Source organism: Streptomyces sp. NPDC004031, assembly GCF_053604375.1.
This window is the reverse complement of the sequence record NZ_JBSGHL010000071.1, coordinates 1-45,972: the sequence shown is the minus strand read 5'-3', so window position 1 is coordinate 45,972 and position 45,972 is coordinate 1. Positions and strand designations below refer to the sequence as shown.

The following is a 45,972-nucleotide window of genomic DNA, read 5'->3' as shown; positions in this document are numbered from 1 at the left end:
TTTGGTGCTTTGTTTGACTGGTCTTAAGACGGGTTGAAAGGGGAGGGGGGGGCGCCCGCGGGCGCCCGTTCGCGTACGCGGCCGGGTGCGGACGCGTACGCGCTCACGTGTCCGCGACGGCTCAGCCGCGGGCGGTACGGCGGCCGCGGCGGTAGAGCAGCGCCCCGCCGAGCACGAGGGCCCCGGCGGCGAAGGCGCTGAAGGCCGCGCCGTCGGCGCCGGTGTGCGCGAGGGTGGCACCGGCGGGCGGCATGGCCGGGGTCTCACCGGTGGGGGTGCCCGGCGTCGTCGGGGTGGCCGGCGTCGTGGGGGTCACCGGGGTGGTCGGGGTGCCCGGGGTGGTGGGCGTACCGGGCGTGCCGGGAGTTCCAGGGGTGCCCGGAGTGCCGGGGGTGCCAGGGGTTCCCGGCGTGCCGGGGGTGCCGGGCGTGCCCGGAGTGCCGGGGGTCCCGGGCGTGCCCGGGGTACCCGGCGTACCGGGCGTGCCCGGGTTGCTCGTGTCGCCCGGCGGGGTGGCGCCGTTCGCGCACCTGTTGCCGAAGGCCGGGTTCAGCAGGCCCACCACGTCCACGCTGTTGCCGCACAGGTTGACGGGGACGTCGACCGGCGCCTGCACCGCGTTGCCGGAGCCGACGCCGGGCGAGTCGTGGGCGCCGCCGCGCGCGGTGGCGCCCGAGCCGGCCGGACCGGCGGCGGGCGCGGAGGTGTTGGCGCACTGGTTGCCGAACACCGGGTTGAGCAGCCCGATCACGTTGATCGTGTTGCCGCACACATTCACCGGCACGTGCACCGGTACCTGCACCGAGTTGCCCGACGCCACGCCGGGCGACCCGGCGGCCGCTCCGGCGGCGCCCGCGTCGGCGTACGCGAAGCCGCCGGTCGCGGCGAGCACGCCGCCGGTGGCGACCACGGTGAGCAGGCCCTTGGTTGCGACCTGTCGCATTGCTGTTCTCCTCGTTCTACGTTCGCCCCTGCGCCGGCCCTGCGCGCGTGCGCCATGAGGGCGGTGAAATGCCGACCGGCCCCGGGGCGCGGGTGCGCGCCCGGGGCCGGTACGGAGCCGGCGGCCGCGTCGGTGCGGCCGCCGCGGCGTCACTGGTTGACGCAGGCGTTGCCGAAGGCGGGGTTGAGCAGCCCGATCACGTCGATCGTGTTGCCGCACAGGTTCACGGGAATGTGCACCGGGATCTGGACGACGTTGCCGGAGAGCACACCGGGGGACTGCACCGCGGCGCCCTGCGCGCCGGAGTCGGCGACGGCCATGCCCGCCCCCGCGAGCACCAGACCGCCGGTGGCAGCCGCGGCGGCGACGACCTTCTTGATCATTCTCGTTCCTCCTCGTGGACGTGTGCGGCCCCAGCCTGCGGACCACATCGTCGTAACGACACCGGGAGGAACGGAGCTACGAAGGGACCGGGCCCTTCACCCGTACCGGCTAACGAAACCACCGGTACGGGTACACCCGGTCGACCGTTCAGCTGTGTTCGATGAAGCGGTCGAGCACCCGGACGCCGAAGCGCAGGCCGTCCACCGGCACGCGCTCGTCCACACCGTGGAACATCCCGGCGAAGTCCAGCTCGGGGGGCAGCCGCAGCGGGGCGAAGCCGAAGCAGCGGATGCCCAGGTCGTCGAAGGACTTCGCGTCGGTGCCGCCGGAGAGCATGTACGGGACGGCACGGGCGCCCGGGTCCTCGGCGACCAGCGCGCGCTGCATCGCGTCCACGAGGGCGCCGTCGAAGTCGGTCTCGACGGCCTTGTCGGAGTGCAGGCTCTCCCGCTTCACGCGCGGGCCGAGGATGCGGTCGAGGTCGGCGAGGAACTCTTCCTCGTAACCGGGCAGGAAGCGCCCGTCGACGTGCGCGGTGGCCTGGCCGGGGATGACGTTCACCTTGTAGCCGGCGCCGAGCATGGTGGGCGCGGCGCTGTTGCGCAGGGTGGTGCCGATCATCTTGGCGATGCCGCCGAGCTTGGCGAGCGTGGTCTCCATGTCCTCGGGATCCAGCTCGGTGCCGAGCGCGTCGGACAGCTCGTCGAGGAAGCCGCGCACGGACTTGGTGACGCGCACCGGGAACTCGTGCCGCCCGAGCCGTGCGACGGCCTCGCACAGCTCGGTGATGGCGTTGTCCTTGTTGGTCATCGAGCCGTGTCCGGCGGTGCCGTCCACGGTGAGCCGCATCCAGTGCATGCCCTTCTCGGCGGTCTCGATGAGGTAGAGGCGCAGGTCGTCGTTGACGGTGAAGGAGAAACCGCCGACCTCGCCGATCCCCTCGGTCACGCCCTCGAAGAGGTCCGGGTGCTTGTCGACGAGGAAGCGCGCACCGTACGTGCCGCCGGCCTCCTCGTCGGCGAGGAAGGCGAGGACGAGGTCGCGCGGCGGCTTGCGCCCGCTGCGCAGCCGGTCGCGGACGACGGCCAGCGTCATCGCGTCCATGTCCTTCATGTCGACCGCGCCGCGTCCCCACACGCACCCGTCGGCGATCTCGCCGGAGAAGGGGTGGTGGGTCCAGTCGTCGGCGTTGGCGGGGACGACGTCGGTGTGGCCGTGGATGAGCAGTCCGGGACGCGAGCGGTCCTCGCCCTCGACCCGGGCCACGACCGAGGCACGCCCCGGGTGCGACTCGAAGATCTGCGGTTCGAGGCCGACCTCGGCCAGCTTCTCCGCCACGTATTCGGCCGCGGCGCGCTCGCCGGGCCCGGAGTGGTCCCCGTAGTTGCTGCTGTCGATGCGGATCAGCTCGCTGCACAGGGCCGCGACCTCGTCCTCGCCGCTCACTGTCCCGCCGCCCGCACCACCCGGCCGTGACTCGCTCACGATGCCTCTCCTCCTCGTCGCCCTCACCCATAGCGGACCCGTCCGCCGCTCGCGCCGGACGCCTCCCCCATCCTGCCCCGCGACCCCGCGCGGGCCCAAGGCGCACCCGCCCCCGACCAGCGTTCCTCCCCCGCCCCGGGCGGTGATCGGCACCCCTCGATCTTTGCTATGGTTTACCCCGTCGCCACGGCCGGGAGGCCGTGACGTCACACCCGTCCGGGTGGCGGAATGGCAGACGCGCTAGCTTGAGGTGCTAGTGCCCTTTATCGGGCGTGGGGGTTCAAGTCCCCCCTCGGACACTGACGAAGGACCCCAGTCGATCTGGGGTCTTTCTGCTTTTCCCGGCCCCTGCCCGTCAGGGAAAAGCGGTCGCCGCCGTCCCCGGTGCCCGGGAGGATGCCGGGATGGACGACGTGGCGAAGGTGCCGGCTCCCGCGGCCCGCGGGGTGCGGACGGCGTGGGAGGCGGTGCCGGCCGGAGTGCGGGCCGCGGTCGAGGAGCGGCTCGGGGCGCGGGTGGCGGGGGCGCGGACGCAGAGTGCCGGGTTCTCGCCGGGTGTCGCGGCGCGGCTGGTGCTCGCGGACGGGCGGCGGGCCTTCGTCAAGGCGGTGAGCGCGGCCCAGAACCCGGAGAGCCCCGGCATCTACCGGGACGAGGCCCGGGTCGCGCGCGGCCTTCCGGCCGGGGTGCCGGCGCCGCGGCTGCTCGCCGACCTGGATCTGGACGGCTGGGTGGTGCTGCTCTTCGAGGACGTCGAGGGGCGGCTGCCCGCGCAGCCGTGGGAGCCGGCCGAGCTGGAGGTGGTGCTGGCCGCCGTCGGCGGTCTGGCGGCGGCGCTCACGCCGAGCCCGGTCGCCGCGCCGCCGGTCGCCGAGAGGCAGGGCGGTGCCTTCCGGGGCTGGCGGACCCTCGCCGCGGACCACGCGGCGGGCACCGACGACCTCGCGGGCCTCGACCCGTGGGCGGCGCGGCATCTGCCCGCGCTCGCGGAGCTGGAGTCCGGGTGGGCCGCGGGCGCGGCGGGCGGCACCCTCGCGCACGCCGACCTGCGGGCCGACAACCTGCTGCTCACCCCGCAGGGCCGGGTCGTGGTCGTGGACTGGCCGTGGGCCTGCCTCGCCGCGCCCTGGCTCGACCTGCTGCTGATGCTGCCGAGCGTGCGGATGCAGGGCGGTCCGCCGCCGGAGGGGCTGTTCGCGCGGCACGAGGTCGCGGCGGGCGCGGACCCGGACGCCGTCACCGCGGTGCTCGCCGCCTTCGCCGGCTTCCTGCTCGGCAACGCCCGCCGCCCGGCGCCGCCGGGGCTGCCGACCCTGCGGGCCTTCCAGGCGGCGCAGGGCCGCGAGGCGCTGGCATGGCTGCGGGCCCGTCTGGGCGAATGAGGCCGCGCGGCCGGGGCGGCCGATGAGTTCCGCCGCGGCGGCCGGTCCACCCTTGCGTAACGGACCCGTGCGCAGCGCACCCGAGCAGAGGCGGACACCATGGCCGGCCGTATCTTCGTCAACCTCCCCGTGCAGGACCTTCCCCGGTCCATGGCCTTCTTCGAGAAGCTCGGCTTCGCCTTCGACCCGGACTTCACCGACGCGCGCGCCGCGTGCATGGTCGTCGGCGACGACAACCTGGTGATGCTGCTGACGGAGCCGTTCTTCACGTCGTTCACCGGCCGCCCCGTCGCGGACACCGGGGCGGTGACCGAGGTCATCGTGGCCGTGCAGCAGGACTCGGCCGACGAGGTGGACCGGATCGGCGACGCGGCGGAGGCGGCGGGCGCCCGCCCGGCGAAGACCACCGAGGAGGCCAGCCCGATGCACACCCGCAGCTTCTACGACCCGGACGGCCACCACTGGGAGATCTTCTTCATGGCCGCGACGCAGCCGTAGCCCGCGCGCGGGCGGCCTCAGCGCGGCGGCGGGCCGCTGCTCTCCCGTACGACCAGCTCGCTGGCGACCTCGACGCGGGTGGAGGCGGGGCGCCCGCCCGCGATGAGCTGGAGGACCATGCCGGCGGCCAGCGCGGCCATGTCGGCCAGCGGCGTGCGTACGGTGGTCAGCCGCGGGGTGACCCAGTCGGCGAAGGCCAGGTCGTCGAAGCCGACGACGCTCACGTCGTCCGGCACCCGCAGCCCCAGCGTCGCCGCGGCGCGGTAGGTGCTGAGCGCCTGCTGGTCGCTGCCGGCGAAGACGGCGGTGGGCCGGTCCGGCAGCCGCAGCAGGTCGAGGGCGTGCCGGTAGGCGGGCTCGTTGGTGAAGTCGCCGTAGCGGACCAGCTCAGGGTCGTACGGCAGCCCGGCCTCCTCCAGCGCCGAGCGGTAGCCGTCCACGCGGGCGCGGGAGGCGAGGCGCTGTGGCGGACCGCCGATGACGGCGATCCTGCGGTGGCCGAGGCCGACCAGGTGCCGGGTGGCGGCGAGCCCGCCGGGCCAGTTGGTCGCGCCGACCCACGGCACGCCGGGCGGCGGCTCCTCGGCCGGGGCGATGAGCGCGAAGGGGATGCCGAGCCGGAGCAGCTCGCGGTGCTGGTGCCGGTCGAGTTCGGGGACGACCAGGATCGCGCCCAGGGTGCGGCGGGCGGCGAGCGAGTCGAGCCAGCGGCGGGCCGGGCTGCTGCCGCCGCCGTGCGCGGCGGACACCACCAGGCCCAGGCCGACCGCGTCGAGCGCCTCCTCGGCGCCGCGGATCAGCTCGGCGGCCCAGGCGCCGTCGATCTCGTTGACGACGAAGTCCACGAGGCCGCCGGGGGCGAGCGCGGTGGCGGCCGGGCCGTTGCGGGCGGGGTAGCCGTGCTGGGCGAGCAGCCGCTGGACCTTGGCGCGGGTGCGGGCGGCGACGTCCGAGCGGTCGTGCAGGACCTTGGAGACGGTGGAGACCGACACGCCCGCCTCCGCGGCGATCACCGCGAGCGTCTTCCCCTCGGGGCGGGGGCGTTCGCCGGTGCCGGCCATGGCACTCCTCCTCTCCGCCGCCCGCGCGGGTCGGCCCCGCGAAAATATCCCGCCGGGCGCCCTCGCCGGGCCCCGGGTGGGGTGTCCGCGCGCCCTGCCGCCCCACCCGACCTGCGCCGCGTCCGCCGCGCGGGGCCCCGGGGAAACCGCGCGGGGCTCGGGGGCGCCGCCCGCGCAACGGCCCCCGTGCCGGACACGCCTCACACAGCGGAGCCTCGTGCCGGACACGGCGGCATATCGTTGACGATGCGTCATTTGTCTGCCTATGGTCGGTCCTCGCCGACCCCCGAGGAGCCCGCATGCCGAACGGCCCGTCCCGTCGCTCGCTGCTCACCGCCGCCGGACTCGGCGCCGCCGGGGCGCTCGGCGCCTCGGGAGGGGCCGCCCGTGCGGCCGGGACGGGCCACGGCCCCAGCCCCCGGCCGGGTGCCCGGCAGCTCACCTTCGCCTCGCCGCAGCTGACGCCGTACGTCGACGCGCTGCCGGTGCCGCCCGTGCTCACCGGCGACCGGACGCTGGCCATGGCCCCCGCGACGCACCGCTTCCACCGTGACCTGGGCACGGCGCAGACGTGGTCGTACGGCGGGCAGCCCTACCTGGGCCCGACGATCGAGGCGCAGCGCGGTGTGCCCCTCTCGCTGACCTTCAGCAACGGCTTCGACGGGCACCTGTTCGCCGCCGACGTCGATCCCTCGCTCCAGGGCGCGTCCGAGCTCGACCGCACGCAGCCGCGCACCTCCGTGCACCTGCACGGCGCGGTGACCCCGCCGGAGGCGGACGGCCACCCCGAGAACACCTTCCGGCCGGGCGGCAGCATGACCTACCGCCACCCGAACGACCAGCAGGCGGGCCACCTCTGGTACCACGACCACGCGATGGGCATCACCCGGCTCAACGCGGTGGCCGGGCTCGCCGGCCAGTACCTGCTGCGCGACGCGTACGACACCGGCACGGACGGCAACCCGCTCGGGCTGCCCGGCGGCGAGTTCGAGGTGCCGCTCACGCTCGCCGACCGCCGCTTCGGCGAGAACGGCTCGCTGGTCTTCCGCACCTCCCGCTCGGTGCCGCAGGGGCACTGGGAGGGCGCGATGTTCGGCGACACGATGACCGTCAACGGGGTGGTGTCGCCGTATCTGGAGGTCGCCCGCGGTTTCTACCGGCTGCGGCTGCTCAACGCGTCCAACGCGCGCGCCTACCGGCTGTTCTTCTCCGACCGGATGCCCTTCTGGGTGGTCGGCGCGGACGGCGGGCTGCTGGACGCCCCGGTCCGCACGACGTCCGTCCGCGTCGCCCCCGGCGAACGCCTGGACCTCGTCGTCGACTTCGGTTCGCTCGCGGCGGGCGAGCACGTCGACCTGACCAACGACCAGCAGGAGTCGCCCGACGTGGTGGCGGCGACCGGGATCGGCCCGACCACCGACATCATGCGCTTCACCGGCACCGGGGTGCGCGGCTTCTCCTCTCCCCCGCCCGACCGGCTGCGCGGCGGCCCCGGCCTGCCCGCCGCGCTGTCCGCGCCGCCGCAGCCCACGGCCGCACGGCGGATCGTCACCCTCACCCCGGCCCGCGTCCCCGGCTACCCGCCCGCCGGGATGACGATGGACAACCTGCTGTACGACCAGGGGCCGGTCGCCGCCCCGCGGCAGGGCACGACGGAGGTGTGGGAGTTCGTCAACGCGTCCCCGCAGGCGCACCCGATGCACCTGCACCTGGTGCACATGCGCGTCCTGGACCGGCAGCGCCTCGACATCGAGTCCTACGTGCGGGCCAACCCCCGCCCGGCCGCGGGCACCCCCTGGCGCCCCTCCCCCGACGCCTACCTCCTCGGCGCCGCCCAGCCGCCCTCCCCCTGGGAGACGGGCCTGAAGGACACCGTCGCCTGCCCGCCCGCCACCGTCACCCGGGTCCTGGTCCGCTTCCCCGACGCCGCCGAACTCGGCTTCGACCCCGACGCCCCCTTCACCGCCCTGGACGGCATGAGCCTGCGCGGCTACGTCTGGCACTGCCACATCCTCGACCACGAGGACGACTGCATGATGGCCCGCTACCGGCTGACCGTCTGACGCCGGCGGGCCGCAGCCACGGCTACGGCAGGATCAGTATCTGCGCCGACGGAGTGCAGTGCTCCGGCTCGGCCGATGGTATTCCGGTAAGGGCGGCCGGACCGGGAATCACCGGTTCCGCCTTCTCCTGCCGCATGGGTACGGCATCCGCCATGACGACGAAAGCGGGCGGCGTCGGCGGAAGTGCAAATGGCAAGGCGACTCCTCGGAGATCGTGAGTGCGCCCGGACGGCGCGGAGTCGAAGATCCGCACCGGGGCGAGAGGCGCCCACATTAGCGATCTCCGTCTCGGCTCACAAACCCGCGGTGACGGATGGTCAGGAAATAGTGATCAGCGGATCCACCTGCGACTTCACTCGGCCTTTCCCTCTTGGCCTTCGAGCTCCCGGAGCCGGGCCAGCGTGCGCGCGGCACGCGCCGGGATCTGGTGGATTTCGATCGAGTAGGCGGCGCGCAGGTGCTGGGACGCGGTATCCGCATATCCCTTTGTCATATGCCATTCGGCGAGCGCGGCATGGATTTCCGCCTCCTCCGTGGCGGCCTCTATGCTGCGGGCGAGGACCAGGGCCCCCGACAGGTGCTGGTGGGCGACAGCGGTGCGACCCGCGTGCAACTCCGCTTTCCCCAGACCGCGCAGCGCTTCCATTTCCTCGTGTGCGGTTCCCAGGTCGCGGGCGAGGTTCAGTGCCGCCGTGTGGTGCGCCACGGATTCGTCGTCCCGTGCGGCCCGGCGGAAGATCGTGCCGATCACATTCAGCGCGACGGCTTCCTCCCGTCGGCCGCCGAGCTCGCGGAAGACCGCCAGGCACTCACGGCTCATGTCCAGCGCCTCGTCGAGCCGCTCCGGGACGGGCATCGTGAGAGCCACGTTCAGTCGGCCGACCGCTGCCTCGGAGCGGGTGCCGGCCCGCTCGAAGAGGTCGGCAGCCCGCCGGAAGGCGCTGTGCGCCAGTTCGTGTTCCGCCATCCGCCGGTGGCCTTCGGCGGTGTTGTTCAACGCCTGCGCCTCACCACGCGGGTCCTTCGTGCTGACGAATCCCGCCAGCGCCTCGCGGAACGCCTGCATGGCAGGCGCGTAGTCGCCCAGATGCAAAGTGATGATGCCCACGTTGTTCCTGCATCGCGCGATCTGATAAAGATCGCCCAGCTCCTCCTGCAGCCGCAGCGCACGCCGCTGCAGGTCCAGCGACTCCCGCAACCGCCCCAGGTCCCAGGCGAGCAGGCCGAGCGCCCGAAGTGCCTGGGCCTGCGCGGAGGCGTCTCCGACCTGGACGGCGGTGGCCAGGGCGCGTTCGGCGGTGCGTCCGGCGGGGTCGTAGCGACCGGTGCGCGACTGCACCTCGGCCAGCGCGAGCAGCGCGTGGGCCTCGGCGGACGGGTCGCCCGCCGCGCGCCACCACTGCGCGGCGTGCTTGTGCATGCCCTCCGCCTCCGCCCACCGGCACTCGGCCATGAGGTGCTCGGCGGCGAAGTGCGCCAGGCACGCGGCCGAGCGGCGGTCTCCCTGGGCCCGCAGATGGAGCTCCGCCGTGACGACCGCCTCGGTCTCGTCGCGCAGCCAGGCGCGCGCGTCGGAGTCGCCCGCCCAGACCGGCTGGTCGTACGGGGGCTCCGCCGGGAGGAGCGGCAGGCGCGGATTGCGGCCGAAGAGGACGCGGTCGGCGGCGGCCGTGGCATGAAGGTAGAAACAGGCCAGCCGGGCGAGCGCCGCCTCCCGCTCGGCGGGCGGCTCCCGGTCCATGAGGGAGCGCGCGTAGGCCGCGAGGAGGTCGTGCACGTCGTAGCGCTCGGGCGCGGTCTCGCGGATCAGATGGGCGTCGAGGAGCGCTTCGAGGACTCGTTCGGTCCCGGCCGGGTCCATCCCGGCGAGCGCGGCGGTGGCCGGGATGCCGAAGGTCGGACCGAAGTGCAGCGCGAGCAGCCGGAAGACCCGGCGCTGCGGGGCGGGCAGGGTGTCGTAGGAGAGCGCGAAGACCTTGGTGATCTCGTGCTCCCCGTCGCGGATCTCGGCGAGCCGCCCGGCACCGTGCGTCAGCCGCTGCACGAGGTGGGCGGCGGTCCACGTCGGGTGGGAACGCAGCCGCGCCGCGAGGATGTCCAGGGCCAGGGGCAGATGTCCGCACAGTCGGGCCAGCGCGGCCACGTCCCCCGCGTCGTGGTGCCGGCCGTCGTCCACGAGGCTGACGAACAGCGCCTCGGCGTCCGGCGGGGCGAGCACGTCCAGGGTGATGTGGCGTACGCCGGGCAGCCCGCTGAGCCGCTGCCGACTGGTGACGATGACCAGCGACGGGGTGTCGCCGGGCAGCAGCGGCCGCACCTGATCCGGCCCGGCGGCGTCGTCGAGGACGACGATCGCCCGCCGGGCGGCGAGCAGGGTGCGCCACAGGGTGGTGAGGTCGTCCAGTTCGTGCGGGAGGTCGGCGGCGGGGACGCCGAGCTGCCGCAGCAGGGTGGTGAGCGCGGCGTGTGGGGTGACCGGGACGCGGCCGGAGTGGCCTTGGAGGTTGGCGTAGAGCTGGGCCGCGGGGTAATGCGGGGCGAGCCGGCGGGCGGCGTACAGCGCGAGCTGGGTCTTGCCCACGCCCGGCATCCCTGTGACGCCCCGCAGAGCGACGACACCCGGCGTGGGGGTGCGCAGGACGTGCAGTTCCTCCGCCCGGCCGATGAGTGTGCCGCTCTGCGCCGGGAGGTTGTTGGGCGCGAGGGGCGCAGGGCCGGGCCGGCGTCCGGGACCGGCGATCAGGGTGTCGGCGGGCTCCTGCCGCAGGATCGCGCCGTGCACGCGGGAGAGTGCCTGTCCGGGGTCCGCGCCGTGGCCCCGCAGCCGCCTGCGCAGTGACTCGTACGTGCGCAGCGCCTGCGCCTGCCGGCCCGATCCGTAGGCCGCGACCATGAACAGCGCGATCACGGTCTCGTCCTCGGGGTACCGCTCGGACAGCGCCAGGAGGTCGGTGTGGGCGTCGTCGTAGCGTCCCGCGCGTAACGCGATCTCGGCCCGCAGCACCCGCGCCTCCAGGTGCTGCTCCATCAGCCGGCGCCTGGCCTGGGCGCTCCACAGGCCGTTGAAGCCGGTGAGCGGGGCGCCGTGCCACAGGGCTTCCGCCTGGCGGAGGAGGTCGAGCGCGTGGGCGTCGTCCCCGCTGGCGGCGAGGGAGCGGGCCTGGGCCGTGAAGCGCCGGAACCGGTGCTGGTCGACGACGTCGGGGGCGACGTCGAGCACGTAGGCGTGGGCGGACTGTGTGAGGCGGTCCTGGCCGAGGTGGTGACGGATCCGGGCGGCGTAGGAGTGCAGCGACGCGCGCGGCTTGCCGGGGGGGTCGTCGTCCCAGATCCGGACGGCGAGGGTGTCCAGCGGTACGGGCCGGCCGGCGTCCAGGGCGAGGGCGGCCAGCATCTGGAGTGCCTTGGCGGCGCCATGCATCCGGAGCTGCCCGCCGACCCTGAGCTCGACCGGGCCGAGCACCCGGATGTCGATGTCCACCAGCACGCTCCTCACGCCGGTACACACCCTGCGCGACAAGAGTGACACACTGTCAACTTCGATAAGTAGGTTCCCTCGGATGTGGGAAATTATTGGCTGAATCATTTCTTACGTTGTCATTAGCGGTCTTTCAAGGTCGAGAATGGGCTGTCCCGGCACAGCCAGGCGCCCTGCTCCGACGATGGCAGGTCGGAGTGGACACGGCCTCGGGACGTACCGGGAGGACAGACGTGGCCCAACCGCCGTCCCAGGAACCGCCCGGTGCCGCAGGCCCCCGGGCCGGAGGCACCGCCAACAGCGTGGACGGCGCCTCCGTCACCGGACCGGTCGTCCAGGCCGGCACCATCAGCGGCGGGGTCCACCTGCACACCCACCGGGCGGCGGATTCCGGCCGCGCCCCCGACGTCCCGGTGCCCCGCCAGCTCATCCCCGGGGCCGCGCACTTCACCGACCGGGTCGACGATCTGGCCGCTCTCGACGCGCTGCGCGGCGCGGGACCGGGCAGCGCCGCCCCGGTCGTGGTCGTCACCGGTGCGGCGGGTGTCGGCAAGACCGCGCTGACCGTCGCCTGGCTGCGGCGCCTCACGGAGGACTACCCGGACGGGCAGCTCTACGCCGACCTGCGCGGCTACAGCGGGTCCGATCCTGTTTCGCCGGACGAGGTGCTCGCGCGCTTCCTGCGCGCGGTCGGGGTGGAACGGCCGCCGGCCGAACTCGCGGAGAAGGCCTCGCTGTGGCGAACCGTCACCGCTGACCTGCGGATCGCCGTGATGCTGGACAACGCGCTCAGCGCGGCCCAGGTGCGCCCACTGGTGACTGCCGCGCCCGACTCCCTCGTCGCCGTCACCAGCCGCAGTCGGCTCTCGGGGCTCGCCGTCGACGGCGCCGCCTTCCACCACCTCGACGTCCTGGCTCCGTCCGCGACCGTGGAGCTGCTCGGCCGGCGCCTCGGCGCCGACCGGGCGGCGCGTGAGCGCGACGCGGTGAAGCTGCTCGCGGAGCTGTGTGCCGGGCTACCGCTGGCAGTGTGTGTCGCCGCCGCCCGGCTCGCCGTGCGGCCCCGGCAGGCGCTGACCGCCCTCGTGGGGGCGATGAGCGGGGACAACGACCGCCTGGCAGGCCTGCGCGCCGGCACCGACCTCGCCGTACAGACCGCGCTGGACGCGTCGTACCAGGGGTTGCCCGCCGGCGCGGCGGGGGGCTACCGGCAACTGGGGCTGCTTCCGGCCGCCGTCTTCGGGGCGGGCCTCGTGGCGGCGGCCTGTGCGCTGTCGACCGCGGACGCGCGGTCGCTGCTGGACGAACTCGTCGATATCAGCCTGCTGGAGGAACTGGCACCGGACCGCTACCGCTTCCACGACCTGATACGCCTGCACGCGGCTCAGCGAGCAGCCGCTGAGGATCCCGCCGAGGAGCGCGCCGACACGGTGCGCCGGGCACTGGACTGGTATCTGTGGACGGCCACCGAGGCACGTACGCTGCTGTCGCCCACGCACCGCCGGCTGAACCGCACCTACCTGCATGTCCCGCAGGGCCCGGCGCCCTTCACCGATCCCGCGGACGCGCTCGCCTGGCTGGACGCCGAACGCCTGGACCTCATGGCCGCCGTGCGCATCGCGGTGGAGAACGGCTGGGACGACACGGCCTGGCAGCTCGTCGACGGGATGCAGCCGCTGTGGGCGCGGCTGCGCCCCGCGGACATGTGGGTCGAGGCGCACCGGGTGGGGCTGGCCGCCGCCGAGCGCGCGGGACGTCCTGAGGCGGTGATCCAGATGCTGACGACCGGCGCGGGCGGGTTGTGCAACACCGGCAGCTTCGACGAGGCGGCCAGGTGGTTCGACCGGGCGCTGGACCTGGCCCGGGAGCACGCGGACGCACGGGCGCAGGCGCAGGCGCTGCACGGTCTGGGCCAGGCCAACCAGTTCGCCGGCCGCCCCGGGCCTGCCGCGGACTACTACCGCCGCGCGCTCGCGCTGCGTGATTCCATCGGCCATCTGCGGGGCGCCGCGCTCTCCCGGCTCTCGCTCGGCGAACTGGCGGTCGACGCCGGTCAGGCACACGAGGCCGTGGAGCTGCTCACCCGCGCCCGCGCCGACCTGCTGACCGTACCCGCCCCGTACGACGCCGCGCGTGCGCTGGCCGTCCTCGGGGTCGCTCACGCCGCGAGTGAGGGGCAGGGCGCGCTCGCCGAGCAGGAGCTGCACCTCGCGCTCACCGAGCTGGAGGCGTGCGGGGCGCGCCACTGGCAGGCCCGCGTGTGGGAGCTGATGGGGACGGCGGCACACCGTCGCGGCGACGACGTGCAAGCGAGGGACTGTTTCCGGCAGTCCCTCGCCCGTTACACACCGATCAGCCCGAGAGACGCGCGACGGCTTGCCGACCGGCTGCGCCACCTCGACGCGGGGTGAACCGGTGGCCCGCGGGCCGGCTCCGCAGGCCACCGAAGGGTGTACTAGTCGCCCGCCACCAGCTGTCCGTACAGCAGCGACACGAGCACGGCGTGCGCGCAGGCGCTGCCGACTCCGGAGTGCACACGCACGACGACGCCCCCGCCCGCAGCACGGACCAGCGTCACGCACCGGCCCGAACCGTCCCGCAGCGACACCACGAGACAGCCGGGGTAGCGGCGGATCAGCTTCGCCGCCAGGTCGGGGGCGCCTGTACCGAAGAGCACGTCGGCGGAGCACCGCCATGCCTCGGAGGTCGTACCGTCCAGCTCCACCCGCACGTGGTCCGGGACGATGCCGCCGTTCACAGGATCAGCTCGCCCGGTCGCAGAACCACCGGCTCGACCGGCGGCGGGCACGCCGGCTGCCCGATGCCGAGGATCCGGTAGAGCAGGGCGCGCATCCGCGGCGCGAACCGGCCGGGCTCCGACGAGATACGACGTGCGATCGTGCGGTACTCGCGCAGGGGATACCGCGCCGCCGCGTAGGCGAGCTGGTCGGTCAGAGGGCGTGTGGGGCTGAGCGCCGGCGCGGTCAGCGCCATGTCGACACCCGGGGAGGCCGGGTTCGCGTCCGCGTAGGGGTAGCGCGCGAGCAGGATGGGCGCTTTTGTCATGGTTGCGTAGAGTGTCACGCTGCTGAAGTCGCCGATGACGTGGTCGGCGGCGATCAGCAGGGCTCGCCAGTCGGCTTCCGGGGGGACCACGAGAACCCCCGCCTTGCGGCAGTCGGCGAGCCAGGACCGCACCTGGTAGCGACTGTGAAAGGAGAAAATATTGGGGTGAATGAGGAGGGCGGTACGGAAGTGCTTACGCGGAAGCTCGGTGAGCAACCGCGGGAGCAGCGCGTCGAGGTGGTTGAACTGCGAGCGCTGTCCCCACGTCGTCGTGGCCAGCACCAGTCCCTGATCCGGTTCGACCCCCACCGCCTGGCGGTACTCGTCACGGAAGGGCAGGCTCAGCGCGATGCAGTCGTACGTGGGATCGCCCACCACTTCGGCGACCGGCAGGGCCTCGGGGCACCAGCGGCGCAGCGCCCGCAGGTCGTCACGGTGCGGGAGAGCGACCGCGCGCGGCACGACCGCGCCCTCCCACATCAGGTGGCCGCGGCCGGTGATGCCGGCGGGCTCGCGCGGCGGGGCGCCGGGCCCGGTCACCGTTCCCGGCGCGACCCGGGTCAGCGACAGGTGACCGCCGCCGTGCGAGATCCGCACCAGCGGGGCGCGTACCTGCTCCATTCCTTGTGATCCCGCCGCGAGCGCCAGGTCGAAGTCGGTGCGCACGGCCTCGGCCCACGGCATCACCTCGGCTCCGAGCCCGTCCAGGTAGCGGCTGACTCCTCCGTTGAACGGGTGCGGGGGGACGGTGAACGTCACCTCGACACGCATGTCGGATTCGATGAGCGAGACCAGGTCCTGCAACCTGCGTCCGTAGACTTCGGTGTGCGCCAGCACAAGAATCCTCTTGCGTGCGGCGAGCGTGCGCCACGGTGCGGCATCTCCTCCTCCGGTGGGCTGCCGGTCGATGGACTCCCCGTTGAACACGGCACTCCTCGATGGCCGTAGAGCCCCTCACGGGGCAGCGGAAAACCTACGAGTTGGGGAATGTCCGGGCGGCGCACCAAAAGCCTTGGCCAGGCCTTGACGAAACCTTGCGATCCGTTCCGGCCGTCGCCGCGCCCGATAGAGTCGTCGGATGACGACCGGTACAGGGGTGGTGGCGGTGGCCGGCGGTGTGGTCGCGGTCGTGATCGACGCGGTGGATCCGGGCGGGCTCGCTCGGTTCTGGGCCGAGGCGCTCGGGTGCCCGGTGGAGGACGGCACGGTGGTGCGCCCACCGGGGGGCGGGCCGGAGCTGCGGTTCAGCGGCGGGGCGGGGGCCAAGCGCGGCAAGAACCGGCTGCACCTGGACCTCGCCGGGGGCGCCGGGCAGGAGGCGGTGGTGCGACGGCTGCTGGCGCTCGGGGCGGTGCGGGCCGACATCGGGCAGGGCGACGTGCCCTGGGAGGTGCTGGCCGATCCCGAGGGCAACGAACTGTGCGTACTGCCCGAGCACCGCGGGGCGCCGGACGCGGTGCTCGCGCAGATATGCCTGGACGCGGCGGACGCGCAGGCGCAGGGCCGCTTCTGGTCCGCCGCGACCGGATGGCCGGTCGCCGAGAGCGGTGCGTGGGGGGTGTGCCTGCGCGATCCCGCGGGTGTCGCGCCCCCGCTGGTGATGGGCCCGCCCGCGGCGCCGAAGACCGGTGCGAACCGGCTGCGGCTGCGGCTCGCCGCCGAACCGCCCGGCCGCGCCGGAGAGCGCGCCGACCCCGAGGGCAACGAGTTCGAGGTCGGCGCCTAGGAGGCCGGGCGGCGGGACGGCTCACCAGGCGGCGGGGGCGTAGTCCTTCAGGAAGCAGCCGTACAGGTCCTCGCCGAGTTCGCCGCGCACGATCGGGTCGTAGACGCGGGCGGCGCCGTCGACGAGGTCGAGGGGGGCGTGGAAGCCCTCCGCGGCGAGGCGGATCTTGTCGGGGTGAGGGCGCTCGTCGGTGATCCAGCCGGTGTCGACGGCGGTCATGAGGATGCCGTCCTTCTCCAGCATCTCCTTGGCGCTGGTGCGCGTGAGCATGTTGAGCGCGGCCTTCGCCATGTTGGTGTGCGGGTGTCCGGCGCCCTTGTAGCCGCGCGAGAACTGGCCCTCCATCGCGGAGACGTTGACGACGTACTTGCGCCGGGCCGCCGCCGCGGCCATCGCCGGGCGCAGCCGGCTGACGAGGATGAACGGCGCGGTGATGTTGCAGAGCTGGACCTCCAGCAGCTCCACCGGATCGACCTCGCCGACCGTCTGGACCCAGGTGTTGCTGGGGTCCAGGTCGGGGACGAGGCCGCCCGCGTCGATCGCCGTTCCGGCCTCGATACGGGCGAGCGACGCGGAGCCGCTGACCAGCGCCAGGCCCGTGACGTCCTCGGCGGTGAGCCCGCGGCCGTTGCGCGGGGCGGGCAGCGCCGCGGCGGTGCGGGCCCCGCTGCCGAAGGCGCCGAAGACCTCGGTGCCGGGCAGCTCGCCCGCGGGCAGCGGCGCGGACTCGGCGGTGACCAGCTCGCGGTAGGCGGCCTCGGAGCGGCGCACGGTCTGGGCGGCGTTGTTGATGAGGATGTCCAGCGGGCCCTGGGCGGCCACGGAGTCGGCGAGCGCGACGACCTGGGCCGGGTCGCGCAGGTCGATGCCGACGATCTTGAGCCGGTGTATCCACTGGTCGCTGTCGGGCATCGCCTTGAAGCGGCGGACGGCGTCGCGCGGGAAGCGCGTGGTGACGGTCGTGTGCGCGCCGTCCCGCAGCAGCCGCAGCGCGATGTACATGCCGATCTTGGCGCGCCCGCCGGTCAGCAGCGCGCGGCGGCCGGTGAGGTCGGTGCGCGCGTCGCGGCGGGCCCGGTTCTCGGCGGCGCAGGGCGGGCACAGCTGGTGGTAGAAGGCGTCGACCTCGACGTAGCGGGTCTTGCAGACGTAGCAGGACCGGGGGCGCTCCAGGATGCCGGCGATCTCGGTGCTGACCGAGGGGGCGAGCCGGATGCCGAGCGTCTCGTCGTCGATGCGGTCGGCGGCGCCGGTCGCGGTGGCCTCGGTGACGCGCTTGTCGTTCTCGGTCTTGGCGGCCCGGCGCTCCTGGCGGCGGCGCTGCTTGACCGTGCGGTAGATCCCGGCGGTGGCGCGGCGTACCGCGATGGCGTCCGGGTGGTCGACGGGCAGCCCGTCGAGCTCGGCGAGCACCGCGAGGCAGATCTCCATCCGGGCCGGGTCGATACCGGGCACGTCGCCGGTGCCGGGCACGATGGCGGTGCCGGGCACGTCGTCGATACCGGGCACGGTGTCCGTGCCGGAGGAGTCGCCGGGCAGACCGGGTTCCGCGGCCTCGGCGGGCGGGATCGTGTCCTCGTGCCCGGGGTCGTGAAGGTCCTGCGTGGTCGCCGTCATGCCGCTGCCGCTCTCCGTGTCCGCGCCGGTCCCGCCGGCCCCGTGCCGCCGGGGTACGCCTCCCGGGTCATCGGATCGACTTTACGTTTGACCTGCGGGCAGCTCCAAACCCGGCGGCGGGCTCCCCGGCGGTAGCCTCGGGGCGTTGCCGCCGCCCCGCGCAGGAGGTCCGTTGAACACCGCGAACCCGCTGTCCGTCCCGCTCGACGATCCGTTCGGGCCGCACAACCTGCCCTACGGGGTGTATTCGACCGCCGCGGACCCGGCGCCCCGGATCGGGGTGCGCTACGGCGGGCACGTGCTGGACGCGGGGGCCGCGGCGCGGGCGGTGGGGGCCCCGGGGCAGGTGGTGGCGCTGCTGTCGGCGCCGGTGCTGAACCCGCTGCTGGCCGCCGGGCGGCCGGTGTGGACGCGGGTGCGGGAGGCGGTCACGCGGTGGCTGACGGAGCCGGAGCACGCGGCCGCGGTCGCCCCGCTGCTGGTGCCGCTCGCGCAGGCGGTGCCGCATCTGCCCTTCGAGGTCGCCGACTACGTCGACTTCTACGCCTCCGAGCACCACGCCGCGAACGTCGGCCGGATCTTCCGTCCCGACGCCGCCGATCCGCTCACCCCGAACTGGAAGCACCTGCCGATCGGCTACCACGGCCGCGCGGGCACGGTCGTCGTGTCGGGCTCGCCGGTGCCGCGGCCGTGCGGGCAGCGCAGGGCGGCGGGCGAGGACGCGCCCTCGTACGGGCCGTCGCTGCGGCTGGACGTCGAGGTGGAGCTGGGCTTCGTGGTGGGGGGCGCGTCGCCGCGCGGCGGCCGGGTCGCGATGGCCGACGCGGACGAGCACGTCTTCGGTGTGTGCCTGCTCAACGACTGGTCGGCGCGTGACGTCCAGGCGTGGGAGTACGTGCCGCTCGGCCCCTTCCTGGGGAAGTCCTTCGCGACGTCGGTGTCCGCGTGGGTGGTGCCGCTGGAGGCGCTGGCGCACGCCCGTACCGCCCCGCCGCCGCGGGACACGCCGCTGCTGCCGTACCTGGACGACGCGGGCGCGCAGCCGCCGTGCGGCCTGGACATCGCGATGGAGCTGCGGCTGAACGGCCACACCGTCACCCGGCCGCCCTTCGCGTCGATGTACTGGACGTACGCGCAGATGCTGGCGCACCTGACGGTGAACGGCGCGAGCCTGCGCCCCGGCGACCTGTTCGCGTCCGGCACGGTCAGCGGGCCCGCGCCGGACCAGGTCGGGGCGCTCATCGAGCTGACGCACGGCGGGACGCGGCCGGTGGAGCTGCCCGACGGCTCCCGCCGGGCCTTCCTGGAGGACGGCGACGAGGTCGTCATCACGGCGACGGCCGCGGGCCCGGACGGTGTCCCGGTGGGCCTCGGTGAGGTGGCCGGGCGCGTCGAACCCGCGCGCTGACCGCTCCCGCCGCCCGGGGAGGCCGTGCGGCCCGGCACCAGGTGCCGGGTGCCGGACCGCACGGGGTCAGCGCCCGCGGTGGCCGGGGGCGGGGACGTCCTCGACGGGGACGCCGCCCGCGACCGCGCCGAGCAGCGTCAGCTCGGGCAGCGGCAGGCCCGCCGGGGTGGTGCCGTCGGCGAGGACGGCCAGCGCGAGGCTGTTGGAGCCGCGGGTGCGCAGGATGCCGTTCGGCAGCACGAAGGTGTGCTGCGGGCCGACGTCGTTGGCGTACTGGCCGAGGTTCCAGCCGTTGAGGAAGATCTGCACGCGGTAGGCGCGGGACGGGTCGTCGGTCAGGGTCAGGCCGATCGACGCGTCCGTGCCGGGGTCGATGCCGAGCCGGAAGTCCGTGCGGTACCAGCCGACGCCCTGCCGGGTCACGGTGTGCGGCAGGTCCACCCGCGTCCACCGCTCGTCGGGGAAGCCGGGCAGGTGCCAGCCGGAGCGCTCCCCGTACAGGCCGCCGGTGTTGAGCACGCCGCGTACGGTGTCGAGCCCGGCCGCGCCCTGGATGCGCCAGGTCAGCGGGGCGCCGTCGAGGGTCGCGGCGAGCAGGCCGCGGGCGGCCTTGAAGGCGTCGTTGGCGCCGCCGTCCTCGGCGTGGGCCATCGGGCGCACCAGCACGGCGACGGTGTGCGGGCCCGCGCCGCGCAGGTCGGCGGGGACGGCGAAGTCGGCGGTGCCGGTCCAGCTCGCGACGGTGTCCTGGGCCTTGGCCGGGGTCGGCAGCCGGTGGGTGCCGAGCGGGCGGCCGTCCCACCAGGCCATCAGCAGGCCGAGGGTGCCGCCCTGGTAGGTGAGCGACAGCGTCTCGGCGTCGGCCGCGTCGCCGACCTGGGCGCGGTACCAGACGTCGCCGTAGTAGCAGCCGTAGTCGTCGGCGAAGAGCACGGCGGGCTGGCCCGCGGGCAGTGCGGTGGAGCTGTGCGAGGTGGTGAGGTCGCAGGTGCGCCAGCGGCGGTCGTCGAAGCCGGGGGCGGACTCCGGGTTCTCCGCCGCGTACCGCCAGCCGGTCAGCTCGGGCAGCCGCACCGGGCGGGGGCCGGGGAGCTGGGCGGTGGCGGCGAGGCTGCCGTCGCGGGTGGTGCGGGTGGCGGCGCGCCGGCCGTTCCAGTCGATGTGCTTGACGCCGTCCGGGGCCCACACCTCCAGCGGGGCGGGGGCGTCGGTGTCGCCGGTCAGGTCGAGGTTGACGCCGTGGACGCGGGCGGAGCGGACGAGGGCGGGGCCGCGGACGAGCAGCGGGCCCGCCTCGGTGGTGCGCGGCCAGAGGGTGGCGGCCGCGGTGTCGTCGGCCAGGAGCAGCAGCAGGGGGGTGCCGCTGCCGCCGTCCTCGATACGGACGCGGGTGAGGCCGTCGAGGACGGCGTTGATCCGCAGCGTGCCGGCGTCCGCGTCCCAGGTGGTCTCGGCGGAGCCGTCGGTGACGGTCACGGTGGGGCGGGTGCGGCACAGCAGCACGGTCTCGGCGGGGTCGCCTGGGCGGCCGGTGAGCAGCGCGAGGTCCTGGGTGCGGCCCGCGGCGCGCCACATGGGCTGGGCGGTGGTGTAGAGCAGGGCGCGGCGGCCGAGCGAGAGGTTGGCGGCGACGACCTTCATGTCCTTGCCGGTGACCCGCAGCCCGCCGGGCGCGGCGGGCACGGTCAGCTCCCCGGCGGCGGTCGTCACGGGCAGCGTGCAGGTGGCGTCGGCGCTGCCGTCGTTGCGCAGGAAGTACAGGTGGGAGCCGCGGTCGGGGCTCGTCAGGTGGTAGACGCGGACGGCGCCGCCGGTGACGGGGGTCGCGGTCACGTCGTCCGCGCGGTCCAGCTGCCCGAGGTCGGGGAAGGCGGCGAGCATGGCGCCGATCTGCCGCATCGGCAGCAGCTTGGGTGTCTGGTTGCGGGCCTCGTCGATGGCGGCGCCGTAGTCGTAGGAGGTGTAGACGACGGGGGCGGGGAGCCAGCCCCACGAGGTGCCGCCGAAGGTCATGTAGACGTTGTGGATCTTGATGCCGTTGGCGAGGTTGGTGAGGTAGAAGCGCCGTTCGAAGGCCGCGTCGCGGGTCCTGCGGGATTCGGCGTAGCCGAGGCCGCCGAATTCCGCGCCGCCCCACGGGTCGAACCAGCCGCCGCCGAACTCCGCCATGAAGCCGGGGGTGTCGGGGCTCGCGGTCGCGCCGCCCTTGGCGCCGCCGGTGCCGAAGTAGCCCCAGTCGGGGGCGAGGCCGCTGGGCGAGGGGTAGCCGTCGAAGGCGTAGAGGTAGCGGCCCTGCTCGCCGCCGGTGTCGAAGCCGCCGGGAGCCCAGTAGCCGTTGCGTCCCTTGTCGTTGTGGAAGAGCGGGACGTCGATGCCGTCGGCGCGCACCTTGGCGTAGAGGTGGGCCATGTAGTCCTGGCCGGTGGCACTGGTGACGTAGGAGGCGTACTCGTTCTCCAGCTGGTAGAGCACGACCGTGCCGCGGCCCGTGGTGTGGAGGTGGCGGGCGATCACGGCGTCGACGGCGGTGAGCCACTCGTCGGCGTGGGCGAGGTAGCCGGGGTCGCTGGTGCGGGCGCGACCGGGCGTCGTCGTCAGCCAGGCCGGGTAACCGCCCGCGTCCACCTCGGCGTTGATGTACGGGCCGGGGCGCGCGATGACGTACAGCCCGGCTTCGGCGGCCAGGTCCAGGAAGCGGTCGAGGTCGCGGACGCCGGTGAAGTCGTAGGAGCCGGGCGCGGGCGAGTGGACGTTCCAGGCGGCGTAGATGCTGACGGCGTTGTAGCCGTTGGCGGCCATCTTCTGCAGGACGTCGCGCCACAGGGAGGGGCTGGGCAGCCGGAAGGGGTGCACCTCGCCGGACCAGAGCGGGACACGGCGGCCGTCGATCAGCAGCGAGTAGCGGTCGAAGCCGACGGTGTGGGTCCTGCCGTCGGCGGCGGGGCGGGGCAGCGGCCCGGCGGGGGCGGGCGCGGGGGCGTGGGCCGCCGGGGCGTCCGCGGCGGTGGCGTGGCCGACGGCCGGCAGGGCGAGGGCGGCGGCCGTGCCGCTGGTCAGAGCGGTGAAGGTGCGGCGGGACAGGTCCACGGGGGGATTCCCTTCGGCGACAGGGCGGTGCGGGGCACGGGGGTGCCCGGGGAGCGGGAGGCTGTTGCCGCGGAAACGTAACTTCGGCCGGGTCGGCGCGCAAGACTTTCGCACATAATCCCCCAGGAGCGCGCAGGCGGCGGGTGAAGGCTCGCACGCCGGGCACCCCTTCGAGCACGACACTCCTCGCAGGTCGGAGCCGCTGCGGCAGACCGCCCCCGGGCGCGGAGGGGGCCGGAAAAAACACATCGCGTTCAAACGTGTTCAATCATCGAAGCGACGCGCACGGGTCATGACGCGACACTTTCGACCATTCGCGGCGCGGCGGGCCGGTGGACCCGGCGGACCGGGGCAGATTCAGTCAGGCGGGCACCCGGCCCGCCGCCCCGGCACGGAAGGGAGCACGCGCGATGACGGAACACCCGTCCGGGGAGCAGGAGGCCGCGGCCGACCCGGCGGCCGCGGGGCGTGACGAGACCGTGGAGGAGCGGGCGGACCGCCGCTGGTCGGATCTGCTCCAGGAGCTGCGGGTCGCGCAGACCGGCGTGCAGATCCTCTTCGGCTTCCTGCTCACCGTCGCCTTCCAGCAGCGCTTCGCCCAGCTCTCCGCCACCGAGCGGCACCTGTACGCGGCCTCGGTCGTGCTGGGCGCCGCGACGACCGGGGTGCTGGTGGGCCCGGCGGCGATGCACCGCCTGCTGACCGGCCACCACCTCAAGCCCGAGACGGTCGTCTGGGCCTCGCGGCTGACCGTGCTCGGCCTGTTCCTGCTGCTGTGCACGATGACCTGCTCGCTGCTGCTGGTCCTGCGCCTGGTGGTGCCGGACGCGCTCGCCGGATGGCTGGCCGGGGGGCTCGTGCTGTGGTTCGCGCTGTGCTGGCTCGCGGTGCCGCTGTGGGCGGTGCGGCGGGCCCGGCAGGCGGCCGCGGTGCGGCAGGGCTGAGCGCGGCGGCCGGTCCGCGGGCCCCCTGCTTTTCATACCCCCGGGGGTACACTGGACCGCTGGACGGTTGCCGGACGAGAGGAGTGGCGGCCATGGGGATGGCGGTGGACGAGGACGCGGTGCAGTCGGTCCTCAACCGTTTGCGGCGGGCCCAGGGGCAGCTCTCCGGTGTCATCGCGATGATAGAGGCGGGCCGGGACTGCAAGGACGTGGTCACCCAGCTCGCCGCCGTCTCCCGCGCACTGGACCGGGCGGGCTTCAAGATCATCGCGAGCGGCATGCGGCAGTGCATGACGGCGGCGGACGAGAACCAGCCGCCCATGTCCGAGGCGGAGCTGGAGAAGCTCTTCCTGACCCTGGCCTGACCTTCCTTCCCGCGAAGGCCCCCGGGGTCCGTGTCGGTACGGATCCCGGGGCCCCCGCGTTCAGCGTCCGGCGGGTCGGATGGATCACATTGCCGCCTGAAGTTAGGCGAGCCTAACCTAAGCTCCGTTTCGTCCGACGCGAGCAAGGGTTTCCTCTGCCATGTCCCTCCCCGCACCGCTCCCCCCACCCGTGCCGTACGCGGCCGCCGCGGCCCCCTCCACACCGCTCGGCCCCTTCGCGGACAGCGCAGTGAGCTGGACGGCCTGGACCACGCTCATGGGCTTCACCGGCCTGGTCCTGCTGGCGCTGCTGGCCGCGGGCCCCGCCGCCCGGATCTCCTCCCGCGCCCTCGCCGCCGTGACCGCGCGGCTGGCCCGCGCCGCGGCCGTACTCGGCGCGCTCGCCGTCCCCGCGGTGCTCACCGACCTGGCCCACGGCGCCTCCGCCGACGGCGGGTACGACTACGGCGCCGCCTGGCACTCCCTCTACGACGGCAGCAACTCCGGCCGCCTGCTCGGCCTCGAAGTGACGCTGGTCCTCGCCGGCGCCGTGCTCGTCGCCCCGCTCGCGCTGCGCCGGTACGCGGCCGGCCCGGCCCGCGGGTGGCTGCTGACGGCGGGGCTCGCCGCGGGCGCCGTCGCGCTCGGCACCACCAAGTTCCCCGACGCCGTCCCGGAGGACTGGCCGCGTACCGTCTTCGAGACCGCGATGTGGATGCTCCACCTGCTGGGCGGCGCGGTGTGGACCGGCGGACTGCTGGGCCTGCTGCTCCTCGCGGCGCCCGGCGCCCTCGCCCCCGCCGACCGCGGCGCCTTCTTCTCCCCCGCGATACGCCGCTTCTCCGCGGCGGCGACGGGCTGCGTGGCCGCCATCGCACTGTCGGGCCTCTTCCTCTACTGGGAGCACGTGGACGGTCTGGGCCAGCTGCTGTCCACGATGTACGGGCGGGTGCTCGGCGTGAAGATCCTGATCTTCGGCACCCTGCTGCTGCTCGGCGCGTTCAACCAGTTCGTGGTGCACCCGCGCGTCGAGGCCCTGCGGGACGCGGGCGACCGCCGTCCGCTGCACGTCCTGCTGGTGCGCACCTTCCCGGCCGTCGTGGCCACCGAGGCGGTGCTGGTCCTCAGCGTGCTGTTCGTCGCGCCCTTCCTGCACGGTTCGGCCCGCAACCAGGCCTACCAGGCGGAGGTGGCCGGGCACTCGGCGACGGCCGTGGACCCGAAGGACCTGCCCAGGCTCCCCACGAAGGAGGTGAGCCTGTCCACATGGACCTGGGGCACGGCGGAGACGGTCGCGGTGCTCGCCCTGACGGTCGGCGGCTACGTCCTGTCCGGCCGGCTCGCCCGGCGCCGCCGCGCCCTGGCCGCGCAGGGGCCGGACGCCGGGGCCGCCCCGGAGGCGGGGCGGAACGCGGCGCACGCCCCGGAAGCTGCCGCCGGATAGCGGAATACCGCCGGGCGGCCGCCGGTTGGAGGCGGCGTGAACCGTGATCAGCCGCCGCTCGACGGCCTCCACCCGCTGCTCGCCGGCCGCTTCAGCCCGTCGGCGTTCGACCCGTCGGGCGTGCTGGACGACCGTGCCGTCGACCTCCTGCTGGAGGCCGCCCGGTGGGCGCCCTCCGCGGGGAACTCGCAGCCCTGGGCGTACGTCGCCGCCCGCCCCGGCGAGCCGGACCACGCACGGATCCTGCCCCATCTCGCGCGCAGCTCCGCCCGCTGGGCGGTGGACGCCGGGCTGCTCGTCGTCACCCTCGCGCACCGCCGCGTGGAGGACAGCGGGCTGCTCTACTCCGAGTTCGCGGACTACGACCTGGGGCAGTCCGTCGCGCATCTGACGCTCCAGGCGCAGGCGATGGGGCTGGCCGCACACCAGTTCCGCGCGTTCGACCTGGAGAAGCTGACGGCCGAGCTGCAGCCCGGCCCCGGGTGGGAGGTCGTCACGATGGTCGCCGTCGGCAGGCCCGCCGAGGCGCCGCGCGCCGGGCGCACCCGCCGTACCGTCGCCGACCTGCGCGCGGCGCCCTGGGCGCTGCCGCAGTAGCGGCGGGCCCGGCGCGGCTGGGCCGAACGGCTGGGCCGGGCCGCCCGTGCGGGCGCGCCCGCACGGACCCGCCCCCTGCCCGAACGACGCTATGACGACCCCGGCCGTGGGCCCGGGAGGCGGCGTACGAGGGAAGGGCGGCGACGGTGGCGCACAGAGCGGACCAGCCCGGCCCGACGCCGGAGGACCCCCGCGACCCGGGGACGCCGGGCGGCGACGGGGGCTCGGGCGCAGGCTCGGGCTCGGGCTCTGGCTCGGGCGGGAACGGTGGGACCGGTGGGTTCGGCGAGCCCTACGATCCGGCCGAGGCGCAAGGGGTCGGGGGCCTGCTCGGGGTCGTACGGGAGCTGCGGGACGCGGTCACACCGCGGTCCGCGTTCGTCGTCTTCGGGGTGCTGCTGCTCCAACTCGGTTTCGCGCTCTCCTACATGGGCGCCTTCCACGCGCCCAAGCCGCACCGCGTACCCGTCGTCGTGGCCGCCCCGCCGTCCGTCCTGCCGACGGCCGTCGCGCGGCTGAACGCGCTGCCCGGCGAGCCGGTGCACGCGACCGCCGTCACCGGCGAGGCGCAGGCCCGGCAGCGGCTGCTGGACCGGCGTACGGACGCGGCCCTCCTTCTCGACCCGCGGGCCAGGGCGGACACCCTGCTCGTCGCCTCCGCCGCGGGCTCCTCCGCGAGCGACGCGGCCACCAAGGTCGTACGGACCGTCAACGCCGCCCAGCACCGCGATGTCGTCGTCCGCGACATCCGCCCGCCCGCGACCGGCGACTTCCGCGGGCTGTCGTCGTTCTACCTCGTGCTGAGCTGGACGATCGGCGGCTATCTCGCGTCCTCCGCGCTGAGCATGGCCGCGGGCTCCCGGCGGCCGACGCTGCGCCGCATCCTGGTGCGGCTGCTGGTGATGCTGCCCTACGCGTTCGTGTCCGGCGTCGGGGGCGCGGTCATCGTGGGGCCGGTGCTGAACTGCCTGCCCGGCGCCTTCTGGGAGCTGGCCGGCATCGGCACCCTCGTCGTCTACGCGTCGGCGGCGGCCGGGGTCGCCCTGCAGTCGCTGGCCGGTACGGTCGGCCTGGGCCTGACCATCCTGATCTTCACCGTCCTCGGCAACCCCAGCTCGGGCGGTGTCTACCCGGGGCCGCTGCTGCCGCCCTTCTGGCGGGCGATCGGCCAGGCCCTGCCGCCCGGCGCGGGCACCACGGCGGTCCGCAACACCGTCTACTTCGACGGCCACGGCATCGCCGGGGCGATCTGGGTGCTCGTGGCCTGGGCGGCGGGCGGCGCCCTGGTCGCGATCGTCTCGTCGGCGGTCCGGGGCCGCCGCGCCCGGCGGGCCCTCGTTGCCCGGTCCGCCGCGCGCCCCGCCGTGTGACGGGCCCCGTTCCCCGGTGGGCCCCCGTTCCCCGGTGGGTCGGGGGAACGGGGGCCCGTCGGGGGTCAGCCCGCCGCGCGGATCAGGGCCGCGATCTGGGTGAAGCCGCGCTTCTCGGCGTGTGCGAGCGGCGTGACACCGTCGCCGTCGGCGATCGCCGGATCGGCGCCCGCGTCGAGCAGCAGGGCGACGATCTGCTGGTGGGCGCGGCCGCCGTCGCCGAGGATGACGGCCTCCAGCAGCGCCGTCCAGCCGAGCCGGTTGACGTGGTTCACGTCGATCGACGTCTCCGCGAGCACCGCACGCACGTAGTCCACGTGGCCGCGTTCGCTCGCGGGGATGACGGAGACACCGCCGAAGCGGTTGGTCAGCGTCAGGTCGGGCCCGGCCGGGAGCAGCACCCGCATCATGGCCGTGCTGCCGGTGACGCCCGTGACCAGCCAGGCGCTGTCGTCCCGGTCGTCCTGCGCGTCCGGGTCGGCGCCCGCCGCGACCAGCGCGCGGGCGGCCTCGACATGGTCGCCGAGGGCGGCGAGCAGCAGCGGGGTGCGCCGGTGGGCGTCCCGCGCCTCGGTGCCGGCCCCCGCGGCGAGCGCGGCGCACACCGCGCGGGTGTCACCGCTCGCGGCGGCCTCCAGCAGTACGGTGTCCGGTCGGTTCATCGGTGGGCTGCTCCTTGCCGGTGCGGGGGTGGTGGTGCCGGGTGCGGTCGTCCCCGGGCCGGCGGTACCCGGCGCCGGGAGGCACCGTACGCCACCGCTTCCCGGCGGGACGGTCAGTCAATGGGCGAGCGCGGCGACCCCGGCCTGCGCGAACGTCTCGTCCTGCGTGCCGGACGGGGCGCCCGCGACACCGATGCCCGCGACCGGGGCGCCCTTGGCCGTGGCCGGCGCGCCGCCCGCGAGGAAGAGCGTGCCGGGGATGTCCTTGAGCGTCGGGGCCTGCGCGAGGCGGGTGGCCAGCTCGGAGGTGGGGGCGTTCCACGACACCGCGGTGAAGGCCTTCTCCTGCGCGGCCTGGTACGACTGCGGTCCCGCGCCGTCGCCGCGCAGCGTGACCAGGGTGTTGCCGTTGCGGTCGACGACCGCGACGGAGACGTGCTGGTGCGCCTTCTCGGCCGCGTCCAGAGCCGCCTGTGCGGCCTTCGTGGCGGCGGCGACCGAGAGGTGGTCGGTCTGCACGACGGCGCCGCCGCGCGCGTCCGACTTCGGCGCCGCGGCCGCAGCCGCCTGCGTCGCCGCCTCCGGTGAGGACTTCGGTGAGGACTTCGGCGAGGACGCGCTCGCGGACCAGGCGCCGACGCCGCCGATCACGACCGCGGCGACGGCGCCGGCGGTGAGCACGCGAGTACGTGTCGAGACCTTCTTGACCTGCTGCATGACGGGTGTCTCCAGGAATCGGGGGCTTCGGAGGAGCCGCCGGACCGGCGCTCCGCAATCCATCGTCGGCGCGGGCGGCCCGCTCCCCCGTCGTCGTCCCGGGCCGACGCGGCGGACCGGGCGGAGGACGCCCGGGTCGTCCGAACGGATGACCCCGACCGCCTCGGGGGCCCGCCACCATGGAAGTGTTTGTCCTGTTCGGAGGGCCCGGAAGGGCCCCAGCCCGGTGCGGAAGGCGGTACGGGGTGCGCACGAGCGACGAGCCCGCCGCCGCGGACGCGCGCCGGCTCGCGGCGGTCATGCACGTGACGTTCTTCGTGCTGCTCGCCGCGTCCATGGCGCGGTTCGTGCAGCGGCACGGCGGCGAGGCACGGGTGTGGCCGGTGGTCGCGCTGGCCGTGCTGCTCGCCGTCCTCTACGCGGCGGGCGTGCGCCGGATGCCGCGGGCGCTGCCCCGCGTACCGGTGCCCTGGCCGCCGGTGCGGCAGCTGCTGTGGCTGGCCGCGGTCGTCGTGGTGTGGGCGGTGCTCGTCACGCTCGCGCCGAGCTTCGCGTGGGTGGCGGTGCCGCTCGTCTACGTGGCGCTGCGCACCCTGCCGGGCGCGGCGGCCTTCGCGCTGGTCGCGCTGCTCACCGTGCTGGTGACCGCCGCCCAGCTGGCCCTCGCACCGCGCTTCGACTTCGACCTGCTGGTCGGCCCCGCGGCCGTCGTCGCCTTCACCACCGCCGTCTTCGTCCTCATGCAGCGCCAGGACGCCCGGCAGCGCACGCTCATCGACGACCTGATCCGTACCCGCCGGGAACTGGCCGCCACCGAGCGGCGGGCCGGGACCCTCGCCGAGCGGCAGCGGCTGTCGATGGAGATCCACGACTCGCTCGCCCAGGGCCTGTCCAGCCAGCGGATGCTGCTGCAGGCCGCCGAGCGCACGTGGGACACCGAGCCGGACAAGGCGCGCGGCCACGTCCGCACCGCCGCGTCGATCGCCGAGACCAGCCTCGCCGAGGCCCGCCGCTTCGTCCGCGACCTCGCCCCCGCCGGGCTCGCCGCGGGCGGCGGACTGCCGCGGGCGCTGCGCGAGCTGGCCGAACGGGAGAGCGGCGGCGGGCTCGCGGTGCGTGTCCACGTCGACGACCACACCGGGGCCGCGCCGCCCGAACGCGCGCAGTCGGCGCTGCTGCGGATCGCGCAGGGCGCGCTGGCCAACGTCCGCGAGCACGCGGGCGCCGCGACGGCCACGCTGACCCTCACCGTCCTCGACGACCAGGTGGTGCTGGACGTCGCCGACGACGGCCGCGGCTTCGACCCCGCCGCGCTCCCGGCCGCCCCCGCCGGGGAACGCGGCCACGGCCTGCCCGCCGCCCGCGCCCGGCTGCGGCAGCTCGGCGGCACCCTCACCGTCGACTCGGCGCCCGGCGCGGGCACCGTCCTGACCGCCGCGATCCCCCTGGAGGAGCCCCGGTGACCGCCACTGCCCCGCCGCCGCCCGTGCGGGTCCTGCTCTGCGACGACCACGCCGTCGTACGGGCCGGGCTGCTGGCCCTGCTCGACAGCGCGCCCGGCATCGAGGTCGTCGCGGAGGCGGGCACCGGCGAGGAAGCGCTCGCGCAGGCGGCCCGGCACCGTCCCGACGTCGTACTGATGGACCTCCAGCTCGGCCCCGGCATGGACGGCGTCACCGCGACGCGCCGCCTCACCGCCGCACCCGGCGGCCCGCACGTCCTCGTCCTCACCACGTACGACACCGACGCCGACGTCACCCGCGCCATCGAGGCGGGCGCGACCGGCTACCTGCTCAAGGCCGAACGCCCGGAGGAGCTCTTCGCCGCGATCCGCGCCGCGGCGCAGGGCCGCCCCGCCCTCTCCGCCCCCGTCGCCGACCGCGTGATGGCCCGCATGCGCCACCCCCACCCGTCCCTCACCCCCCGCGAACGCGACATCCTCACCCACCTCTCCCGCGGCCTCCCCAACCGCGACATCGCCGCCGCCCTCTTCATCGGCGAGACCACCGTGAAGACCCATCTGCGCCGCATCTACGACAAACTCGGCGTGAGCACCCGCGCGGAGGCGGTCGCGGTGGCGAAGGAGCAGCGCCTGCTGCCCTGACGCCTCGACCCGGACCCGGCTCGGAGCCGCGCGGGTCTGTCAGCCGTCGGCCGTACGGTCGAGGGCGGCCAGTTCGTGTGCGACCTGGTCGGCGTCGGACAGGCGGTGCTGGGACGTGAGGAGGGCGCGGGCGCGGGACAGGGCGGCGCGGGCCTCGTCCGTGCGGTGCCGGGCGAGGAGGGACTCGGCGGTGTGGCGGAGGACGTCGGCCTCCAGGTGGCTGTGGCCCTGGGCGCGGCAGATGGCCAGCGCCTCGCCGTAGTACGCGACCGCGAGGTCGTGCTCGCCGCGCCGGTGGGCGATGCAGCCGAGGCTGTCGAGGGTGCTGGACTCGCCGAGCTGGCGGCGGTCGGCGGGGTGCCGGCGCAGCAGTGCGAGGGCGGCCAGGCAGTCGGCGCGGGCCTCGGTGTGGTCGCCGAGGCGGGTGCGGAGCCAGCCGACGGCGTTGAGGGCGCGGGCCTGGCGGTAGGTGTCGTCCAGGGTCCGGAAGATCTCCAGTGCCCGCAGGGCGTGTTCCAGTGCGCGCCGGTCGTCGCCGTGCCGCTCCCAGGCGCCGCCGAGGCTGTGGTGGATCTCGGCGCGGGCAGGGCCGTCGCCGGTGCCCCCGGTCAGTGCCAGGGCGCGTTCCAGGTGGCGGAGGGCGTCGCCGGTCCGGCCGAGCAGGGCGCACGCGTCGCCGAGCATCTGGTGGGCGCGGGCGCGCAGGGCGGGCACGCCGAGTCCTTCCGCCGCCTGTGCGGCGAGCCGCCACATCGCCGCCTGGTCCGCGTAGTACCCGCGGCTGCGGTGGTAGGGGTCCAGCGCCCACGCGAGCCGGCAGGTCTGGACGTCCCACCCGTTCGCGCGCGCCGCCTGCTGGGCGGCCACGAGGTTGGGGTGCTCCGCGTCGAACCAGGCCATGGCCGAGGCCTGGTCGTGGGGCACTTCGGGGTCGGGACGGCCGGAGGCCCGGTCACCTGGCACGGGCCCGTCGGGGGCGGGGACGGCGGGCAGCGGGAGCGGGGGGTGGTGGGGGGCGAGGGAGCGGGCGGCCGTGCTCGCGGCCTCCGTGCGGTGGTCGACCAGGCGGCGGATCGCCGCCCGCCGCTCCGCGGGGGTGCCGTGCGTGCGGGCGAGTTCGGTGGCGTGCAGGCGGAGCAGGTCGTGCATGCGGTAGCGCTCGGGGGCGTGCCGCCGGACGAGGTGGGCGTGGTCGAGTTCGCGCAGCAGCGCGCGGGCCGTGGCGGGCGGCAGGCCGAGCAGGTGGGCGGCCGCGGCGGGCGTGATGTCCGGGCCGGGGGCGGTGCCCAGCAGCGCGAACGCGTGGGCGGCGTCCCGCGACAGGGCGCGCCCGGACCATGACAGTACGGCCCGCAGGTCGGCGTGCGGCTCGCCGCCGTCGAGGGCGTCCAGTCGGCGCGTGTCGTCGCGCAGTTCGTCGGCCAGGGCCGTGAGCGGCAGGCCGGGGTGGGTGGCGGCGCAGGCGGCGGCGATACCGAGCGCGAGGGGCAGGCCCGCGCAGCAGGTGACGAGGTCGGCCGCCGCGCCGGGCTCGGCGTCCAGCCGCGCGCGGCCCAGGCGGCGGGCGAGCATCTCGTACGCGTCGGGCGCGGGGAGTTCGCCGAGGGCCAGAGGCCGGGCGCCGTGGGCGGTGATCAGGCCGGTCAGCCGTCGTCGGCCGGTGATCAGCACGGTGCATCCGCTGCCGCCGGGCAGCAGCGGGACGACGTGCTCCGTGTCGGGCGCGTTGTCCAGCAGGACGAGCATCCGCCGCTCCGCGGTGAGGCCGCGGTAGAGCGCGGCCTGCGCGTCGGGCCCGGCGGGGAGGGCGGCCGGTGCCACGCCCAGCGCGGCGAGGAAGCCGCGTACCGCGGCGGCCGGGTCCACGGGCTGCCCGGTGGGGTCGAATCCGCGCAGGTCCGCGTGGAGTTCGCCGTCCGGGAAGCGGTCGCGGCGGGTGTGCGCCCAGTGCAGGGCGAGCCATGTCTTGCCGATGCCGCCCATGCCGCCGATCGCGCAGATGCCGCCGGGGCCGTCGCCGAGAGCGGTGTCCAGCAGGGCGAGTTCGCGGGTCCGTCCGGTGAAAAGTGCGGGTGGGGGCGGCAGTTGGCGCGGCGCCGGATCCGTGTCGGCGGCGACCGGGGGCGGCCCGCCGCTGTTCCTCGTCCGGCGGGCGGCCTCCTCGACCCGGTCCCGGGCGGTGGCCAGGGCGCGCTGCTCGGCCGGTGTGGCGCCGAGGAGTTCGAGCAGTCCGTCGAGCCGGTCGGTGGGCGGCAGGGTGCGGGCGGTGAAGTACTCGGCGATCGCCGTCTGCGACCACCCGGTGCGGGCGGCCAGCTCGCGGTAGGTCAGCGGGCTGTCGTGGCGGCTGCGCGCGTGCCGGCGGCGCAGGTCCCGTAACAGCAGGGCGAGTTCGTCCGGCGTCCGGACCGCCGCGGCGGCCTCGGCCACCGGACCGGCCGGGTCCGGCGGGGGCTGCCTCATCCGACGTCCTCTCCCGTCCCGTTCCCCGCGGGGCGCGGGCCCGAACACCGTGGGCGGGCGGCAGCTTACCGCCGGGCGGCGCCGCCGGGGCCGGTACGCGGACCTTCACAGGTCCGGCGGGCCACAGCCCCGGCATAGCCCCGTCGCCGACGCCCGCCCGTGCCGAGGGCCGCTCCCCGTTCGCCGGTCTTCGGCGGTCTTCGGCCGTGCACGGAAGCCGCGGCCGCGTCCGTGCCGCGCGGGCACCATGGGGCGGCGCGTCCGCGCGGCGGGTCGCCGTTCGCGGCGCCGGGGTCAGGCCCGGCGGCGCGGGCGTGACGGCGGCCCGCGGGCGGGCGCCGCACGTCCGCACCCCCCACTCGCCAGGGCGCGCCCGCGCGCCCGGAAGGACAGGACGTCCCCATGAACACACGAAGCACCGCCGCCCGGCTCGTGGCGCTCGGGTCGGCGACCGCCGCCGCCCTGCTGCTCGCGGCCGCGGCGCCGCAGTCCGCCTCGGCGGAGACGACGCGCACCCTGAACCTCGCCCTGAGCTGCTCCTACGGGCTGCCGTACGGGCTGAGCGTCGACAACGGCTCCGGCTGGTACTACCCCGACGGTTCGAGCTACGCGTCCGGCGGCGTGAAGTACTTCACCGTCCAGATCCCGGCGAGCGCGAGCTCCCTCGCGATCAACACCGGCTTCTGCGAGACCGACCCGCAGACCCCGATGTGGGAGGGCAACCGCTACACCATCACCCCGGGCACCTCGGCCATCAGCGCGAACGGCTACTGCCTGGACGAGTACGTGTACCCGGGCCCGTTCGTCCGCTACTGCTCCGTCAGCGGCCTGACGTACAGCTGACCACCCCGAAGGCGGCGGCCCGCTCCCGGGGGAAGGGGAGCGGGCCGCAGCCGTTCCCGGGCTCGCACCGGACCGCCCGGCGACGCTCCGCGCGCGTCGCACGGCCCCGCCGGGGCACCCCGTCGCCCGCGGGTGTCGATGTGCGGCCGTCCCGTTCGTCGTTGCTGCGGGCCCGGGTTTCCGGGTCGTCGGTGCGGGGCGGACGGAGGTCGCGGGATGGCGGGGCGCGTGCAGGGGGCAGGGGCGGGCGGGAGCGGGAGGTGGCCGGCGACGGCCGTGTTCCTGCTCAACGGGCTGACGCTGTCGACGTCGATCGCGCGGCAGGCCTCGCTCAAGAGCGAGCGCCATCTGAGCGACGGCCAGGTGGGGGTGCTGGGGCTGCTGTTCGCGGTGGCGGCGATCGTGGCGATGCAGTTCGTCGGGCCGCTGGTCGCCCGGGTGGGGAGCCGGCCGGTGCTGCGCGTGTCGCTCGTCGTCATGCCGCTGCTGCTGGCCCTGGTCGGCCTGTCGGGCGGCTTCGGCGCGCTCGCGGCCGCGAACACCGCGCTCGGCGCCGTGCACGGTACGACGGACGCGGCCATGAACGCGCACGCCGTCGCCGTGGAGCAGCGCGCCGGGCGGCGGATCCTGAGCGGCTGCCATGCCGCGTGGAGTGTCAGCGCGGTCGTGGCCTCGCTGGCGACGGCGGGGCTGTCCCGGGCCGGGGTGACCCTGACCGCGCATTTCGTGGGCGCGGCGGCGGTACTGGCCGCCGCCGGGCTCGTGCTCGGCCGGCTGCTGCTGCCCGCCGGGGCCGACCGCGCCCGGCCGGGTGGGGACGTCGCCCGGCCGGACGCGGGCCGCGCGGGGCGGTGGAGCGCGGCGTTCGTCGTGCTCGGGCTGACCGGCACGGCCCTGATGGTGTGCGAGGGCGCCGCGCTCGGGTGGGGGCCGATCTTCCTGCACGACGCCCGCGGCGTCCCGGTCGGCCTCGCCGCGACCGCCGTCACCGCGTACGCCGCGGGGCAGACCGCCGTCCGCGTGGTCGGCGACCGGCTGGCCACCCGCTACGGCGCCGCGCCGGTCTTCCGCACCGGAGGGCTGGTCGCCGTCGCGGGGCTCGGCGTCGCCGTGCTGACCGCCGAGCCCGTGACCGCCGTCGCCGGGTTCGCGGTGATGGGCGCGGGGATGTCGGTGCTGCTGCCACTGGCGTTCAGCGCGGTGGGCCGGACGGAGGGGGTGAGCGCGGCGACCGCCGTCTCCCGCTTCACGACCTTCACCTACGCGGGCGTCCTGCTCGGCCCGGCGGCCGTGGGCTGGGCCGCCGAACTGGGCGGCCTGACCCGCACCCTGGCCGCGCTGCTCCCCGTCCTGCTCACCGTCGCCCTGCTGACCCGGCTGCCGGAGCCCCGCCCCGTACCGGGGACCGCCCCCGCGGACACCGGAGCCACGGTGACGGCCGCGGGGCGCTGAGGGCGGGAGGCTTGCCCGGTGCCGCGGGCGGCCGGGCGCGGGGTGCGGGGTCGCGGAGGCCGCGCGCGCCGCGGGGTTCGGCAGCGCGGAGACGATGCGCCGGGTCTTCGTCACCCGTCTGGGTGTCCCGCCGAGCAGCTACCGCTCCCGGTTCGCCACCGCCCGGGGCGGCGGGGGCGCGGGCGAGGCGCCCTGACACCGGGTACGGCCAAGGTCCGGATCTGTGGGGTGCACGGCGGTTCGGGCGGGGCCCGGCACGCCGGCCTGCGGGAATGCTGGAGGCAGTCCACACCGCACCGACCCGGGAGAGCGCTCATGCCATCGACGACGGAGACGATCGCGGGGATCACCGTTCCCGACACCGAGCTGGTCCGCGAGGCCACCGCCCTCGTCCGGGAGGCCGCCGACGAGACGCTCTTCCACCACTCGCGCCGCGTCTACCTCTTCGGCTCGCTCAAGGCGGCCGCGCGCGGCCTGGAAGTCGATCCCGAACTCGCTTACGTGGGCGGCCTCTTCCACGATCTCGGGCTGACCCCGTCGTACGCCACGACGGACCGCCGCTTCGAGCTCGACGGCGCCGAGGCCGCCCGCGCCTTCCTGCTCGACCACGGCCGCTCCGCGCGCGAGGCCCGCGACGTCTGGCTGGCCATCGCCCTGCACACCACCCCGGAGGTCCCCCTCCACCTCTCCCCCGAGGTCGCCGTCGTGACCCTCGGCGTCGAGACGGACGTCCTCGGCCTCGGCCTCGCGGAGATCACCGAGCGGCAGCGCGCCGAGGTCGTCGCCGCCCACCCGCGCCCCGACTTCAAGAACCGCATCCTGAAGGCCTTCCACGACGGCATGTCCGCGCGCCCCGACACCACCTTCGGCACGATGAACGCCGACGTCCTGGCCCACTTCGACCCGTCCTTCCGCCGCACGGACTTCGTCGACCTGATCCGCGACAACCCGTGGCCGGAGTGACCTCGCACCGGAGACGGGCCCGCACCCCGCGTCCGCCCTGATCCGGACGGGTGGCGTCCCCTTGCGGGACGGGCACAAGTGAGGAACCGCCACCCGGTGCACGGGCGTCCGCCACTGGTGCAGGCGGCGGGTTCGGGGACCCACCGCACCGATGGACCCACGGAACACCGGAGGCACATCATGAGACCGACCCGCGTCGCGCTGCTGATCGCCGCGACCGCCCTGACGCCCGCTCTCCTCCTCACCGCCCCGGCGTTCGCCGCCGGCACCCCCGCACCGGCCCCGCTCGCCACGTCCGCCACCCCGATCACCCCCATCACCCCCACACCCGCGACGGCCTGCCCCGCCGATCCCTCCACCGACGGCACGCCCGTCGACCAGCTGACGGAGGACCAGCTCCGCGCGGCACTCCAGGACGTCCTCGCGGACCCGAACGCGGGCCGGGCCGTCCTGCGCGAGGCCGGTGCGGCCCTGGGCGGCACCGCGGACGGCACGCGCGCCTTCTTCCTGACGGGCTGCCGCACCGCCCAGGCCGAGGACGACTCCTTCACCATCGCCCGCATCCTTTCCGTGGCCCGGCAGAACGGCGACACGCACGTGCAGCAGGCGGGCAGCGACGCCCTGGACGCGGGCACCCCGGAGGCCCTGCGTGCCTTCCTGGAGACGGGGTACGCCTTCGCCCAGACCCAGGACAACGCCCTCGCCGTCGCACGCATCCTCTCCACGGCCCGGCAGAACGGCGACAAGCACGTGCAGCAGGCCGCCAGCGACGCCCTCGACGCCGGCACCGCCGAGGCCCTGAGCGACTTCCGCTGGACGGGTTACCGTCTCGCCCAGGCCCAGGACGACGCGCTGTACATCGTCCGCATGCTCAACGACCCGGACATCAGCGACGCCATGGTCGCCGCGATCCAGGCGGTCCTCGACGACGGCAGCCCCGAGGCCCTGCGCCAGTTCCGCACGGTCGGCCAGTACGAGGTCGACGGCTGAGCCCGGTCCGCGCGGCGGCCGGCCACCGTCGGCCGCCGCGCGGGCGGCGCTCCAGGGCCGCCTTCACAGGCGGTGGAGGGTCACCTCCGACAGCTCGCCGTCCGTCGCGAGGGCGGTCAGGTACGTGCGGTGGGGCTGGCGGCGGCGGTCGGTCGGGGAACCCGGGTTGAGCAGCCGCAGGCCGCCCGGCGCGGTGGTGTCCCAGGGGATGTGGCTGTGGCCGAAGACCAGCACGTCGGTGTCGGGGAAGCGGCGGGCGCAGCGCTCCTCGCGGCCCCGCGCGACCCCCGTCTCGTGCACCACGGCGAACCGCACACCGCCCACGTCGGCGCGGGCGATCTCGGGCAGCCGCGCCCGCAGGCCGGGTCCGTCGTTGTTGCCGTACACCGCCACCAGCCGCCGGGCCCGGTCCGCCAGGACGTCGAGGGTGGCCTCGTCCACCCAGTCCCCGGCGTGCAGGACGACGTCCGCGGTGTCGACCGCGGCCAGGAGTCCGTCCGGGAGCTGCCGGGCCCGGACGGGCACGTGCGTGTCGGACATGAGCAGCAGGCGCACGGGCTCAGCCGTTCGGGCGCAACCGGCGCAGCGGGCCGTCGAGTTCGCGGGCGTAGAAGTCGAGGAAGCCGTCCGGGTCGGGTCCGGCGTTCTGGAGGACGATCCGGTCGAAGCCGGCGTCGAGGTGGCGCCGGACGGCCCCGGCGTAGCGTTCGGGGTCGGTGCCGCAGGTGAACGTGCGGCGGATGTCGTCGGTGCGCACGGTCGTGCTGGCGGCCTCGAAGTTGACGGGGTTGGGCAGTTCGCTCATCACCTTCCATCCGGCCAGCGCCCACCGGGAGGACGCGTGGGCCGCCTCCGCGGCGGTCTGCTCGTCCGGCGCCCAGGCGACGGGCACCTCGGCGTAGCGGGGCCCGGACCCGCCCGCGGCGCGGTACTGCTCGACGAGCGAGGGGTCCTCGTCGGTGGCGAACAACCCGTCGCCCAGTTCGGCAGCGAGCCGCGCCGCCTGCGGGCCCCCGGCGGCCACGGCGATGAGCGGCGGCCGTTCCGGCAGGTCGAAGATCCGCGCGTCCTCCAGCCGCAGATGGGCCCCCTGGTAGGAGCGGTAGCCGCCCTGCCAGAGCAGCCGGATGATCTCCAGGGCCTCCCGCAGCCGCTCGTGCCGCCCCTGCGTCGACTCGGGGAAACCCGGCCCGACGACGTGCTCGTTGAGCCGCTCGCCCGCGCCGACGCCGAGGACGAAGCGGCCGTCGCACAGCAGCGCGAGCGTGGCGGCGGCCTGCGCGATCACCGCCGGGTGGTAGCGCACGGTCGGGCAGGTCACGCCGGTCGCGAGCCCGATCCGCTCGGTCCTGGCCGCGATCGTCCCGAGCACCGTCCAGGCGAAGGGCGAGTGCCCCTGCGCGTCGAGCCACGGGTGGAAGTGGTCGCTCATCTCGACGAAGTCGAACCCGGCGGCCTCCGCGCGCACCGCCTGCCGGACGAGTTCCTGCGGGCCGAAGGCCTCCGCGGCGAGCTTGTAGCCGATCTCCATGCGGCCATCCTCACGCTCCGCGGCCGTACGCCCCGGCGGCGCGCCGCCATCCGAACGGCGGACGCCCGCGACCGCCTGACGCCCTTTCAGTGATGGGAGCGCTCCCATATACTCTGGCCCGAAAAACCGGTCCCTTCAGCCCCTGCTCACCCGGCCGCGCTCCCCCACGCGCGCCGGTTCCCCCCACGCCAGGAGAAGGAGACAATGCGTACGGCATCCAAGAGCGCCCTCGCGGCGCTGGTCCTCACCGTGGTCGCCACCGTGCCCGCCGGTCCCGCCGCCCGCGCGGCGGCCGCGCCGCGTTCGGCACCGGCCGCAACAGCTGGCCCGGCGCTCAGCATCGACACCACCACGGGCCGGCACGTCATCGACCCCCACATCTACGGCATGAACTTCGCCGACGAAGCCCTGGCCAAGGAGCTGCGGCTGCCGGTGAACCGCTGGGGCGGCAACGCCACCACGCGCTACAACTACAAACTCGACACCCACAACACCGGCTCCGACTGGTACTTCGAGAACGTCGCCTCCGACAACGACCCCGCCGCGCTGCCCGACGGCTCCGAGGCGGACCAGTTCGTCGACCAGAACCTGCGCACCGGCAGCGACACCCTGCTGACCGTGCCGATGATCGGCTGGACCCCCGCGGCACGCGACAGCTCCTGCGGCTTCAGCATCGCCGCGTACGGCCCTCAGCAGGGCAGCGACTCCCAGTGGCGCCCCGACTGCGGCAACGGGACCAGGACCGACGGCACGCCGGTCACCGGCAACGACCCCGCCGACACCAGCGTCCCCATCGGCGCCGACTTCACCAAGGGCTGGGTGCAGTACCTGGACAGCGCGTACGGCGCGGCCGGGCAGGGCGGGGTGCGCTTCTACGACCTCGACAACGAACCCGACCTGTGGCACACCACCCACCGGGACGTCCACCCCACCGGGGCGAGCGACGACGAGCTGCGCGACAGCACCTACGCCACCGCGGCCGCCGTCAAGGCCGCCGACCCCGGCGCGCAGACCCTCGGCCCGGTCGGCTGGGGCTTCAACTCCCTCACCTACTCCGGCCTCGACCAGGACGTCTGCAACCGGGAGGGCGGCAGCTGCTGGTCCAACCCGCCCGACCAGGCGGCGCACGGCGGGGTGCCCTTCGCGACCTGGTACCTCCAGCAGATGCAGGCCTACCAGCAGGCCCACGGCACCCGCATCCTCGACTACTTCGACGAACACATCTACCCGCAGCAGACGGGCGTGGCGCTGGGCAGCACCGACGACGCGGCCACCCAGGCGCTGCGGCTGCGCTCCACCCGGCAGTTGTGGGATCCGTCGTACGTCGACGAGAGCTGGATCAACCAGCCCATCCAGTTCATCCCGCGGATGCGCTCACTGGTCGACCAGAACTACCCCGGCACCAAGGTCGCCATATCCGAGTACAACTGGGGTGCGCTCGACCACGTCGACGGCGCCCTGGCCGAGGCGGACGTCCTCGGGATCTTCGGCCGCGAGGGCCTCGACCTGGCCACGCTGTGGTCGCCGCCGAAAGCCACCGACCCCGGTGCGTACGCCTTCCGGATGTTCCGCGACTACGACGGCGCCGGCGGTGCCTTCGGCGACACCGCCGTCACCTCCGGCAGCGCCGACCAGGACCAGCTGTCGGTCTACGCCGCCGAGCGCGGCAGCGACCACGCGACGACCGTCGTCGTGATCAACAAGACCACCGGCGACCTGACCGCCCCGGTCTCGCTGACCTCCGGCAGCGCACTGCCCGCCGCCGCACAGGTCTACCGCTACGGCCAGGACGACCCCACCGCCATCCAGCACCCCGCCGACCAGCCGCTGTCCGGCGGGCATTTCAGCGCGACCTTCCCCGCGTACTCGATCACCGAATACGTCATCCCGGCCGGATCCACCACCGCCACCCCGCCGTCCGCGCCCGGCACCCCGGCCGCCTCCGCGGTCGGCTCCGACCGGGCGACCCTGACCTGGGCCCCGGCCGCCGCCGGGTCCGCGCCGGTGGCGTCCTACCGGGTCTACTCCGGCGACCCCGCGACCACCCCCGCGGTCGCGACCGTCGACGCGGCGACCACCAGTACGACGATCACCGGGCTGAGCCCGTCCACCGCCTACACCTTCCGGGTCGTCGCCGAGGACACCGCGGGCCGCAGCTCCCCGCCCTCGCCCCCGCTGACCGTCACCACCGCCGCGGGCCCGGCCGCCACCTGCACCGTCGCCTACTCCGTCACGACCGACTGGGGAAGTGGCTTCGGCGGCAGCGTCACCCTGACCAACAAGGCCGCCCCGCTCAACGGCTGGCAGCTCGGCTTCTCCTTCGCCGGCAACCAGAAGGTCACCCAGGGCTGGAACGGCACCTGGTCCCAGTCCGGCGCCGCGGTCACCGTCAAGGACGCCGGCTGGAACGCGGCGCTGGCCACCGGCGCGTCCACCACCATCGGCTTCAACGGCTCCTACAGCGGCGCCAACCCGGCCCCGCAGACCTTCACCCTCAACGGCAAGCAGTGCGGCGCCGCGCCGGGCACCGCGAACGCGACCGTCGCGGCGGCCGTCGGCCGCGCACCCGGCGCGCACGCCGTGCACTGAGCACCCGGCCGGCACCCCCGCTGACGCGATTTCGCCCGCGCGGCGGACCCAGCCCCGTCCGGCCGTTCCCGCCCCGGGAGCGGCCGGACGGGTGACGGCGGCGCTGAGCCCCCTTCATGTCGTGGAAGGCCTGGCCGAAAGGCAGAACCGGCCGTCAGGCCAGCCCGGGGTCGTCTTGATCGGGAGCGGCCGGCTGACAGGACGGCGGTCTCGGCTCGTCCGTCGCGCTTGATCGCCGCGCCTGTCCGGCGTTGCCCGGCAGGGTGGCGGCGATGCTGTCCAGGACGCGGTCGAGGCCGTACCGGAAGCGCGCGTCGGGTTCCATCCACGGGGTCTGCGTCTCACGGATGACTCGGGCGAACATCGGATATTTCCCGCTGGCCATGAGTCTTTGCACGTACGGGCCGATGTCGCTCATCCACTGCCGCATGTCCACGTTCGTGCGGCGCGCCTCCTCCTCCCAGCCGACCTCGGTGCGTACGACGCCGGCCACGTATCCGCTGATCAGGCCGACGAGGCTGGTGACCTCGTCGATGGCCAGTCCGAACCCGTCGAGTGCCCCGTAGGTGAACTCCAGCACCCGCAAGGAGTTGGGCCCCCAGACCGGGTGGCCCTCGGTCAGCGATGCCAGCCACGGGTGGCGCCGCCACAGCGCCCGTCTTTCGTGGGCCAGCAGGGACAGGTCGGCGCGCCAGTCGCCGGTCGGGCGGTCGGGCAGGTTCATCTCGCCGGCGACAGCGTCGACCATCAGCTCGATCAGGTCCTCCCGGCGGGGGGTGTACCGGTAGAGCGACATCGCGCCCGTGCCGAGGTCGGCCGCGATCCGGCGCATCGATGCGGCGTCAAGTCCTTCCGAGTCCGCGATGGCGACGGCGGTCGCGGTGATCTGTGCTCGGCTGTAGGCGGGGCGGGGCCCCGGGGTCGACCGCTGGGGGCGTTCGGGCCGCATCCAGATGCTCACGTACTCGTCGTCGCCGGGCATCGGTCCCACCTCTCTCCGGACTAGTTGCGTACATCGTACTCAGATGCTTAGGCTGCGTGCGGACATCAATCGAGTACGGTGTACCCAATTGGGGGGATCATGAATGACGGCACGGCCCCGGCGCCCGGGGCACGACGGCCGCGCTCGACCTACCTCGGTCTGTTCGGGCTGATGCTCGGCATGTTCCTGGCCATGCTCGACAACCTGATCGTCGGCACCGCACTGCCGACGATCGTCGGTGACCTGGGCGGACTCAGCCACCTGGCGTGGGTGGTCACCGCGTACACACTCGCCACCGCTGCGGCGACACCGATCTGGGGAAAGCTCGGTGACCTGTACGGCCGCAAGGGCACGTTCATGACCTCGATCGGGGTCTTCCTGGCAGGGTCGGTGCTGGCGGGGCTGTCGCGCGACATGACGCAGCTCATCGGGTTCCGCGCACTCCAGGGACTCGGGGCGGGCGGCCTGATGGTCGGCGCCCTCGCGCTCGTCGGCGAACTGGTTCCGCCGCGTGAGAGCGGCAAGGTGCAGGGCATGATCGGGGCGATGATGCCGGTCGCCTTCGTCGGCGGCCCCCTGCTGGGCGGCTTCCTCACCGACCACCTGAGCTGGCGCTGGGCGTTCTACGTCAACCTGCCGGTCGGAGCGGTCGCCCTCCTGGTCATCGCCACGAACATCAGGGTGCGGAGGAAGCCGGTCAAGGCGCGGATCGACTTCGCCGGCGCGGTGCTGCTCACGATAGGCGTCCTGGCGCTGACACTGCTGGCGACCTGGGGCGGTACGCGGTACGGCTGGGCCTCCGCGCCGATCCTCGCGCTCGCGGTGGTGGGGCTCCTCAGCCTTGCCGGGTTCGGGTATGTCGAGGGCCGGGTGCCGGAGCCCATCCTTCCACCGCGCCTGTTCCGCGACCGCAACTTCACCGTCGTCCAGATCCTGAGCCTGCTCGTCGGCGCCGCGATGTTCGGTGTGATGAGCTTCCTCCCGCTGTACATGCAGTACGTTCGCGGCGCCACACCGACGGTCAGCGGCATGCTGCTGCTGCCGTTCATGTTCGGGATGCTCACCGCGCAGCTCACGACGGGACGGCTCATCAACCGCAACGGCCGCTACCGGATCTATCCGATCCTGGGCGGTGCGGTGTTCACGATCGGGATGCTGGCACTGCTCCGGCTCCAGGTCGGCACCGCCACCGCCACCGCTTCCGCGCTCACGCTCGCGGCGGGCGTAGGCACCGGCCTGCTGATGCAGAGCACCGTGCTCATCACGATGAACAGCGCGGACCTGCGCGACATGGGCGCGGCCAGCGGATCGGTGACGCTGTTCCGCACGATCGGTGGGTCGCTCGGCGTGGCCCTGCTCGGCGCGCTCTACGCGGGGCGCGTCAATGACACTCTCGCCGGCCGTCTCGGCGCCGGGACCGGACACGAGATCGCCTCCGGCGGCGGCCACCTGACCCCGGCGCTCCTCCACGAGCTGCCCGCTCCGCAGCGTGACGCCTTCAAGGCCGCCGTCACCGACGGCGTGCACGACGTCGCCGCCGTGAGTGCGCTGCTGGCCGTGTTCGCGTTCGCCGCGGCCTGGGCGATCCGCGAGGTCCCCCTGCGCACGCGCCAGACACCGGAACCCGAACAGTCCCCGGAACCGGCCACCGTCCGAGTCCCCGGCTCAGCCGGCTGACCTCGTCCGCGGAAGCCCGTCAGGCCCCGCCGATCACCTTGAGAGAAGGATCCGCCATGTCCACTCCTCCCATCAAACTCGCCGTCATCGTGGGAAGCACGCGCGAGGGCCGGTTCGCGCCCGTCGTCGCAAACTGGTTCACCGGCCAGGCCCGGCAACGCGACGACATGGACGTCGACGTCATCGATCTCGCCGAGAACCCGCTGCCCGTGGTGCTGCCCGCCTTCGGCGGCAGCCTCGCGCCCGAAGACGCCGAGGCGCTCGCGGCAGTGAGCACCCGCCTGGCGGACGCCGACGCGTTCGCCGTGGTGACACCGGAGTACAACCGCAGCTTCCCCGCGTCGCTGAAGAACCTGATCGACTGGCACAACCAGCAGTGGCACGCCAAGCCGGTCGGGTTCGTCTCCTACGGCGGCATTGCCGGCGGCCTGCACGCGGTCCAGCAACTGCGGCAGGTCTTCGCCGAACTGCACGCCGTCACCGTCCGCGACACCGTCAGCTTCCACGGAGCCTGGACCCGCTTCGACGCCGACGGCCACCCCAACGACCCGGACGAATGCGGCGGCGCGGCCAAAACCATGCTCGACCAGCTCGCCTGGTGGGCCGTCGCACTCCGCGACGCGAAGTCCACCACCCCCTACACCGCCTGACAGAAAGGATGAACATGACGTCACTGACCGGCAGAACGGCACTGGTGACCGGTGCGAGCAGGGGCATCCAGGCCTTCGCCGTCCACGCCGAACTGGGCAACATGCACCGGGGACGGCTGACCGGTCAGGCCCTGACATGGCTGGAATCCCTGTCGCCGCTTGGCCGGTTGGGCACGCCGGGAGACGTCGCCGACACGGTGGCGTTTCCGGCCTCCGACGACACCCGCTACATGACCGGCCACCGCCTGGACGCCTCAAGCGGGACAACCGTTCAGCCCGACCGCGTGCATGAGGGCTGACCGCCTCGGTAACCGTCAGCCCGATCCGACCGGCGACACGAGGCGGCAGCACCACTCCCACGGGACCGATCAGATTCTCACCGTCGGCCCGCACGTCGAGCCGCGGCCGTCGCAGGCAAGGTGGATCTTGGTCGTCAGGCCCCCGCGTGAACGACCAAGGGCGTGATCGTCCGGTTCGTCCCTCCGGTGCGTCCCCCTTTTCGGCCGGTGGCGGCGGCATGCTGATGAGCTCGCACGATGGTGGAATCGATCTGGACGAGCCAGTCGATGTCGCCGACCGCATCAGCCTGAGCCTGGATCTGATGAAGGGCCTGGGCGAAGACGCCACTCAACGCGTAGCGACGGAAGCGGGTGTAGACCGTTTGCCATGGGCCGAAACGGTCGGGCAGATCTCGCCAGGGCAGGCCGGTTCGTATCTTGTAGATCATCCCGTTGATGACCTGCCGGTCATTCGCCCTCGGTCGGCCGGTTACGGCCCGCGGTATGAGCGGAGCGAGCAAGTCCCACTCGTGGTCGCTAAGTTCATGTCGGCCCATCCGACCATGATCTACCGAGAAGTGATCTTTGATGACGGGCAGCAGCGCCCCCCACAATTACGACATGACCAATACCGTTGAAGCGGCCTGGCACAGGATCCTCACCAGGGCCGGCGAACCTCGCCGACCCGAGGTGTCACCGCTTGCAGGTCCGTTTGCCGAGCTGGTGCTACGGGCTCATGCCGAGCCACGGCTTCGCCAGCTCTACCCCTGGGCCGGTATGTGGGAGCTGCACTTCAGCAGGTGCACCGAGATCCCCCACACCTGGGACATCCCCTACATCGGCACCCTGAGAGACCGCCGGTACTACGTCGAAGGGCCGAGCCGGACCAGCCCGCGGATCGCCGAGACGGACAGCGCGCAAGCTGCAGTAGCTGTGGTCGTCGATCGTCTGCCACCAGACGAGCCGCCGACTTGGCGTCGGCAGCTCACAAGGCGCCTTTGAAGACGGGCTCTAGTCGACACGGTACTGCCGTTCATCCCCAGTGAGATCGTCCTCCTCTTGGCCGGATTCGCCGCCCGGCAGGGGCGGTTGAGCCTGACGGCCGTCATTGTCTGGACCACAGTCGGTTCCGTCGTCGGATCCTGGATCGTGT

The 45,972-nt window shown here is 74.5% G+C and carries 37 protein-coding genes, 1 tRNA gene and 1 pseudogene; 23 read left to right on the top strand and 16 right to left on the bottom strand.

What is annotated here, in order from left to right; genetic code table 11:
* Positions 1-121: 121 nt before the first annotated feature.
* From ACWERV_RS32065 to ACWERV_RS32055, 3 genes are all read right to left on the bottom strand, one after another.
* Positions 122-943 carry a chaplin gene (locus ACWERV_RS32065; RefSeq protein WP_452939803.1) on the bottom strand — a complete coding sequence of 274 codons (822 nt, stop codon included), beginning with the start codon at positions 941-943 and terminating at the stop codon, positions 122-124.
* A 149-nt stretch (positions 944-1,092) separates the two neighbouring features.
* Positions 1,093-1,326, bottom strand: a complete 234-nt coding sequence (gene chpH / locus ACWERV_RS32060) for a chaplin ChpH (RefSeq protein WP_398189078.1) — start codon at positions 1,324-1,326, stop codon at positions 1,093-1,095.
* Positions 1,327-1,474: 148 nt separating this feature from the next.
* Positions 1,475-2,812: a M20/M25/M40 family metallo-hydrolase gene (locus tag ACWERV_RS32055; RefSeq protein ID WP_452939800.1), complete on the bottom strand. Its 1,338-nt coding sequence runs from the start codon at positions 2,810-2,812 to the stop codon at positions 1,475-1,477.
* A 214-nt stretch (positions 2,813-3,026) separates the two neighbouring features.
* Between ACWERV_RS32055 and ACWERV_RS32050 the strand changes: the two genes are divergently transcribed.
* The 3 genes from ACWERV_RS32050 to ACWERV_RS32040 all read left to right on the top strand — a co-directional run bounded on the left by ACWERV_RS32050 (position 3,027) and on the right by ACWERV_RS32040 (position 4,692).
* Positions 3,027-3,111: transfer RNA gene (locus tag ACWERV_RS32050), tRNA-Leu, on the top strand.
* A 105-nt stretch (positions 3,112-3,216) separates the two neighbouring features.
* Positions 3,217-4,194 carry an aminoglycoside phosphotransferase family protein gene (locus tag ACWERV_RS32045; RefSeq protein WP_452939797.1) on the top strand — a complete coding sequence of 326 codons (978 nt, stop codon included), beginning with the start codon at positions 3,217-3,219 and terminating at the stop codon, positions 4,192-4,194.
* A 99-nt stretch (positions 4,195-4,293) separates the two neighbouring features.
* On the top strand, positions 4,294-4,692 hold the full coding sequence (locus ACWERV_RS32040; protein WP_452939794.1) for a VOC family protein: 399 nt from the start codon (positions 4,294-4,296) through the stop codon (positions 4,690-4,692).
* Positions 4,693-4,709: 17 nt separating this feature from the next.
* On the opposite strand, the gene ACWERV_RS32035 is transcribed toward ACWERV_RS32040, so the two are convergent.
* Entirely contained in the window at positions 4,710-5,753 is a 1,044-nt protein-coding gene (locus ACWERV_RS32035; RefSeq protein WP_452939792.1) for a LacI family DNA-binding transcriptional regulator, read from the bottom strand.
* Between the two features lie 299 nt (positions 5,754-6,052).
* Between ACWERV_RS32035 and ACWERV_RS32030 the strand changes: the two genes are divergently transcribed.
* A complete protein-coding gene (locus ACWERV_RS32030; protein WP_452939789.1) occupies positions 6,053-7,816 on the top strand; it encodes a multicopper oxidase family protein in 1,764 nt (587 codons plus the stop codon).
* Positions 7,817-8,168: 352 nt separating this feature from the next.
* On the opposite strand, the gene ACWERV_RS32025 is transcribed toward ACWERV_RS32030, so the two are convergent.
* A complete protein-coding gene (locus ACWERV_RS32025; RefSeq protein WP_452939786.1) occupies positions 8,169-11,297 on the bottom strand; it encodes a BTAD domain-containing putative transcriptional regulator in 3,129 nt (1,042 codons plus the stop codon).
* Between the two features lie 230 nt (positions 11,298-11,527).
* On the opposite strand from ACWERV_RS32025, the gene ACWERV_RS32020 reads away from it, so the two are divergent.
* Positions 11,528-13,705, top strand: a complete 2,178-nt coding sequence (locus tag ACWERV_RS32020) for an ATP-binding protein (RefSeq protein WP_452939784.1) — start codon at positions 11,528-11,530, stop codon at positions 13,703-13,705.
* 44 nt (positions 13,706-13,749) lie between these two features.
* Here the strand turns inward: ACWERV_RS32020 and ACWERV_RS32015 are convergent, their stop codons facing one another.
* Together ACWERV_RS32015 and ACWERV_RS32010 are read right to left on the bottom strand one after the other, a co-directional pair.
* Complete coding sequence (locus tag ACWERV_RS32015; RefSeq protein ID WP_452939781.1) at positions 13,750-14,052, bottom strand: hypothetical protein; 303 nt, start codon at positions 14,050-14,052, stop codon at positions 13,750-13,752.
* Positions 14,049-15,287 carry a hypothetical protein gene (locus ACWERV_RS32010; protein WP_452939778.1) on the bottom strand — a complete coding sequence of 413 codons (1,239 nt, stop codon included), beginning with the start codon at positions 15,285-15,287 and terminating at the stop codon, positions 14,049-14,051. Before ACWERV_RS32010 ends, ACWERV_RS32015 begins: the two co-directional genes overlap by 4 nt.
* Positions 15,288-15,438: 151 nt before the next feature.
* Here ACWERV_RS32010 and ACWERV_RS32005 point away from each other — a divergent pair, with 151 nt between their 5' ends.
* Positions 15,439-16,086: a VOC family protein gene (locus ACWERV_RS32005; protein WP_452939776.1), complete on the top strand. Its 648-nt coding sequence runs from the start codon at positions 15,439-15,441 to the stop codon at positions 16,084-16,086.
* 21 nt (positions 16,087-16,107) lie between these two features.
* Here ACWERV_RS32005 and ACWERV_RS32000 read toward each other — a convergent pair whose 3' ends face one another.
* Positions 16,108-17,517, bottom strand: a complete 1,410-nt coding sequence (locus tag ACWERV_RS32000) for an SDR family NAD(P)-dependent oxidoreductase (protein ID WP_452939811.1) — start codon at positions 17,515-17,517, stop codon at positions 16,108-16,110.
* A gap of 358 nt (positions 17,518-17,875) precedes the next feature.
* On the opposite strand from ACWERV_RS32000, the gene fahA reads away from it, so the two are divergent.
* Positions 17,876-19,111, top strand: coding sequence for a fumarylacetoacetase (gene fahA / locus ACWERV_RS31995; RefSeq protein ID WP_452939773.1), 1,236 nt, complete (start codon positions 17,876-17,878; stop codon positions 19,109-19,111).
* Positions 19,112-19,177: 66 nt separating this feature from the next.
* Here fahA and ACWERV_RS31990 read toward each other — a convergent pair whose 3' ends face one another.
* On the bottom strand, positions 19,178-22,198 hold the full coding sequence (locus ACWERV_RS31990) for a glycoside hydrolase family 35 protein (RefSeq protein ID WP_452939770.1): 3,021 nt from the start codon (positions 22,196-22,198) through the stop codon (positions 19,178-19,180).
* 410 nt (positions 22,199-22,608) lie between these two features.
* Between ACWERV_RS31990 and ACWERV_RS31985 the strand changes: the two genes are divergently transcribed.
* From ACWERV_RS31985 to ACWERV_RS31965, 5 genes are all read left to right on the top strand, one after another.
* Positions 22,609-23,142: a DUF6328 family protein gene (locus ACWERV_RS31985; protein ID WP_452939767.1), complete on the top strand. Its 534-nt coding sequence runs from the start codon at positions 22,609-22,611 to the stop codon at positions 23,140-23,142.
* Positions 23,143-23,240: 98 nt separating this feature from the next.
* Positions 23,241-23,507, top strand: coding sequence for a metal-sensitive transcriptional regulator (locus ACWERV_RS31980; RefSeq protein ID WP_031515006.1), 267 nt, complete (start codon positions 23,241-23,243; stop codon positions 23,505-23,507).
* A 160-nt stretch (positions 23,508-23,667) separates the two neighbouring features.
* Positions 23,668-24,951 carry a CopD family protein gene (locus ACWERV_RS31975; RefSeq protein ID WP_452939764.1) on the top strand — a complete coding sequence of 428 codons (1,284 nt, stop codon included), beginning with the start codon at positions 23,668-23,670 and terminating at the stop codon, positions 24,949-24,951.
* 36 nt (positions 24,952-24,987) lie between these two features.
* Positions 24,988-25,548, top strand: coding sequence for a nitroreductase family protein (locus tag ACWERV_RS31970; RefSeq protein ID WP_452939761.1), 561 nt, complete (start codon positions 24,988-24,990; stop codon positions 25,546-25,548).
* Between the two features lie 347 nt (positions 25,549-25,895).
* Complete coding sequence (locus ACWERV_RS31965; protein ID WP_452939808.1) at positions 25,896-26,918, top strand: DUF3533 domain-containing protein; 1,023 nt, start codon at positions 25,896-25,898, stop codon at positions 26,916-26,918.
* A 65-nt stretch (positions 26,919-26,983) separates the two neighbouring features.
* Here the strand turns inward: ACWERV_RS31965 and ACWERV_RS31960 are convergent, their stop codons facing one another.
* Positions 26,984-27,580, bottom strand: a complete 597-nt coding sequence (locus ACWERV_RS31960; RefSeq protein ID WP_452939758.1) for an ankyrin repeat domain-containing protein — start codon at positions 27,578-27,580, stop codon at positions 26,984-26,986.
* A gap of 117 nt (positions 27,581-27,697) precedes the next feature.
* Positions 27,698-28,297: a GlcG/HbpS family heme-binding protein gene (locus ACWERV_RS31955; RefSeq protein ID WP_452939756.1), complete on the bottom strand. Its 600-nt coding sequence runs from the start codon at positions 28,295-28,297 to the stop codon at positions 27,698-27,700.
* Between the two features lie 299 nt (positions 28,298-28,596).
* Between ACWERV_RS31955 and ACWERV_RS31950 the strand changes: the two genes are divergently transcribed.
* Together ACWERV_RS31950 and ACWERV_RS31945 are read left to right on the top strand one after the other, a co-directional pair.
* Positions 28,597-29,760, top strand: a complete 1,164-nt coding sequence (locus ACWERV_RS31950; RefSeq protein WP_452939805.1) for a sensor histidine kinase — start codon at positions 28,597-28,599, stop codon at positions 29,758-29,760.
* Positions 29,757-30,401 (top strand): response regulator, encoded by a 645-nt coding sequence (locus ACWERV_RS31945; protein WP_452939753.1) that lies wholly within the window; start codon positions 29,757-29,759, stop codon positions 30,399-30,401. Before ACWERV_RS31950 ends, ACWERV_RS31945 begins: the two co-directional genes overlap by 4 nt.
* A gap of 39 nt (positions 30,402-30,440) precedes the next feature.
* On the opposite strand, the gene ACWERV_RS31940 is transcribed toward ACWERV_RS31945, so the two are convergent.
* The gene (locus tag ACWERV_RS31940) at positions 30,441-32,864 is read right to left on the bottom strand and encodes an ATP-binding protein (protein ID WP_452939750.1); all 2,424 of its coding nucleotides are present in this window, start codon (positions 32,862-32,864) and stop codon (positions 30,441-30,443) included.
* Positions 32,865-33,266: 402 nt separating this feature from the next.
* Here ACWERV_RS31940 and ACWERV_RS31935 point away from each other — a divergent pair, with 402 nt between their 5' ends.
* The 4 genes from ACWERV_RS31935 (at position 33,267) to ACWERV_RS31920 (ending at position 37,112) form a co-directional block, all read left to right on the top strand.
* Positions 33,267-33,707: a hypothetical protein gene (locus tag ACWERV_RS31935; protein WP_452939747.1), complete on the top strand. Its 441-nt coding sequence runs from the start codon at positions 33,267-33,269 to the stop codon at positions 33,705-33,707.
* Positions 33,708-33,983: 276 nt separating this feature from the next.
* Positions 33,984-35,159 (top strand): MFS transporter, encoded by a 1,176-nt coding sequence (locus tag ACWERV_RS31930; protein WP_452939744.1) that lies wholly within the window; start codon positions 33,984-33,986, stop codon positions 35,157-35,159.
* Between the two features lie 315 nt (positions 35,160-35,474).
* The gene (locus tag ACWERV_RS31925) at positions 35,475-36,122 is read left to right on the top strand and encodes an HD domain-containing protein (RefSeq protein ID WP_452939741.1); all 648 of its coding nucleotides are present in this window, start codon (positions 35,475-35,477) and stop codon (positions 36,120-36,122) included.
* A gap of 180 nt (positions 36,123-36,302) precedes the next feature.
* Positions 36,303-37,112, top strand: a complete 810-nt coding sequence (locus ACWERV_RS31920; RefSeq protein WP_452939738.1) for an ALF repeat-containing protein — start codon at positions 36,303-36,305, stop codon at positions 37,110-37,112.
* Positions 37,113-37,175: 63 nt separating this feature from the next.
* On the opposite strand, the gene ACWERV_RS31915 is transcribed toward ACWERV_RS31920, so the two are convergent.
* Together ACWERV_RS31915 and ACWERV_RS31910 are read right to left on the bottom strand one after the other, a co-directional pair.
* The gene (locus ACWERV_RS31915) at positions 37,176-37,667 is read right to left on the bottom strand and encodes a metallophosphoesterase family protein (protein ID WP_452939735.1); all 492 of its coding nucleotides are present in this window, start codon (positions 37,665-37,667) and stop codon (positions 37,176-37,178) included.
* A gap of 4 nt (positions 37,668-37,671) precedes the next feature.
* The gene (locus ACWERV_RS31910; RefSeq protein ID WP_452939732.1) at positions 37,672-38,643 is read right to left on the bottom strand and encodes a TIGR03557 family F420-dependent LLM class oxidoreductase; all 972 of its coding nucleotides are present in this window, start codon (positions 38,641-38,643) and stop codon (positions 37,672-37,674) included.
* Positions 38,644-38,847: 204 nt separating this feature from the next.
* Between ACWERV_RS31910 and ACWERV_RS31905 the strand changes: the two genes are divergently transcribed.
* Positions 38,848-41,232, top strand: a complete 2,385-nt coding sequence (locus ACWERV_RS31905) for a glycoside hydrolase family 44 protein (protein WP_452939730.1) — start codon at positions 38,848-38,850, stop codon at positions 41,230-41,232.
* 154 nt (positions 41,233-41,386) lie between these two features.
* Here the strand turns inward: ACWERV_RS31905 and ACWERV_RS31900 are convergent, their stop codons facing one another.
* Entirely contained in the window at positions 41,387-42,214 is an 828-nt protein-coding gene (locus ACWERV_RS31900; RefSeq protein WP_452939727.1) for a TetR/AcrR family transcriptional regulator, read from the bottom strand.
* A 99-nt stretch (positions 42,215-42,313) separates the two neighbouring features.
* Between ACWERV_RS31900 and ACWERV_RS31895 the strand changes: the two genes are divergently transcribed.
* The 3 genes from ACWERV_RS31895 to ACWERV_RS31885 are packed head-to-tail and all read left to right on the top strand — an operon-like array spanning position 42,314 to position 44,840.
* Positions 42,314-43,891, top strand: coding sequence for an MDR family MFS transporter (locus tag ACWERV_RS31895; RefSeq protein ID WP_452939724.1), 1,578 nt, complete (start codon positions 42,314-42,316; stop codon positions 43,889-43,891).
* Between the two features lie 56 nt (positions 43,892-43,947).
* Positions 43,948-44,541, top strand: coding sequence for an NADPH-dependent FMN reductase (locus ACWERV_RS31890; RefSeq protein WP_452939722.1), 594 nt, complete (start codon positions 43,948-43,950; stop codon positions 44,539-44,541).
* Positions 44,542-44,555: 14 nt separating this feature from the next.
* Positions 44,556-44,840 (top strand): SDR family oxidoreductase, encoded by a 285-nt coding sequence (locus tag ACWERV_RS31885; RefSeq protein WP_452939719.1) that lies wholly within the window; start codon positions 44,556-44,558, stop codon positions 44,838-44,840.
* A gap of 99 nt (positions 44,841-44,939) precedes the next feature.
* Here ACWERV_RS31885 and ACWERV_RS31880 read toward each other — a convergent pair.
* Positions 44,940-45,376 (bottom strand): annotated as a pseudogene (locus ACWERV_RS31880) (IS5 family transposase); the annotation flags it as partial.
* Positions 45,377-45,407: 31 nt separating this feature from the next.
* Here ACWERV_RS31880 and ACWERV_RS31875 point away from each other — a divergent pair.
* Positions 45,408-45,821, top strand: coding sequence for a DUF6193 family natural product biosynthesis protein (locus ACWERV_RS31875; protein ID WP_452939717.1), 414 nt, complete (start codon positions 45,408-45,410; stop codon positions 45,819-45,821).
* Positions 45,822-45,972 lie beyond the last annotated feature (151 nt).

What these genes read in the sequence shown, in the direction of transcription:
- ACWERV_RS32065 (WP_452939803.1), bottom strand. Translation starts at nt 943, where the DNA reads ATGCGACAGGTCGCAACCAAGGGCCTGCTCACCGTGGTCGCCACCGGC.
- chpH (WP_398189078.1), bottom strand. Translation starts at nt 1,326, where the DNA reads ATGATCAAGAAGGTCGTCGCCGCCGCGGCTGCCACCGGCGGTCTGGTG.
- ACWERV_RS32045 (WP_452939797.1), top strand. Translation starts at nt 3,217, where the DNA reads ATGGACGACGTGGCGAAGGTGCCGGCTCCCGCGGCCCGCGGGGTGCGG.
- ACWERV_RS32040 (WP_452939794.1), top strand. Translation starts at nt 4,294, where the DNA reads ATGGCCGGCCGTATCTTCGTCAACCTCCCCGTGCAGGACCTTCCCCGG.
- ACWERV_RS32035 (WP_452939792.1), bottom strand. Translation starts at nt 5,753, where the DNA reads ATGGCCGGCACCGGCGAACGCCCCCGCCCCGAGGGGAAGACGCTCGCG.
- ACWERV_RS32030 (WP_452939789.1), top strand. Translation starts at nt 6,053, where the DNA reads ATGCCGAACGGCCCGTCCCGTCGCTCGCTGCTCACCGCCGCCGGACTC.
- ACWERV_RS32005 (WP_452939776.1), top strand. Translation starts at nt 15,439, where the DNA reads ATGACGACCGGTACAGGGGTGGTGGCGGTGGCCGGCGGTGTGGTCGCG.
- ACWERV_RS32000 (WP_452939811.1), bottom strand. Translation starts at nt 17,517, where the DNA reads ATGGAGATCTGCCTCGCGGTGCTCGCCGAGCTCGACGGGCTGCCCGTC.
- ACWERV_RS31985 (WP_452939767.1), top strand. Translation starts at nt 22,609, where the DNA reads ATGACGGAACACCCGTCCGGGGAGCAGGAGGCCGCGGCCGACCCGGCG.
- ACWERV_RS31980 (WP_031515006.1), top strand. Translation starts at nt 23,241, where the DNA reads ATGGCGGTGGACGAGGACGCGGTGCAGTCGGTCCTCAACCGTTTGCGG.
- ACWERV_RS31975 (WP_452939764.1), top strand. Translation starts at nt 23,668, where the DNA reads ATGTCCCTCCCCGCACCGCTCCCCCCACCCGTGCCGTACGCGGCCGCC.
- ACWERV_RS31960 (WP_452939758.1), bottom strand. Translation starts at nt 27,580, where the DNA reads ATGAACCGACCGGACACCGTACTGCTGGAGGCCGCCGCGAGCGGTGAC.
- ACWERV_RS31955 (WP_452939756.1), bottom strand. Translation starts at nt 28,297, where the DNA reads ATGCAGCAGGTCAAGAAGGTCTCGACACGTACTCGCGTGCTCACCGCC.
- ACWERV_RS31950 (WP_452939805.1), top strand. Translation starts at nt 28,597, where the DNA reads ATGCACGTGACGTTCTTCGTGCTGCTCGCCGCGTCCATGGCGCGGTTC.
- ACWERV_RS31940 (WP_452939750.1), bottom strand. Translation starts at nt 32,864, where the DNA reads ATGAGGCAGCCCCCGCCGGACCCGGCCGGTCCGGTGGCCGAGGCCGCC.
- ACWERV_RS31935 (WP_452939747.1), top strand. Translation starts at nt 33,267, where the DNA reads ATGAACACACGAAGCACCGCCGCCCGGCTCGTGGCGCTCGGGTCGGCG.
- ACWERV_RS31925 (WP_452939741.1), top strand. Translation starts at nt 35,475, where the DNA reads ATGCCATCGACGACGGAGACGATCGCGGGGATCACCGTTCCCGACACC.
- ACWERV_RS31920 (WP_452939738.1), top strand. Translation starts at nt 36,303, where the DNA reads ATGAGACCGACCCGCGTCGCGCTGCTGATCGCCGCGACCGCCCTGACG.
- ACWERV_RS31910 (WP_452939732.1), bottom strand. Translation starts at nt 38,643, where the DNA reads ATGGAGATCGGCTACAAGCTCGCCGCGGAGGCCTTCGGCCCGCAGGAA.
- ACWERV_RS31905 (WP_452939730.1), top strand. Translation starts at nt 38,848, where the DNA reads ATGCGTACGGCATCCAAGAGCGCCCTCGCGGCGCTGGTCCTCACCGTG.
- ACWERV_RS31900 (WP_452939727.1), bottom strand. Translation starts at nt 42,214, where the DNA reads ATGCCCGGCGACGACGAGTACGTGAGCATCTGGATGCGGCCCGAACGC.
- ACWERV_RS31895 (WP_452939724.1), top strand. Translation starts at nt 42,314, where the DNA reads ATGAATGACGGCACGGCCCCGGCGCCCGGGGCACGACGGCCGCGCTCG.
- ACWERV_RS31890 (WP_452939722.1), top strand. Translation starts at nt 43,948, where the DNA reads ATGTCCACTCCTCCCATCAAACTCGCCGTCATCGTGGGAAGCACGCGC.
- ACWERV_RS31885 (WP_452939719.1), top strand. Translation starts at nt 44,556, where the DNA reads ATGACGTCACTGACCGGCAGAACGGCACTGGTGACCGGTGCGAGCAGG.
- ACWERV_RS31875 (WP_452939717.1), top strand. Translation starts at nt 45,408, where the DNA reads ATGACGGGCAGCAGCGCCCCCCACAATTACGACATGACCAATACCGTT.